This window comes from Novosphingobium sp. GW835-FHT14H07 (assembly GCF_058793515.1).
In genome coordinates, this window is sequence record NZ_JBXAFX010000022.1 from 1 (window position 1) to 57,012 (window position 57,012).

General features: G+C 64.1%; 49 protein-coding genes and 1 pseudogene (1 of these 50 only partly in view). 24 read left to right on the top strand and 26 right to left on the bottom strand.

Annotated features, from left to right (window positions below):
• Positions 1 to 77 (bottom strand): annotated as a pseudogene (locus AC1Q5P_RS16590) (electron transfer flavoprotein subunit beta/FixA family protein); the annotation flags it as partial.
• A 201-nt stretch (positions 78 to 278) separates the two neighbouring features.
• Between AC1Q5P_RS16590 and AC1Q5P_RS16595 the strand changes: the two are divergent.
• Positions 279 to 893 (top strand): thioredoxin family protein, encoded by a 615-nt coding sequence (locus AC1Q5P_RS16595; RefSeq protein ID WP_039336340.1) that lies wholly within the window; start codon positions 279 to 281, stop codon positions 891 to 893.
• A 76-nt stretch (positions 894 to 969) separates the two neighbouring features.
• Here AC1Q5P_RS16595 and AC1Q5P_RS16600 read toward each other — a convergent pair whose 3' ends face one another.
• From AC1Q5P_RS16600 to AC1Q5P_RS16610, 3 genes are all read right to left on the bottom strand, one after another.
• Positions 970 to 3,384 (bottom strand): TonB-dependent receptor, encoded by a 2,415-nt coding sequence (locus tag AC1Q5P_RS16600; protein ID WP_492519543.1) that lies wholly within the window; start codon positions 3,382 to 3,384, stop codon positions 970 to 972.
• A gap of 387 nt (positions 3,385 to 3,771) precedes the next feature.
• Positions 3,772 to 4,827, bottom strand: a complete 1,056-nt coding sequence (locus tag AC1Q5P_RS16605; RefSeq protein WP_062343281.1) for a sugar phosphate isomerase/epimerase family protein — start codon at positions 4,825 to 4,827, stop codon at positions 3,772 to 3,774.
• A 13-nt stretch (positions 4,828 to 4,840) separates the two neighbouring features.
• The gene (locus tag AC1Q5P_RS16610; RefSeq protein WP_492519544.1) at positions 4,841 to 5,950 is read right to left on the bottom strand and encodes a Gfo/Idh/MocA family protein; all 1,110 of its coding nucleotides are present in this window, start codon (positions 5,948 to 5,950) and stop codon (positions 4,841 to 4,843) included.
• Positions 5,951 to 6,107: 157 nt separating this feature from the next.
• Between AC1Q5P_RS16610 and AC1Q5P_RS16615 the strand changes: the two genes are divergently transcribed.
• The gene (locus tag AC1Q5P_RS16615) at positions 6,108 to 6,782 is read left to right on the top strand and encodes a TetR/AcrR family transcriptional regulator (RefSeq protein ID WP_039336348.1); all 675 of its coding nucleotides are present in this window, start codon (positions 6,108 to 6,110) and stop codon (positions 6,780 to 6,782) included.
• 18 nt (positions 6,783 to 6,800) lie between these two features.
• Here the strand turns inward: AC1Q5P_RS16615 and galU are convergent, their stop codons facing one another.
• Positions 6,801 to 7,703: a UTP--glucose-1-phosphate uridylyltransferase GalU gene (gene galU / locus AC1Q5P_RS16620; protein WP_492477293.1), complete on the bottom strand. Its 903-nt coding sequence runs from the start codon at positions 7,701 to 7,703 to the stop codon at positions 6,801 to 6,803.
• A 137-nt stretch (positions 7,704 to 7,840) separates the two neighbouring features.
• On the opposite strand from galU, the gene murA reads away from it, so the two are divergent.
• Positions 7,841 to 9,124, top strand: a complete 1,284-nt coding sequence (murA, locus tag AC1Q5P_RS16625; RefSeq protein WP_039336350.1) for a UDP-N-acetylglucosamine 1-carboxyvinyltransferase — start codon at positions 7,841 to 7,843, stop codon at positions 9,122 to 9,124.
• 10 nt (positions 9,125 to 9,134) lie between these two features.
• Here the strand turns inward: murA and arfB are convergent, their stop codons facing one another.
• The 4 genes from arfB to pabB are packed head-to-tail and all read right to left on the bottom strand — an operon-like array spanning position 9,135 to position 13,174.
• Positions 9,135 to 9,548: an alternative ribosome rescue aminoacyl-tRNA hydrolase ArfB gene (gene arfB, locus AC1Q5P_RS16630; RefSeq protein WP_492477294.1), complete on the bottom strand. Its 414-nt coding sequence runs from the start codon at positions 9,546 to 9,548 to the stop codon at positions 9,135 to 9,137.
• A 1-nt stretch (position 9,549) separates the two neighbouring features.
• Positions 9,550 to 10,230 (bottom strand): RluA family pseudouridine synthase, encoded by a 681-nt coding sequence (locus AC1Q5P_RS16635; protein ID WP_370584357.1) that lies wholly within the window; start codon positions 10,228 to 10,230, stop codon positions 9,550 to 9,552.
• Entirely contained in the window at positions 10,230 to 11,399 is a 1,170-nt protein-coding gene (locus AC1Q5P_RS16640) for a pyridoxal phosphate-dependent aminotransferase (protein ID WP_492477295.1), read from the bottom strand. The genes AC1Q5P_RS16635 and AC1Q5P_RS16640 overlap by 1 nt, the downstream gene beginning before the upstream one ends.
• 5 nt (positions 11,400 to 11,404) lie before the next feature.
• Entirely contained in the window at positions 11,405 to 13,174 is a 1,770-nt protein-coding gene (pabB, locus tag AC1Q5P_RS16645) for an aminodeoxychorismate synthase component I (RefSeq protein WP_492519545.1), read from the bottom strand.
• Positions 13,175 to 13,278: 104 nt separating this feature from the next.
• On the opposite strand from pabB, the gene AC1Q5P_RS16650 reads away from it, so the two are divergent.
• Entirely contained in the window at positions 13,279 to 14,853 is a 1,575-nt protein-coding gene (locus AC1Q5P_RS16650; protein WP_492519546.1) for a helicase HerA-like domain-containing protein, read from the top strand.
• Positions 14,854 to 15,088: 235 nt separating this feature from the next.
• On the top strand, positions 15,089 to 15,415 hold the full coding sequence (locus AC1Q5P_RS16655) for a hypothetical protein (protein ID WP_492519547.1): 327 nt from the start codon (positions 15,089 to 15,091) through the stop codon (positions 15,413 to 15,415).
• Positions 15,416 to 16,072: 657 nt separating this feature from the next.
• Here AC1Q5P_RS16655 and AC1Q5P_RS16660 read toward each other — a convergent pair.
• From AC1Q5P_RS16660 to AC1Q5P_RS16685, 6 genes are all read right to left on the bottom strand, one after another.
• Positions 16,073 to 18,739, bottom strand: coding sequence for a M1 family metallopeptidase (locus AC1Q5P_RS16660; RefSeq protein WP_492519548.1), 2,667 nt, complete (start codon positions 18,737 to 18,739; stop codon positions 16,073 to 16,075).
• 136 nt (positions 18,740 to 18,875) lie between these two features.
• On the bottom strand, positions 18,876 to 20,267 hold the full coding sequence (locus AC1Q5P_RS16665; protein ID WP_492519549.1) for a sensor histidine kinase: 1,392 nt from the start codon (positions 20,265 to 20,267) through the stop codon (positions 18,876 to 18,878).
• Between the two features lie 6 nt (positions 20,268 to 20,273).
• Positions 20,274 to 21,011 carry a response regulator gene (locus AC1Q5P_RS16670; RefSeq protein WP_039336362.1) on the bottom strand — a complete coding sequence of 246 codons (738 nt, stop codon included), beginning with the start codon at positions 21,009 to 21,011 and terminating at the stop codon, positions 20,274 to 20,276.
• A gap of 6 nt (positions 21,012 to 21,017) precedes the next feature.
• On the bottom strand, positions 21,018 to 21,632 hold the full coding sequence (locus AC1Q5P_RS16675; RefSeq protein ID WP_492519550.1) for an EF-hand domain-containing protein: 615 nt from the start codon (positions 21,630 to 21,632) through the stop codon (positions 21,018 to 21,020).
• 236 nt (positions 21,633 to 21,868) lie between these two features.
• Complete coding sequence (locus AC1Q5P_RS16680; protein WP_039336487.1) at positions 21,869 to 22,237, bottom strand: VOC family protein; 369 nt, start codon at positions 22,235 to 22,237, stop codon at positions 21,869 to 21,871.
• A gap of 55 nt (positions 22,238 to 22,292) precedes the next feature.
• The gene (locus tag AC1Q5P_RS16685; protein WP_492519551.1) at positions 22,293 to 24,098 is read right to left on the bottom strand and encodes an aminopeptidase P family protein; all 1,806 of its coding nucleotides are present in this window, start codon (positions 24,096 to 24,098) and stop codon (positions 22,293 to 22,295) included.
• A 56-nt stretch (positions 24,099 to 24,154) separates the two neighbouring features.
• Between AC1Q5P_RS16685 and AC1Q5P_RS16690 the strand changes: the two genes are divergently transcribed.
• The 9 genes from AC1Q5P_RS16690 (at position 24,155) to AC1Q5P_RS16730 (ending at position 36,512) form a co-directional block, all read left to right on the top strand.
• Positions 24,155 to 26,245, top strand: a complete 2,091-nt coding sequence (locus tag AC1Q5P_RS16690; RefSeq protein WP_492519552.1) for a S9 family peptidase — start codon at positions 24,155 to 24,157, stop codon at positions 26,243 to 26,245.
• Complete coding sequence (locus AC1Q5P_RS16695; protein WP_039336365.1) at positions 26,242 to 26,637, top strand: acyl-CoA thioesterase; 396 nt, start codon at positions 26,242 to 26,244, stop codon at positions 26,635 to 26,637. Before AC1Q5P_RS16690 ends, AC1Q5P_RS16695 begins: the two co-directional genes overlap by 4 nt.
• An 88-nt stretch (positions 26,638 to 26,725) precedes the next feature.
• Positions 26,726 to 27,475, top strand: a complete 750-nt coding sequence (locus tag AC1Q5P_RS16700; protein WP_492477301.1) for a TonB family protein — start codon at positions 26,726 to 26,728, stop codon at positions 27,473 to 27,475.
• 201 nt (positions 27,476 to 27,676) lie between these two features.
• Positions 27,677 to 30,037, top strand: coding sequence for a glycosyltransferase family 4 protein (locus AC1Q5P_RS16705; RefSeq protein WP_492519553.1), 2,361 nt, complete (start codon positions 27,677 to 27,679; stop codon positions 30,035 to 30,037).
• A gap of 31 nt (positions 30,038 to 30,068) precedes the next feature.
• Positions 30,069 to 31,316: a glycoside hydrolase family 130 protein gene (locus AC1Q5P_RS16710; RefSeq protein WP_236727173.1), complete on the top strand. Its 1,248-nt coding sequence runs from the start codon at positions 30,069 to 30,071 to the stop codon at positions 31,314 to 31,316.
• A 44-nt stretch (positions 31,317 to 31,360) separates the two neighbouring features.
• On the top strand, positions 31,361 to 32,401 hold the full coding sequence (locus tag AC1Q5P_RS16715) for a mannose-1-phosphate guanylyltransferase (RefSeq protein ID WP_492519554.1): 1,041 nt from the start codon (positions 31,361 to 31,363) through the stop codon (positions 32,399 to 32,401).
• Positions 32,398 to 33,201: a class I mannose-6-phosphate isomerase gene (locus AC1Q5P_RS16720; protein WP_492519555.1), complete on the top strand. Its 804-nt coding sequence runs from the start codon at positions 32,398 to 32,400 to the stop codon at positions 33,199 to 33,201. Before AC1Q5P_RS16715 ends, AC1Q5P_RS16720 begins: the two co-directional genes overlap by 4 nt.
• Positions 33,202 to 33,338: 137 nt before the next feature.
• Entirely contained in the window at positions 33,339 to 35,483 is a 2,145-nt protein-coding gene (locus AC1Q5P_RS16725) for a TonB-dependent receptor (protein ID WP_492477305.1), read from the top strand.
• An 84-nt stretch (positions 35,484 to 35,567) separates the two neighbouring features.
• On the top strand, positions 35,568 to 36,512 hold the full coding sequence (locus tag AC1Q5P_RS16730) for an alpha/beta hydrolase (RefSeq protein ID WP_492519556.1): 945 nt from the start codon (positions 35,568 to 35,570) through the stop codon (positions 36,510 to 36,512).
• A gap of 297 nt (positions 36,513 to 36,809) precedes the next feature.
• On the opposite strand, the gene AC1Q5P_RS16735 is transcribed toward AC1Q5P_RS16730, so the two are convergent.
• The 5 genes from AC1Q5P_RS16735 to AC1Q5P_RS16755 all read right to left on the bottom strand — a co-directional run bounded on the left by AC1Q5P_RS16735 (position 36,810) and on the right by AC1Q5P_RS16755 (position 42,078).
• Positions 36,810 to 37,181 (bottom strand): hypothetical protein, encoded by a 372-nt coding sequence (locus AC1Q5P_RS16735; RefSeq protein WP_492519557.1) that lies wholly within the window; start codon positions 37,179 to 37,181, stop codon positions 36,810 to 36,812.
• 8 nt (positions 37,182 to 37,189) lie between these two features.
• Entirely contained in the window at positions 37,190 to 38,323 is a 1,134-nt protein-coding gene (locus tag AC1Q5P_RS16740) for an ATP phosphoribosyltransferase regulatory subunit (protein ID WP_492519558.1), read from the bottom strand.
• Positions 38,324 to 38,409: 86 nt separating this feature from the next.
• Positions 38,410 to 39,996 (bottom strand): phosphoglycerate dehydrogenase, encoded by a 1,587-nt coding sequence (gene serA / locus AC1Q5P_RS16745; protein WP_492519559.1) that lies wholly within the window; start codon positions 39,994 to 39,996, stop codon positions 38,410 to 38,412.
• A gap of 174 nt (positions 39,997 to 40,170) precedes the next feature.
• Entirely contained in the window at positions 40,171 to 41,310 is a 1,140-nt protein-coding gene (locus tag AC1Q5P_RS16750) for a phosphoserine transaminase (RefSeq protein WP_492519560.1), read from the bottom strand.
• A gap of 183 nt (positions 41,311 to 41,493) precedes the next feature.
• A complete protein-coding gene (locus AC1Q5P_RS16755; protein WP_492519572.1) occupies positions 41,494 to 42,078 on the bottom strand; it encodes a TlpA family protein disulfide reductase in 585 nt (194 codons plus the stop codon).
• Positions 42,079 to 42,103: 25 nt separating this feature from the next.
• On the opposite strand from AC1Q5P_RS16755, the gene argH reads away from it, so the two are divergent.
• From argH to AC1Q5P_RS16775, 4 genes are read left to right on the top strand one after another with little or no spacing between them, the layout of a single operon-like run.
• On the top strand, positions 42,104 to 43,486 hold the full coding sequence (gene argH, locus AC1Q5P_RS16760; RefSeq protein WP_492519573.1) for an argininosuccinate lyase: 1,383 nt from the start codon (positions 42,104 to 42,106) through the stop codon (positions 43,484 to 43,486).
• Entirely contained in the window at positions 43,483 to 43,734 is a 252-nt protein-coding gene (locus AC1Q5P_RS16765) for a hypothetical protein (protein WP_039336391.1), read from the top strand. Before argH ends, AC1Q5P_RS16765 begins: the two co-directional genes overlap by 4 nt.
• Before the next feature lie 9 nt (positions 43,735 to 43,743).
• Positions 43,744 to 45,003, top strand: a complete 1,260-nt coding sequence (gene lysA, locus AC1Q5P_RS16770; RefSeq protein ID WP_492519561.1) for a diaminopimelate decarboxylase — start codon at positions 43,744 to 43,746, stop codon at positions 45,001 to 45,003.
• A 1-nt stretch (position 45,004) separates the two neighbouring features.
• Positions 45,005 to 45,778 (top strand): precorrin-2 dehydrogenase/sirohydrochlorin ferrochelatase family protein, encoded by a 774-nt coding sequence (locus AC1Q5P_RS16775; protein WP_492519562.1) that lies wholly within the window; start codon positions 45,005 to 45,007, stop codon positions 45,776 to 45,778.
• Between the two features lie 134 nt (positions 45,779 to 45,912).
• On the opposite strand, the gene AC1Q5P_RS16780 is transcribed toward AC1Q5P_RS16775, so the two are convergent.
• A complete protein-coding gene (locus AC1Q5P_RS16780; protein ID WP_193827565.1) occupies positions 45,913 to 46,821 on the bottom strand; it encodes an SDR family NAD(P)-dependent oxidoreductase in 909 nt (302 codons plus the stop codon).
• A 187-nt stretch (positions 46,822 to 47,008) separates the two neighbouring features.
• On the opposite strand from AC1Q5P_RS16780, the gene AC1Q5P_RS16785 reads away from it, so the two are divergent.
• Entirely contained in the window at positions 47,009 to 48,463 is a 1,455-nt protein-coding gene (locus tag AC1Q5P_RS16785; RefSeq protein ID WP_492519563.1) for an OprO/OprP family phosphate-selective porin, read from the top strand.
• A 72-nt stretch (positions 48,464 to 48,535) separates the two neighbouring features.
• Here AC1Q5P_RS16785 and AC1Q5P_RS16790 read toward each other — a convergent pair whose 3' ends face one another.
• Complete coding sequence (locus AC1Q5P_RS16790; protein WP_492519564.1) at positions 48,536 to 49,636, bottom strand: branched-chain amino acid aminotransferase; 1,101 nt, start codon at positions 49,634 to 49,636, stop codon at positions 48,536 to 48,538.
• A 459-nt stretch (positions 49,637 to 50,095) separates the two neighbouring features.
• Complete coding sequence (locus tag AC1Q5P_RS16795; RefSeq protein ID WP_492519565.1) at positions 50,096 to 50,650, bottom strand: hypothetical protein; 555 nt, start codon at positions 50,648 to 50,650, stop codon at positions 50,096 to 50,098.
• Between AC1Q5P_RS16795 and AC1Q5P_RS16800 the strand changes: the two genes are divergently transcribed.
• From AC1Q5P_RS16800 to AC1Q5P_RS16815, 4 genes are all read left to right on the top strand, one after another.
• On the top strand, positions 50,649 to 51,443 hold the full coding sequence (locus tag AC1Q5P_RS16800) for a TlyA family RNA methyltransferase (RefSeq protein ID WP_492519566.1): 795 nt from the start codon (positions 50,649 to 50,651) through the stop codon (positions 51,441 to 51,443). The two genes, AC1Q5P_RS16795 and AC1Q5P_RS16800, sit on opposite strands and share 2 nt — an antisense overlap.
• A gap of 123 nt (positions 51,444 to 51,566) precedes the next feature.
• The gene (locus AC1Q5P_RS16805) at positions 51,567 to 52,121 is read left to right on the top strand and encodes a TspO/MBR family protein (RefSeq protein WP_039336402.1); all 555 of its coding nucleotides are present in this window, start codon (positions 51,567 to 51,569) and stop codon (positions 52,119 to 52,121) included.
• 75 nt (positions 52,122 to 52,196) lie between these two features.
• The gene (locus AC1Q5P_RS16810) at positions 52,197 to 52,448 is read left to right on the top strand and encodes an accessory factor UbiK family protein (RefSeq protein ID WP_039336498.1); all 252 of its coding nucleotides are present in this window, start codon (positions 52,197 to 52,199) and stop codon (positions 52,446 to 52,448) included.
• Between the two features lie 74 nt (positions 52,449 to 52,522).
• Positions 52,523 to 52,804, top strand: coding sequence for a hypothetical protein (locus tag AC1Q5P_RS16815; protein WP_039336404.1), 282 nt, complete (start codon positions 52,523 to 52,525; stop codon positions 52,802 to 52,804).
• A gap of 3 nt (positions 52,805 to 52,807) precedes the next feature.
• Here AC1Q5P_RS16815 and AC1Q5P_RS16820 read toward each other — a convergent pair whose 3' ends face one another.
• Positions 52,808 to 54,145: a PAS domain S-box protein gene (locus AC1Q5P_RS16820; RefSeq protein WP_492519567.1), complete on the bottom strand. Its 1,338-nt coding sequence runs from the start codon at positions 54,143 to 54,145 to the stop codon at positions 52,808 to 52,810.
• A 93-nt stretch (positions 54,146 to 54,238) separates the two neighbouring features.
• Positions 54,239 to 55,447: a trans-sulfuration enzyme family protein gene (locus tag AC1Q5P_RS16825; protein WP_039336406.1), complete on the bottom strand. Its 1,209-nt coding sequence runs from the start codon at positions 55,445 to 55,447 to the stop codon at positions 54,239 to 54,241.
• 83 nt (positions 55,448 to 55,530) lie between these two features.
• On the opposite strand from AC1Q5P_RS16825, the gene AC1Q5P_RS16830 reads away from it, so the two are divergent.
• Positions 55,531 to 56,853, top strand: coding sequence for a phospholipid carrier-dependent glycosyltransferase (locus AC1Q5P_RS16830; RefSeq protein ID WP_492519568.1), 1,323 nt, complete (start codon positions 55,531 to 55,533; stop codon positions 56,851 to 56,853).
• Here the strand turns inward: AC1Q5P_RS16830 and AC1Q5P_RS16835 are convergent.
• Positions 56,837 to 57,012: the 3' end of a DUF2238 domain-containing protein gene (locus tag AC1Q5P_RS16835; protein ID WP_492519569.1), read on the bottom strand. Its footprint extends 457 nt past the window's final position; 176 of the gene's 633 nt are visible here — the last part of the coding sequence; the start codon falls outside the window, past its right edge; its stop codon occupies positions 56,837 to 56,839. The genes AC1Q5P_RS16830 and AC1Q5P_RS16835 overlap by 17 nt on opposite strands.

Here is a 57,012-nt window from a genome sequence, read left to right on the forward strand (position 1 = left end):
ACACCACTCCCATCCGCCTTCACACGTGGCTTCACGTTGTAGTCAATCACCCGCTTCACGCAGACCAGGGCTTTCATGCGTCGTGCTCCTGCCAATGCCATGCCGTTGATGCCAAAAGGCACCGGCTCGATCCTCGCGATGACGTGGAATGTGGGTGGTGTCCACGGTAAATTTGCAAAGGTGCAAAGCGAAACTTTGCAGTTGGCCCAAGGCGATCGGCATTTGGCCCGCGACGTGAAATAACGTAAAAGAATGGAGATTCTAATAAAGGAGAAGGGATGATGCTGAGACTCTCGCGCCAACTCGACTACGGCAAGCCCGCGCCGGATTTTTGCTTGCCGGATGTCGAAGGGCATCTGCGCAGCCTTGGCGACTATGCCGAAAGCCCTGCATTGCTGGTGGCCTTCATCTGCAATCACTGCCCGTTCGTGCTGCACGTGCTGGACGAATTCATTGCCTTCTCACGCGAGTACCAGCCCAAGGGTCTGCAGGTGGTGGCGATATCATCGAACTGGCCCGACGACTTTCCCGAGGACGACTATCCGCACATGCAGAAGCTGGCGGCGGAGAAGGACTTTCCGTTCCCCTATCTGCATGACGAAACGCAGGACGTGGCGCTGGCTTATAACGCGATCTGCACGCCGGATTTCTTCCTCTACGATCGCGAGCGGCTGCTCTATTACGCTGGCCAGTTCGATGCTAGCAGGCCGCAGATCAATCGCCCGCCGGTGCCGGGGCTGCCGCCGCTGCGAACGGACCTGCCGGTTACGGGCGAAGACATGCGGCGCGCCGCGGATGCGCTGCTGGCAGGAGATGCCGCACCGCAGCCGCAGCATCCAAGCGCCGGTTGCAGCATCAAGTGGCGACCGGGGAAGGACCCGTCCTGGGGTTGAGGCTCCGCAGATTGCAGGCAACAAAAAAGGGGAGCGGCGATGCGCTCCCCTTCTTAATTTGCGACCCGGTGTTGACTTAGAAGTCGACCGCAAGGCGGACGCCGTAGGTGCGCGGCGTACCGAACTGCCAGTTGAACACGTCGTCGTTCGGACCGGCAGAGGTGAAGCCGCCATAAGTCAGTGGACGTTCATTCTCGAGGTTCTTGGCAAAAGCCGTGATTGAGAAGCGTTCGTTCTCGGGCTTGTATTCGAGGCTGACGTCAGTCTGCGTGAAGGCGGTCTGCGTGCCATCCCGGTAGTTGTAGAAGTCAGTGAAGTACTTGCTCTTGAACGTGGTGTTTGCGCTGGCGCGCAGGGTCCCGCTGCTGCCGAAATCGAAGGTGTGATCATATCCTGCGGTGATCACCCATTCCGGCGAGAACGGGGGTCGGTTGCCTGCAAAATTCGGCTGCTGAACACCCGGAGCGACCGGATCGAGATCGCCGATGCCGTTGCGGCTGTTGCAGACGCTCTGCGGATTGCCGGCGGTGGGCAGGCAGAACACGTTGAACTGCGCGAACAGCTCCTTGTATTCGGCGTTCAGGTAATTGACCGAAGCATGGAAGCGGTCGTTGTCGCTCAACGCGAAGTCAGCCGAAGCTTCGATGCCCCAGATCTTGGCCTTGCCCGCGTTGAAGGTCTGGCCGCCGACGGTGGTGTCGAGCAGGACCGAGACCTGCAGGTCCTTGTAATCGTAGTAGAAGCCGCCGAGGTTGAACTGGTGCTGGCCCTTGTCGCCAAAGGTCTGCTTCCAGCCGAGCTCGTAAGCCGTGTTGGTTTCCGGCTTGTAGTCGCCCACGGAGTCGAAGCCACCGCCCTTGAAGCCGGTAGAGACCTTGGCGAACACGAGCGTGTCGCTGTTGGGCTTGTAGTTCAGGCTGGCAAGCCAGGTGATCTTGTCTTCCTTGCTGGAGAGCGGGAAGATCGTCTTGAACTTGAGGTCGGCAAAGTTCTTGGGGCTGATGGCGCCGTTGAACAGGAGCGGATCCGGCGGGCCTGCGCCGAACGGCGATGCATTGCGGTAAAGCGCATCGCGCGAGTTTTCGGTGTAGCGCAGGCCGCCGACAGCCGTAAGTGTTTCGCCGAGCGGTACTTCAACCTGACCGAAGGCCGACTTGCTCTCGCTGGTGATGTCGCGATCAAAGTAGGACAGCGTCACGACGTTCGGGCCGAAGGTGGTGACGAAGCTGCTTTCGGCGTTGACGGTCTCCTTGAAGTAGAATCCGCCGACCTGGTAGGTGATGCCGTTGACTTCACCGTTGAAGCGCAGCTCGTGGCTCTGCGTGCTGGTGCGCTGATCCCACCCGAACGAGCGGTAGGTGACCGGCAGCGTCAGGAACTGGCCCGGCGTACCTTCGAACTTGCGATAGCCGCCAATGTACGAGATCGTCAGGGCATCGCTGACTTCATAGGCCACGCGGCCGCGCAGGGCATAGGTGTCCTGCGAAAGCTTGCCGAGACCGAAGGCGGGCGCTGCATATTCCCCGCGATTGACGCCTGCGAGCAGGTTCGTTTCGTTGGGAATGCACAGGACCTGATTCAGTGAGGTCGCATAGAGCGGGGCTACGGCAGTGAAGCCCGAAGCCGTCGCGCAGCTGGCGTTTGTCGGGCGAACGCCGGTTGCATTGAGATCTGCTGACGCGAAAGCCTGCGGGGTGAATTCACGCTTGGCATATTCGCCAGCAAAATAGACCGTCAGCGCATCGGTCGGCTCGAGCTGGACCGAGCCACGCACGCCATAGGACTTGTTGTCGTCCGAACGGCCGCCTGCAAAGGCCGGATAATTGTAACCGCCGCCATTATAGGCAGCGCGAGCCGGGTGCTTGATGTAGCCATCATGCTCGTCATAGAAGCCGGCAACGCGGACGCCACCGATGTCACCCAAAGGAACGGTCACGCCGCCGTCAAGGCGCACGGCGTTGTAGTTGCCATAGCTGGCCGAGGCGTTGGCGGCGAATTCCTTGCCCGGCTTGCGGGTGATGAAGTTGATGGCTCCGCCGGTGGAGTTGCGGCCGTAGAGCGTACCCTGCGGGCCGCGCAGCACTTCGACGCGATCGAGATCGAACAGCGCGATGCTGAGCGCCTGAGGGCGGTTCATGTATTCGCCATCGATGTTCACGACGACCGAGGTATCCTGCGATTCGTCGTTAGAGTTGGTGCCGACGCCGCGGACGGTGACCTTGATGGTGCCCTGATCCTGGTTGAGCTGGACGGCGGGCGCGATCTTGCCGATGTCGTTCATGTTCGAGAAGCCGGCCTGCTGCAGCTGCTCGGCATTCACCACGTTGATCGCGATCGGAACGTCGTTGACGTTCTGCGCGCGGTTCTGCGCAGTCACGATGATGACGTTGGGATCTGCCTCTTCGGCCGCTTCCTGTGCATGGGCGGGCAGGGCGAGAGCCAGCGCGCAGGCGCTCGCCAAAAGGGTGCGGGTGTACAGGGTCTTGGGCATGATTTTCAGTTCCTCCCCAGGTGGCGCCACGTTGGGCGTGGCAGCGTGTTAGCAGATTAGAATCTAAAAAACTAGAACCTAAATTCTATTGGTGGAAATGTTCTGACACCTTGCGGCATTTTTGCCACGGAGAGCTCAAATGAGGCTCTGTGCGATCTGCTTCTGACGCCGGCCCATCATACAGTAAAATACCAAGCTTTGCCTTTGCCATAGTCTGAGACTCTGGAAGGCAGATATATCCGCCGGTGCTGCAAAGCTACGCGCCATGACTTGATACACAAAGGAAACAAATTTCATGGAAGGTCATTCATCGCGTAGATGCGATTGGGCAAAAAGAAGGCGCCGCCGATCGTCTCGGCGGCGCCCCGATGATGAAGGGTTGATGGTTCAGCTAATTCCCATCAGCTTCGCGTTGAGAGAGCGATCCGCACCTCCAGCGGCGAAATCATCAAAGGCATGCTCGGTGACCTTGATGATGTGGCGGTCGATGAAGGGTGCTCCCTCGGCCGCGCCGACCTCAGGATGCTTCAACGCGCATTCCCATTCCAGCACGGCCCAGCCGGCATAATCATTCGCGGCCATCTTGCTGAAGATGCCGGGGAAATCGACCTGTCCATCTCCCAGAGAGCGGAAGCGTCCGGGCCGATCGACCCACGACTGGTAGCCGCCATAGACACCCGAGCGCCCGTTGGGCCGGAATTCGGCGTCCTTCACGTGGAAGCACTTGATGCGCTCATGGTAGATGTCGATGAAGGCCAGGTAATCGAGCTGCTGCAGCACGAAGTGGCTGGGATCGTAGAGGATGTTGGCGCGCGGATGGTTGCCGACGCGTTCGAGGAACATCTCGAACGTCACGCCGTCGTGAAGGTCCTCGCCGGGATGAATCTCGTAGGCCACGTCGACGCCGTTCTCGTCGAACACGTCGAGAATCGGCTTCCAGCGGCGGGCGAGCTCGTCGAAAGCGTCTTCGACGAGACCGGCCGGGCGCGCGGGCCAGGGATAGAAATAGGGCCAGGCAAATGCGCCGGAGAACGAGGCGTGCGCCTTCAAGCCGAGATTGGCGCTGGCCTTGGCCGCATGCTTCATCTGCTGCACGGCCCATTCCTGCCGAGCGGCGGGGTTGTTGTGGACCGCTTCCGGGGCAAAGCCATCGAACTGCGCGTCAAAGGCAGGGTGCACGGCCACGAGCTGACCCTGCAGGTGGGTCGAAAGCTCGGTGATCTCCAGCCCCTTGTCGGCGAGCATGCCCTTGATCTCGTCGCAGTAGGTCTGGCTGGTCGCAGCCTTCTCCAGATCGAACAGGCGTCCGTCCCAGCTGGGAATCTGAATGCCCTTGTACCCGAGCCCCGCCACCCAGTCGGCGATGGTCTCGAGGCTGTTGAACGGCGCGGCGTCGCCCGCAAACTGGGCAAGGAAGATGCCGGGGCCCTTGATGGTCTTCATGGCGGATTACTCCTTAGAGCTTGACCCAGCCGGCGTTGTCGCGGCTGGCGGAAACGGCGGTGTCGATGAAGGTCATGCCGCGCACGCCTTCTGCGATACCGGGCAGGAGCAGGGCGCTTTCGCCGCGCACGAGGGCGGCAAAATCGCGATAGAGGTTGGCGAAGGCTTCGAGATATCCTTCGGGATGGCCTCCGGGCGTGCGGGTGCGCGATGCTGCATCGCCGCCGAGAACGCCAGTGCCGGAGCGGACGAGGGTGCAGGTGCCATCGAGCCGGTTGATCGTGAGAGTGTTCGGCTCTTCCTGCTTCCAGGTCACGCCACCCTTGTCGCCATAGGCGCGGATGCGCAGGCCGTTGAGTTCGCCGACCTCGATCTGGCTGGCGAGGAGGACACCTCGCGCACCGTTGTCGAAACGCAGGAGGATCGAGCAGTCATCATCGAGCAGGCGGCCGGGCACGACTGCGCCCAGATCGGCCAGCAGTTCGGTGACGCGCAGGCCTGTGACGAATTCGGCAAGCTGAAATGCATGCACCCCGATGTCGCCGATGCAACCGCCGAGACCGGCCTTGGCAGGATCGACGCGCCATTCGGCCTGCTTGCCAACGGCCTCGCCAGCAAGCCAGCCTTGTGGATATTCGACGACGACCTTCCGGATGGTGCCGATCTCGCCAGCGGCAATGCGGGCGCGAGCTTCGCGGACCAGCGGGTAGCCGGAGTAGGTGTAGGTCACGCCAAAGGGCTTGCCCGCGGTATCGACAAGCGTGGCCAGTTCATGCGCTTCGGCAAGCGTGGCGGTGAGCGGCTTGTCGGTAATGACCGGATAACCCGCAGCCAATGCAGCACGGGCGGAGGGCAGGTGGTTGTGGTTGGGCGTGACGATCGAGACGAAGTCGATCCCGTCCTCCCGCGCCGCTTCGGATGCGAACATGGCGTCGAGCGAGGGATAGGCGCGGGCAGGATCAATACGGTAGCTCCCGCCCGCTGCAGCGCTGCGTGCGGCATCGCTGGAGAAGACGCCGGCGACGAGCTCTATCTCGCGGTCCAGTTCCGCTGCAAAGCGGTGCACTGGCCCGATGAACGCCCCCGGACCACCACCGATCATTCCCATCCTCAACCGACGCATCGATATCTCCAATTTTTAGAAAGTCTGTTCTATTTTGAAAATCCAAGGGGTCAAGCGCGAGTACGCCGATTGACCATCGCCTTTCCCGTCAAATCGTGCAACAAACCGCCCACACATTCTAGAATACGAATTTCCTTTAAGGGCGAACGGGTAAGCAATGGCACGAGGCGCAAACGGGCAGGCCGAAGAAGCGGAACTGGCAGTGGAAACGGTCAGCCGAAAGCCACAGCAGGGCCGCAGCAAGGCGTCGCTCGAGCGGATGCTGAACGCGGCGCGCGAACTCATGCTGGAGCGCGGCAGCGAGGACTTCACGCTGCAGGATGTGAACCAGAAGGGCAACGTCTCCATCGGTTCAATCTACCTGCGTTTCCAGAGCAAGGACAATCTCGTGCGCGCTGTGATCGCGCGGGCGCTCGAGGATATCGCGGCGGACGAAGAGGCGATGGTCGCCGATGTCCTGGCGCAGTCGCCCACGCTCGACGAATTCATGCCGCGCTATGTGGCGGGATATGCCGAAGTGCTGCGAGTCAATGCGCCGCTGCTGCGCCTGGCGATGGAGCGGGCGACCTTCGACCCGCTCGTATCGAAGCCCGGCAAGGATCACGCCTTGCGCGCAACCCAGCGCGGCATGGACGCGATGCTGCGGTATCGCGAGACGTTTGGCGGCACGGACCACGAGACCAAGGCCAACTCGGCCTACAAGATCGTCTTCGCCACGATGGCACGCCAGCTCAGCCTCGGCTCCTCGGGCGAAGCGGCGCATGATTATGACTGGGAAGTCCTGAAGCGCGAACTCGGCCGGATGTGCCTGGCCTACCTTCGCGCTCCATGACGGGGGACGGGCCGAAGTTCAGCCTTCGGCCAACAGCCGCTTCATGATCGCGCGGACATCGCCGGCCATGTCTGGACGTTCAAGCGCCAGCGCCAGCGTGGCCTCGACGAAGCCGGTTTTGCTGCCACAGTCGAAGCGGCGTCCGTCAAACTTCACGGCGTGGAAGGGCTGCTGGCCGATCATCCGCGCCATGGCGTCGGTCAGCTGGATTTCACCGCCCGCGCCTTTCTCCTGGCTTTCGAGCGTGCGCATCACTTCCGGCTGGAGAATGTAGCGGCCAGAGATGATCAGGTTCGAAGGCGCATCCTCGCGCCTCGGCTTCTCGACCAGGCCGGTCACTTCGGTGAGGGAATCCGAAACCCGATTGCCGGGCGCAATCACGCCATAGCTGGACACTTCCTCCTGCGGGACTTCGAGCACGGAGATGAGATTGCCGCCCACTTCGTTGTAGGCATCGACCATCTGCTTCATGCAGCCGCCCTTGCCGCCGGGCTCGCCGACCATCATCTCATCAGGGAGGAAGATAGCGAATGGTTCGTTGCCGACGACCGCGCGGGCGCACCAGATGGCGTGGCCCAGACCCATCGGCACCTGCTGGCGCACAGTAACGAGATTGCCCGGCAGGATGCGGGTGGGCTCCAGCACCTCGAGCGCCTTGCCGCGATCGGACATGGTGTGTTCGAGTTCGTAGGCGGTGTCGAAGTGTTCGACGATGGCGGTCTTTCCGCGGCCAGTCACGAAGATGAGCTGTTCGATTCCGGCCTCGCGCGCTTCATCCACCGCGTACTGGATCAACGGGCGGTCGATCACTGGCAGCATTTCCTTGGGGATCGCCTTGGTGGCGGGCAGAAAGCGGGTGCCAAGCCCTGCTACCGGAAAAACGGCCTTGCGGATCGGCTTTCGCGAAGTGTCGGAACTCATTTGTCAGCCAATATCCATGCTTTGTTGCATCCTCATGATGCACTGCACAATTACTAAGTGAAAATGTCAAGCACGCCTCGTCACGTTATCGTATGCCCCAAGCTTGCACCGCCCTGAAAACCGGATAAACGGCAGCGATGGACAAGATCATCATCCGTGGCGGCAAGCGCCTTTCGGGAACGGTGCCGGTCTCCGGCGCCAAGAATTCGGCCCTTACGCTGCTGCCCTGCGCGCTGCTGACCGATGAGCCGGTGACCCTGCGCAACCTGCCGCGCCTGGCAGACATCGACGGCTTCCAGCACCTGATGAACCAGTTCGGGGTTTCCACGTCGATCGCAGGCGCGCGCCCCGAGGACTTCGGCCGCGTGATGACGCTGCAGGCGACCCGCCTGACGTCGTCGGTCGCGCCCTATGATCTGGTGCGCAAGATGCGCGCGTCGATCCTCGTGCTTGGCCCGATGCTGGCCCGTGCGGGCGAGGCGACGGTTTCGCTGCCGGGGGGCTGCGCCATCGGCAACCGCCCGATCGACCTGCACCTCAAGGCGCTTGAAGCACTGGGCGCGACGATCGAACTGGCTGCCGGTTACGTCCGCGCAATTGCGCCTGACGGTGGCCTGCCCGGTGGGCGCTATTCGTTCCCCGTCGTCTCTGTCGGGGCGACCGAGAATGCGCTGATGACCGCCGTGCTGTGCAAGGGCAAGTCCACCCTGCACAACGCCGCGCGGGAGCCGGAAATCGTCGACCTGTGCAACCTGCTGGTGGCGATGGGCGCGCAGATCGAAGGCATTGGCACTTCGGACCTGACGATTCATGGCGTCGACCGCCTGCACGGCGCAACCTACATGGTCATGCCCGATCGCATCGAGGCCGGCTCCTATGCCTGCGCCGCTGCGATCACAGGTGGCGAGGTCATGCTGCAGGGCGCTCGCATAGAGGACATGGAAGCGACCGTGCAGGCGCTGCGCGATGCCGGTGTGCACGTCGAGCCGCGCAAGGGCGGGCTGTTCGTTGCAGCGGAAGGTCCGTTGAAGCCGGTCACGCTCTCGACCGCGCCGTACCCCGGCTTTGCTACCGACATGCAGGCGCAGCTGATGGCCATGCTGTGCCTGGCCAAGGGTTCCTCGGTGCTGACCGAGACGATCTTCGAGAACCGCTACATGCACGTGCCCGAGCTCAATCGCATGGGCGCACGGATCGAAACCAAGGGCCGCACCGCCGTGGTCCACGGCGTCGACAAGCTGACCGGCGCGGAAGTGATGGCAACGGATTTGCGCGCTTCGATGAGCCTGGTCATTGCCGGTCTTGCAGCCGAGGGCGAGACGCAGGTCCACCGCCTCTACCACCTCGACCGCGGTTATGAGCGGCTCGAAGAGAAGCTCTCGCTGCTCGGCGCCGAGATCGATCGCGTCGGGGGCGACTGAGGGGCGGCGATCAATCCAGCCGGACCTTGCCGCGTCCGGCCTTTACCGCGCCCCTGATCTTCTTGCCCGCTAGCCGCTCGGTCTTGCCGACGCGGTTTAGGCGGGACTTGGCGCGCTTCTGCGGCAGGTTGCAGGCTTCGCGCAGCAGTTCTGACAGCCGCTTCCTTGCATCCTCGCGGTTCTGTTCCTGCGTGCGATAGTTGCGCGCGGTCAGCACGATCTCGCCTTTCGCGGTCATCTTGCTGCCCGCCAGCGTCTTGAGGCGGTGGAAGATCTCCGGCGGCAGGCGCAGCATGAAGACGTCGAGCCGCAGTTGCACGGCGGTTGCCACCTTGTTGACGTTCTGCCCGCCCGGCCCGGCCGAGGCGATGAAGCTCTCCTCGACCAGCGTCAGCGCATGGGCGACGAGAGCATCGGGCGACATGTCAGGCCTCGGTTTCCGGTTGTTCTGCTATTGGCAGCTCGAAGGCGAAGGCTGCGAAGTCGAGCGGCATCGGTGAATAGGCGTCGATCGGCGGCTTGCCTTCGCGCTTCACCACGAGTTCCGAAGCATGGAGCATCGTGCGCCAGGCAAGCTTCCCGTCACCATAAATCGGATCGCCGACAAGCGCGTGGCCCAGCCCCGCAAGTGCGTGGATGCGGATCTGGTGGGTGCGCCCGGTTTCGGGGCGAAATTCGACCAGCGTCATGCCCGGCTTGCGCGACAGCACCTTCCAGTGCGTGACGGCGGGCTTGCCCTTCCTGGCAGGGATCATGCGCCAGCCCTTTTCGGCCGAGCTGATCTTGGACAGGGCGAGTTCGATCGTGCCGCTTTCGCCCTGCACTTCGCCGGCAACGATGCCGAGATAGACCTTCTCCACCTCGCGCGCTTCGAAGGCGGCCGAAAAGCGCTTCAGTGCCTTGGGATTGCGAGCGAGGAGCAGGCAGCCGGAGGTATCCTGATCAAGCCGGTGGACAGGTTGCGGTTCGCGCTGGAAGCCGAAGCGCAAGGCGTCGAGATGGTTCTCGAGACTGTCGCCACCGGCGCGCGGAGGATCGAGCGGCAATCCTGCCGGCTTGTCAATCACCAGCGCTTCACCGTCTTCGAACAGGATGGAAAAGTCGATCACGCTACCGCCTTTGCAATACGCCGCAGCGCTTCTTCGAGTTTTGCTTCGTCCGCCGCGAAGCTGATGCGAAAACCGTCCTTGCCGCCGAATGCCGAGGCCGGGACGACTGCCACGCCGCATTCGAGCAGGTGGAGGCACAGTGCCTCGTCATCTCCGAAACGCGCCATCAGCGGGGTGGCATCGACCATGCAATAAAATGCGCCGTCTGGGATCGGGGTGGACAGGCCGGGTATCGCGTTGATGCTGGCACAGACCATGTCCCGCCGCGCGCGGAAGCGTTCGCGCCAGTCCAGCAGAAACTCCTGAGGGCCTTCGAATGCGGCAACGGCGGCTGCCTGGGAGATTGAGGCCGGGTTGCCCGATGAGTGCGACTGCAGGCGCCCCATCGCGCCGATGAGCCAAGCCGGGCCCGCCGAAACGCCGATGCGGAAGCCGGTCATCGCGTGGCTCTTGGATACGCCGGAAACAGTCAGGATGCGGTCGGCAAGGTCCGGGCATTCCACCGCCAGCGTGGCATGGAGGCCCTCGCCATAGCGCAGCGGCGCATAGATATCGTCGCTCATCACCAGCACACGCGGGTGGCGGCGCAGGACTTCGCCCAGCGCGCGCAGTTCCTCGGCCGGGTAGGTCGCGCCGGTCGGGTTGCCGGGGCTGTTGAGCAGCAGCCAGCGGGTGGCGGGCGTGATCGCCGCTTCAAGCTGGGCAGCGGTGATGCGGAATCCGCCTGCGGCATCGGTCGGCAGGTCCAAGACTTCGGCGCCGGCAAAGCGCACGATTTCGGGATAACTCACCCACCACGGGGAGGGGATCAGCACTTCGTCGCCCGGATCGAGCGTGGCGAGCAGGGCGTGGAAGATCGCCTGCTTGCCGCCTGCGCTGACGATGATCTGCGAGGGCGGAACTGCGATGCCAAGGTCGCGCTTGAAATGCAGCGCGGCGGCCTCGCGCAACCGCTGCGTGCCGACGACGGCGGTATATTTCGTGTCGCCTGCGTCGAGCGCGTCCTTGGCGGCCTCTACGACGTGGGCGGGCGTGGCGAAGTCCGGCTCGCCCACCGAGAGCGAGATCACGTCGCGGCCTTCGGCGCGAAGCTGGATGGCGCGGTCGGTGATGGCGGTGGTGCGCGATGGCGCGATGCGCGCGAGGGCTTTTGATAGCTGGGTCATGAGAGTCAGGAGCCGAGCAGGCGCGCCGGGATCAACCCGCGCAGGGCGTTGCCGACGAGGAAGCCGCCTGCGAGATCGTCAAGCGTCAGGTCAGCCTCGACGGCCCGTCCGGCCTCGATCAGCGAGCGGCGTAGCACGCCCGGCAGCAGGCCGAGGTCGGCGCGCGGGGTGAGTAGCTTGCCATCGCGTTCGACGAACAGGTTGGTGAAGGTGCCTTCGGTGAGCAGGCCATCATCGCGCAGGAACAATGCCTCGCCGGCCCCGGACTTGTTCGCGGCAGCCAGGCCTGCTTCGTAGAAGCCGCGGTCGGTAGTCTTGTGGCGCAGGCGCCAGTCTCCGTCCGAAACCGGCAGCGGCAAGACTGCGCAAGTCAGGCTTTCGAGCGGCGCGGGCATGTCACTGGCATCGAGCGCATGGGCACCGCCCCTGGAGGCCACCAGCCGCACCTTGGACGGCTTGTCGAGATCGAAGCACAGCGCATGGATCGCATTGCGCACGGCGTGGCGATCGAAGCTGAAGCCCAAGGCCAGTGCGCTCGCCTTCATGCGTTCGAGGTGCAGTTCGAGCAGTTCGATGCCCTTGGCGGGATCGAAGGCCATCGTTTCGATCAGATCGGCATGGCCGGCAGACAAGCGCAAGAAATTCCCCTTCACCACGCATTCGCGCCATTCGCCGATCATTGCGGAATCGGCGACCACGGCCGAGCCCACGCCCATCACGGCGCGACCATCGGGCGAGAGGCGCACCGTGCGGATTGCCACATTGAACGCGGCATCGCCAGAGGGGTCTATCCGTCCGATCGAACCGCAATAAGCCCCGCGCGCATCACGCTCTGCCTGGTGGATGATCTCCATGGCGCGGATCTTGGGCGCGCCGGTGATCGAGCCGCAGGGGAAGATGGCGCGCAGGAGGCTGCGCACGTCCTGGCCAGAATCCAACTCTGCCCGAACTGTCGTGACCATCTGGTGAACTGTGGGGTAACTCTCGATGGCAAACGGGGCTTCGACACGGACCGAACCGGGGCGCGAAACGCGCGACAGATCGTTGCGCATGAGATCCACGATCATCAGGTTCTCGGCGCGATCCTTAACGCTGGCCGAGAGGTCCGCCTTGAACCGCGCGTCCTCTTCCGGGGTGCTCCCTCGCGGAGCCGTGCCCTTCATCGGGCGGACGCGGGCTTCCCCGCCCGAGAGCTTGAAGAACAGTTCGGGCGAGAACGAGAGGTGCCAGTGCGCGCCGTCCCAGATCACGCCGCCATAGCCTGCCCGGGCATCGCGGCGGACATCGGCATAGATCGCCAGCGGATCGCCGTCCCACGTGCCGGCGAGCGGGAAGGTGAGGTTGGCCTGGTAGATGTCTCCGGCGCGGATCGCTTCCTGCACCTGGGCAAAGGCCTTGGCATAGCCACCGGAAGAGATGGCCGCGCCCATCGGGCCGAGCCTCCCGGAGCCCGTGGCGGTTGCGGCGAGCCAGCGTTCGACGGCGGCGCTGGCCATGCGCGTGACCTTCCCGAACCGGGCGAACCACACCAGCGGGCCTGCCGCGCCGGTGCGCTCTGCCGCCAGAGGGGCAAGGCGCGGTTCGAGCGCCAGCCCGGCCTCGTAGGCAAGGTAGCCCGCCCAATCGCCCGGTGTGGCGGCGATCTGCGCCAGCGCGGCCTCGACTTCATCGGCCCGGCGCGCAACGACAAGTTCGCGCACGTCCTCATAGAGGCGCGCGTCGCTGGCGCCTTCGGTTCGGGCATCGTCGAGCAGGATGAAAGGGGCGCGGGTCATTGCTTGCGAGCGCGCTCTAGCCGTTCCCCGCTCCGGATGCAAAAACCCCTCGCAAGGGGCGCGGCTGCGTCTTAGTCTCAGGCCAAATCGATGGGGTGCTGTGCATGGACGATATATACCTTGGCCTCGGTTCCAACGGCGAACGGCAGGTGCTGCGCCTTGGCCGCGCCAACCGCCACGGGCTGATCGCGGGGGCGACCGGCACCGGCAAGACGGTGACGCTGCAGGGCATTGCCGAACAGTTCTCGGCGCGCGGCGTACCCGTGTTCATGGCCGACGTGAAAGGCGACCTTGCGGGCATCGCCATGCCCGGAAGCCCGACCTTCAAGCACGCCGCTTCCCTCGAATCGCGGGCCAAGGAACTGGGCATCGAGGACTATGCCTATTCCGACAATCCGGCAGTGTTCTGGGACCTCTATGGCGAATCTGGCCATCCCATCCGCACGACCATCTCCGAAATGGGCCCGCTGCTGCTGGCGCGGCTGATGGGCCTCAACGAGACGCAGGAAGGCGTGCTCAACATCGCCTTCCGCTATGCCGACGACAATGGCCTGCTGCTGATCGACCTGCCCGATCTGCAATCCGTTCTCGTCGCCTGTGCCGAGAACGCCAGTGCGCTTGCCACGCGTTACGGCAATGTCTCCAAGGCCAGCGTCGGCACGATCCAGCGGCAATTGCTGGCGTTCGAGAGCCAAGGGGCGGACCGCTTCTTCGGCGAACCCGCGTTCGAGGTGAACGATTTCCTCAAGGTGGACGAGCAGGGGCGCGGCATGGTCAACGTGCTCGCCGCCGACAAGCTGATGCAGAGCCCCAAGCTCTACGCCACGTTCCTGCTGTGGCTGCTGTCCGAACTGTTCGAGGCGCTGCCCGAAGTGGGCGATCCGGAAAAGCCGTGCCTGGTGTTCTTCTTCGACGAGGCGCACCTGCTGTTCGACGATGCCCCGCAGGCGCTGATGGAGAAGGTGGAGCAGGTGGTGCGCCTGATCCGCTCGAAGGGCGTGGGCGTCTATTTCGTCACGCAGAACCCGATCGACATTCCGGAGAAGATCGCAGGCCAGCTCGGCAACCGCGTGCAGCATGCCCTGCGCGCGTTCACCCCGCGCGACCAGAAGGCGATCCGCGCGGCGGCCGAGACCTTCCGCATCAACAAGGACCTCGATGTCGAAACGGTCATCACCGAACTGAAAGTGGGCGAAGCGCTGGTCTCGACGCTGGACGACGATGGCGCGCCCTCGGTGGTGCAGCGCACGCTGATCGCCCCGCCGCGCTCGCGCCTCGGGCCGCTCAGCCCGAAGGAGCGGGCGGTGATCCAGTCGGTCAGCCCGTTCGATGGCAAGTACGATAAGGCAGTGAACCGCGAATCCGCCGCCGAAGTTCTGGCGCAGAAGGCGGCTGACGCGGCAGCGGCTGCGCAGCAGGTGGAAGAGCAGGGCGAAGAAGCACAACGCGCCTCCCCGCGCCGGACCACGACGATGTGGGAGAAGGCTGGCAAGGCGGCGGCGGGCGCGGTGGCGTCATCCGCAGGCGCAGTGATCGCCGCCAGCATCACCGGCAAGAAATCCCGCGCGGCACCGGTGGCATCGGGCGTGACCGCGATGGTTGGCTCGATCGCGACGTCGATCGGCGGCGAAGCCTTGGGCCGCTTCGCGCGGGGGATTTTGGGTGGGTTGTTGCGTTAGGGCTTGGACTGCGTGGGCGATTCCGTGTTGGCTGAGCTGGCAGGTATCCGGCACTTTACGGTGAAAGCAGGCTTTCCGGATAAGACGCCATAGCGGACTGAAACCCGTGACACGGATACGCCCCCATTGCAGACGCGGAAGCATTGCGGTCCATCCCGACGCATGCAAGCCTGCGGTGCCAGCCGGACAAAAAATCAGGAGTATTTCTACCATGGGATGGAAGTGGACAGTTTGGGTGGCTGCGCTGATCGGACTGGCTTCATGTCAAAAAAACGAAAGCATTGAGTACAAGTCATTCGAGAAGAGATACAATGCATGCTTTCGTATCGGTCCAGTTATATTTGATGCACATAACGAGAAGGATGCCTATAAAGGGTCAATAATGAGAGAAGGTCTGGCAAACTACATGAATGATAATGAAATAGACATCGAGTTTAGAAACATAAACGCAGATGATATTTATGATGTTTACTGCAATAAAATTTTTATAGGACGCTACGCAATAGCTCCAGGGGAAGTGCCGACCTATAAGATCAATGCAGACCCGTTCGTTTCCAATTAGAGAAAGTTCCGACCATCCGGCTTCCGATCGTGAGGTAAGTCCGCTTCCTGCCCCAAAGCAGTCTACACGCTCTCAGCATTGAGGACCCAAAACCCGTCGTCCCGGACTTGATCCGGGACTTGGCTTTTCTTCGTCAGTGTTTGGCCGGAAAGAAGCCCAGCCCCGTGTCAAGCACGGGGCGACGGTTGGGTTGGCTGAGGAAATATGCACTCCCTGCCCAGTTGCCGCCGTTCGGTCCGCTGTCAGCCATCCGAAATAGCGCTCGTCCATTCAGGCCGGTATTTGCCCGCGCTGCCCCGCTTTTCGTCATTGCGAGCCGTTGACATTCCAGTGCGGTTCGGGCCGGCTCTGGATTGCTTAGCTCTGAGATGATTCTGGAGGGCTAAGTTAACCAACCCCATCCGCTCACCCTGAGCTTGTCGAAGGGTGCTGGCGCAACCGTTGCGCCGGGTGCTTCGACAGGCTCAGCATGAGCGGGGTGGGTTTGGCGGGCAGCTCCTGTTCCAAGCCGCAATGATCGTGGCCCGTAATGCCCCTCCCCCTTGAGGGGGAGGTTGGGTGGGGGTGTACCACGGCGAGCGTGGACGCTCGGCTTTGCCTCGCTCCCCCACCCCCAACCCCTCCCCGGCGGGGAGGGGGATGAGTCAGCGTTCGGTATTACCTCCCCTTCGCGTTCTGCCAGTCGGTCAGGCCCTTGATGAACTGCGGGCGGGTGCGAGCCTTTTCGGTCAGCACGCCGATCACGCGGTCCACCGGGCGGGCGGCTTCGGCGGGAACGGTCGCCTTGAACGCCTTGAGCTTCTCGATCATCGCCGGATCGTTCGACTGCCCGCCGAGGCTGGCGATGAACGTGACGCGGCTCTGCGCATCGACCAGCGATTCGATCTTCTCGCGGTTGGCCAGCGCGAAGTCGTAGGTCTCGTCCGGGTGCAGGCCTGCCGAGGCGACGATCATCGCCGCGCTGGTGGTCTTGCCGGGCGCGTCGGTCAGCGCAAGCTCACGCGCCGCCTTGGCCAGCGCGGCATCGGCAGGGCGGCCCAGCAGGGTGTAGAGGAACTGGCGTTCCACCGCGCTGTTGCTGGCCGCAGCCATGGCCTTGATCGCGTCCCAATCGGCCTTGGTGGCATTGCGGGCAACGATGTTGAGCCAGGTCGTCTTGAGTGGGCCGTCCAAGGCCTTGGGGTTGCTGGCGAGCATGGCGAAGCGGCGACGCGCTTCGGCCACGACGTCGGCATCGCCCATGGTGCCGAAGCCCGAGATCAGCGTCGAGCGCAGGTCGGCATCGCGCAGCGGCTCATCGGCCTTGGGCTCGAAGCCCAGCGCCATGAGGCGCGGCTTGTAGGTTCCGGCGACCTTGCCATAGAGCTTCTTCTGCGCGGCAGGATCCTTGTCGAGCACGCGCCACGCGCCGACGAAATCGCCGAAGGCATTGCCGAGCACCACCGGATTGGCATTGCCGGGGATCGCGGCAAGCAGATCGAACGCCGGACCATAGGGCTGGTAGCCGCTCGACGAGAGCGCCAGGTTGTCGGCAACCAGGCCCATCTGGTCGACAGGCTGCAGCGTCGGCATCGCCTTCTTCAGCGAAGTCAGCATCTGCGGCGTGTAGAGCGAGCGGTAGTAACCAAGCTGGCCGGCGTTGATCACGATCGGGCCGCAGCCGTTGACCGTTACCGTCGCCTTGCCGCCATCGAGGATGGTGCGCACCGGCTCGCCGGAACCGGCCGAGACGATCAGCGGCACCTTCCACTGCTGCGGCTTGGCGGCGACTTCGTCCTTGCGGTCGACGCTGAATTCGCTCTGCTGCAGCGTCAGCGTGGAAACGCCCTTCTTGCAGGTCATGCCCGTCACCTTGACCAGCGGGATGCCGGGCTTGGTGGTGAAATCGGTGGCGATGGCGGTGAGGCCGGGAGCGCCGGCCTTCTCGATTGCCTGCCACAGGTCCTTCGAGCGGGTGTTGCCGAACTTGTGATCGCGCATGTAGGCGCGCAGGCCATCGCGCCACACGTTTTCGCCCGCGAACGCCTCGAGCATCGAGATGACCGCTTCGCCCTTCTGGTAGGTGATCGCGTCGAAGGCCTGGTTGGTCTCGTCGACGGTCTTGATCTCCTGCACGATCGGGTGCGTGGTCTTGAAGCCGTCGAGGCCCATCGCCGCATCGCGCCCGTTGACCCGCTCGAGCAGCGGGAACCAGTCGGGGTGGAAGTGCGCGGTGGCCTTGGTTTCCATCCAGCTGGCAAAGCCCTCGTTCAGCCAGAGGTCTTCCCACCAGGCCATGGTCACGAGGTTGCCGAACCACTGGTGCGCCACTTCGTGCGCCTGCGTGGTGACGATGTTCTGGCGGGCAGCAGCGCTGGTGATGGCGGGATCGTTGAGCAGGATGCGCTCGAACGTCAGGATCGCGCCCCAGTTTTCCATGGCCGAGAAGAACTGCGACTGGCCGGGTGCGGCGATGTTGTCGATCTTGGGCAGCGGGTAGGGCTGGCCGAAGTATTCGGAATAGTAGGGGATCAGCGGCGCGAGTTCGTCCAGCGCGAAACGGGCCTGCTCGCCGCTGCCCTTGGGCGCGACGATGCCAGCCTGAACGCCGGGTGCGGCTTCCTTGGTCATCCGCTCCCAGTCGCCCAGGCCGAAGAACAGCAGGTACGAAGACATCTTCGGGCTGGTGCCGAAGGTCACGCGCTTCATGCCACCCGCGAGCTGCTCTTCCTTGGCGATCGGCATGTTGCTGACGGCCATCTGCGTGGCCGGCACGGTGGCGGAAAGGTCGAACGTCGCCTTGTAGATCGGCTCGTCGAACATCGGGGCGAAGCGGCGGGCGTCGGGCGCTTCGAACTGCGTGAACAGGCCGCGCACCTCCTTGCCGGTCACCTTGTCAGGGTAATCGAGCGCGAAGAGGCCATTGGCCTGCGTGTTGATGATCCCCGAATAGCTGGTGTCGAGCCGGTACTTGCCGGGCTTCAAGGGTGCGGCGGCGGTGAAGGTTGCGGTCTGGCTCTTGGCGTCCATCGTCACGGTGACGGGCATGGCTGCGCCGCCTGCGGGCGTGAGCGTGGCGGTGGCGATCTTCAGGTCGAGCGCGTGGAGCGTCAGCGCGGGCGTGGCTTCGGTGACTTCGAGATCGACCGAGGAGGTGCCGGTGAAGGTCAGCGCCTTGGCATCCGGGGTGATCGAGATGGTGTAGTGCGAGGGGTGCGCCACGCGCGGCAGGTCGGTGTGGACGCCCGCTGCAGCCGAAGGATTGAGCGGCGCCTGCGCCGTGGCGGGGACGGCAACGGTCGCAACAGCGAGAGCGAAAGCGGAAACAAGTGAAATGGTACGCATGCCGATCATGACTCCCCGGCGCAATGAAGATTGGTTGCACTAGCAACCGGTCGACCACTACGCGACTCCTTTCGACGAACGGCAGGCGCGCACCGACGAAGGTCGGTTGACTATTGCGGCGGGGATGAGCGGTGGCTTAACCGAGCGGCAGGCGCATGGTTGCGGTGAGTCCGGCAATGCCATTCTCGCCGCGCCGGTTGGTGAGCGTCAGCGTGCCGCCGTGCTGGTCGGCGATGGCGCGGGCGAGCGTCAGGCCGAGCCCGGTGCCACCCGTGCCGCTGTTGCGCGAGGCATCGAGCCGGGTGAACGGCTCCATCATCCGCGCAATCTCATGCTCGGGGATGCCGGGGCCGTCATCCTCGATCCGCAGCACAGCCTCTCGGCCTTCGCGGGCGAGCGTGATGCGAGCGCGATCGCCATAGCGGATTGCGTTGGACACGAGATTGCGCAGGGCGCGCCGCATCCAGGTCGCGCGGACAGGCAGGACGACGCGGTCGGTGTCACCCAGTTCCACCGGTTCGCCCATGTCCTCGAATTCGCCGATCACGTCGGCGACCAGTGCCGAAAGCTCGGTGGGCTCGAGTGGATCGGACGGCCGTCCGACGCGGGCGAGCGACAGGATATCGTCGAGCGAGCGGTTGATGTCCTCGATCGTCGCAGCCATGCGGGCGCGCTCGACATCATCGTCGACGGCCTCGATCCGCACGCGTAGCGCCGCCAGCGGGGTTTTGAGATCATGCCCGATCGCGCCGAGCATGACGTCCTTTTCATCGAGCATTGCCGCGATTCGCGCTTCCATCGCATTGTGGGCGATGATCAGGCCCTGGATGTCCTCAGGTCCCTCTGGCTGGAGTTGGCCATCCAATGTGCGATTGCCGGCGAAGTCCTCGACCCGGCGGGTGAGGGCCTTCAATGGGCGGGCCATGCGCCGCAGGATCAGCGCCATCGTGCCGACCAGCACCAGGTACAGCACGATGGTCTGGCCGACGAGCGGCGCAAGCACGCGCATTTCACCGCCTTCAGTGAACACGCGGGTCGAGGTCCAGCCGCCAGATGGGCTGCGTATCGAGGCAATGACCAAGCGGGGCATGGGCTCCTTCGAGACCAATTCCAGTTTCCGGCGATTGCGGTTCCAGAATTCGATGCTCGGCCCGTCGCGCATCGGATCGCGTTCGAAGACCAGCACCTCGGCGGTCTCCACGCCCTGCGCGTTCAGGACTTCGCTCAGTTCGTGCTCGACGCGGGGCAGCCGCCGCTCGCCGGGGCGATAGAGTGAATCTTGCGAATGTTCGATGCGGAACGGCGGGGGCGGGCGATCATCGGCATCCCCGTGTCGATGGCGGCGTTCTTCAGGGCTGGGGCCGATCAGCCGAAAAGCGGCCGAACTCACCATGGAAACTTCGCGCCGATGATTCTGTTCGCGCCAGATCAGCACGGCGGAAATGGTCTGCGCTACCAGCAGTGCCAAGGCGATGGCGAGCAGGACCTGCCCCTGCAGGCTGCGCGGCCACAAGCGGAGGTTCTTCACGCCCGGTCAGCTTTCGTCCGAAGTGGCGGGACGCTTGCGCACCTCTGCGGCAAGCATGTACCCGCCGCCCCACACCGTCTGGATCAGTTGCGGGTTGCGGCTGTCGACCTCCACCTTCCGGCGCAGGCGCGAGATCTGGTTGTCGACAGCGCGGTCGAACAGATGCGCCTCGCGGCCCTGCACCATGTCGAGCAGGCGATCGCGATCGAGCACCTGTCGGGGGTGGTCGAGAAAGGCCATGAGCAGGCGGAACTCCGCCGAGGAAATGGCGACGACCGCGCCTTCGCTGTCGATCAGGCGGCGCTTCAATGGATCGAGCCGCCAGCCTTCGAATTCATAGATGACCGCGTCCGAGACCTCGCTCGACTGCTTGGTCGCGCGCCGGAGGACCGAGCGGATGCGAGCGACAAGTTCGCGCGGATCGAACGGCTTTACCACGTAGTCGTCGGCACCGATCTCCAGCCCGACGATTCGGTCGGTCGATTCGCCCTTGGCGGTGATGAAGATGACGGGCAGGCGCTTGGCCTCGACCAGATGGCGGCACAGCGAAAGGCCGTCCTCGCCCGGCATCATGATGTCGAGCAGCACAAGGTCGCAGCCTGCTTCGAGCAGGCGGCTGCGGGCTTCGGCGGCGGTGCCGGCCTGTGTCACGACAAACCCCTGCCGGACCAGATAGTCCGCCAGGGGTTCGCGCAGCGCAGGTTCGTCATCGACCAGGAGCAGTCGGATCGGCGCTTCGTTCATCGTGGATCAGTTAGCCGGAGGGGGCGGCGGAGGTCCATCACCCATCGCACCCATATGGCCGGCGTGCGGGCCCTTCATCTTGCCTATCATCGCCTTCATCGAAGCACGACGCTCTTCCGGCGTGATCTTGCCGTCCTTGTTGGCATCGGCCATGTCGAAGTGCGCCTTCACGCCAGCGTCGAATTCGGCGCGGGTGACGGTGCCGTCCTTGTTGGCGTCCGCCATCATGGCCATGCCGCCACCCATCATCATGCCCTTCATGCCGCCGTGGCCACGGCCACCATGACGGGCCTTGCGGTCACCATCGCGGCCTTCAGGCCCCTTCATCTGCTGGTGATGGGCAATGAATTCCTCGCGGCTGATCGAACCGTTCTTGTCGGTGTCGATCTCGGCGAACTTCTCGGCCCACTTGGCATTCTTGTCGGCCTGGTCGAGCTTGCCGTCCTTGTTGACGTCGAGCTTGACCCACATCTCGTCGGACTTGGCCTTGGCTTCAGCCCAGGTGATGGTCTTGTCGCCGTCGGCATCCATCTTCTGCGCAAAGGCGGGCGAGGCGGCGTAGAGCGCGAGCGAGGCCGTGGCCGTCACTGCAGCGGCAGCCGCAATCTGGAATTTCTTCATCGGTTAGTTCCCGTCAGTAGAGGGAGGAGACTGCGGCCACTGGCACTTGGCAAGGAGAGGGGGAGGGAGTGCCTTGCTCAGGGGGGACTGAAAACCAGCGACCGCAGTTCCTGTAGTCCCTATCTAGGCGCAGCTTGTCGCGCGACTATGCCGGGGACGCGGGTTTATTGTCGCAATTTGTCGCGCCTGCACCGGAGCGTTCATCCGCGTGCAAGCGCGGGCGGATATGCCTGCGTTCAGCCCATCACGAAGGCGTTGAGCTTGTTGCCGTCGGGGTCGCGGAAGTAGGCGGCGTAGAAGCCACCACCGCGCAGTCCCGGCTGGCCCTCGCAAGTGCCGCCATGGGCAAGCGCAATGGCGTGGAGGCGCCCGACCTGTTCCTTGTCCTTGGCCTGTAGCGCGACCATGACGCCATTGCCCACCGTTGCGGGCTGCCCGTCGAAAGGCTTCATCGCCGCAATTCCGGCAGCGCCATCGGGCACGCCCCAGGCAATCCCGGTCTCGAACTCCATCATCCGGCCCACGCCCATTTCTGCAGCGATGGCATCATAGAACGCTGCGGCCTTGGCCAGGTCATTCGTGCCGACAGTGACGTATCCGATCATCGCATTGCTCCTCATCTTTGAGTCGATAAGGAACAATACGTGAACATATGCCCCGTCACAAGGGCGCGCAGGCCGCTTCCAGCCAGATCAGATCGTCACCGGAAAGCTGCAGGGCGAGGACGTCGCGCACCTTGGCGTGGTAAGTGTCGAGCCATTCGCGCTCATCGGGTGAGAGGAGGGCGATATCCACCAGATCGCGGGCGATCGGGGCGAAGGTGAGCGTTTCAAAGCCGTAGAACTCGCCCTCGGCGCCGGAAATGTCGCGCCTTTCGACCAGCACGAGATTTTCGATGCGGATGCCGTATTCGCCGGTCTTGTAGTAGCCCGGTTCGTTCGAAAGGATCATGCCCGGCATGAGCGGCTGGCCGGTGCCGGCCTGCCCGCCGCTGGCCTTGGCAATGCGCTGCGGGCCTTCATGGACGGCGAGGAAGCTGCCGACGCCGTGGCCGGTGCCATGGGCGTAGTCGAGGCCAGCGGACCAAAGAAACTGCCTGGCGAAGCTGTCGAGCTGGCTGCCGGCGGTGCCTTTGGGGAACACGGCGCGGGCCAGCGCGATGTGGCCCTTGAGCACGCGGGTGAAGCGGTCCTTCACCTCCGCATGCGGCGCGTCAGGTCCGACCCAGACGGTGCGGGTGATGTCGGTGGTGCCATCAACGTACTGCCCGCCCGAATCGACGAGGTAGACGCTGTTCGGCTCGAGCGTACGGCTGGTCTCCTCGCTGACGCGATAGTGAACCACCGCACCGTTCGGCCCGGCGCCCGAAATGGTGTCGAACGAGAGGTCGCGGAGCAGCCCGCCCTCGGCGCGGAAGGCTTGCAGGCGGTCGGCTGCGGAAAGTTCGGTCACGGTGCCCTTGGGCGCTTCGACCTCGATCCAGCGCAGGAAGCGGGCAATGGCGGCGCCATCGCGGGCCTGTGCAGCGCGGTGGCCAGCCTGTTCCACGGGGTTCTTGATGGCCTTGGGCAGGACGACCGGATCGGTGACGGCAACGACTTGCGCACCGGCCCCTTCGAGCGCCTGGAAGATCGCGGCCACCGCCCGTTCGGGATCCACCGCCACCTTCCTGCCCTTGAGCGCCTGGAGCGCCGGGACGAAGGCCTCGCGCGGCTGGACGCGAACCGCGTTGCCGAGATGCGCCGTCAGTTCGGGCGTGACCTTCTCGGGCGCGATGAACAGGTCGGCGGTGCCATCGGCATTGGCGATGACGAAGGAGAGCGCCACGGGCGTGCGATCCACGTCCTCGCCGCGAATGTTGAGCAGCCAGGCCACCGAATCGAGCGCAGTGATGACCGCAGCGTCGAGCCCTTGCGATGCGAGCCACTCGGCCACATCGGCCCGCTTTTCCGTTGCCGACTTGCCGGCGTGTTCGGTGGCATGAGGCACCGCGGGAGCGAGCGAGGGCGCCGGCTGGTCCTGCCATACCGCGTCGACGGGGTTGTCTGTGACTGCCACCAGCGAGGCGCCGCGCGGTTCGAGTGCGGAGGCAACGCATTGCGCCCAGCTCTTGGCATGGAGCCAGGCATCGTAACCGATCTTCGCACCTTGCGGAGCATGTTTTCCGAGCCATTCCGCAACGCTGGTCTGCGGCACCGACTGGTACGACCACAGCTTGCCATCGACCTGATCGCGCACCTGCAGGGTATAGCGTCCGTCAACGAAGATCGCGGCTTCATCGGCCAGCACCACCGCCGTGCCCGCGGAGCCGCCGAAGCCGGTCAGCCATTCCAGCCGCTGGGCATAGGCGCCGACATATTCGCTCATATGTTCGTCAGAAATGGGGATGACGAAGCCGTCCAGCCCGTCCTTGGCAAGCTGCTTGCGCAAGGCGTCGAGGCGGGCTTCATGAGTTTGCATCAGCATGGGATCGGTCCTGAATGTGGGCGGCCCGCCTTGCGGGCATCATGCACGCAACATAGATGCGGGGGATGAGCATTGCCACACCTCCTGTCGCCGCCCGCATTCCGCACAGCTTTTCGCATCATGGCCTGACCGTCTCCGACGATTACGCCTGGCTGCGCGATCCCGGCTATCCCGAGGTCGCCGACAAGGCCGTGCTTGCCCATCTCGAAGCCGAGAACGCCTGGTTCGAGGCTCGCATGGCCGAGCGCAAGCCGGTCATCGACGCCCTGTTCAAGGAAATGCGCGCCCGCATCAAGGAAGCCGACAAGTCCGTGCCGCAGAAGGATGGCGACTTCCTCTACTGGATCGAGTTCGAGGAAGGCGCCGAATACAAGAAGTGGTGGCGCAGGCCGGTTGGCGCGCCCGACGATGGCAGCGCGGACGAACTGATTCTCGATGAAGTCGCCCTGGCCGAAGGCAAGGACTACTTCCGCCTTGGCGCGATTGCGGTGTCGAAGGACGGGACGAAGCTCGCCTGGTCGGTGGATGACAACGGCTCCGAACGCTTCACGGCCCGCATCAAGATCATCGCCACCGGGGAGGTCCTGCCCGACGAGATCCCCGGCACGCTTTCCGGACTGATCTGGGTGAAGGACGACACCGGCCTCGTCTACAGCCTTGCCAACGAGAACTGGCGGACGGACAACGCGCGCCTGCACTGGATTGGCCAGCCGCTGGAGAACGACGTCGAACTCTATCACGAGGACGACGAGGGCTTCCGCGTGGCCGCGTCGCTTTCGGCCAACGAGAAATGGCTGATCATTTCGACCGGCGACCACGAGACGGGCGAGGTGCGACTGGTTCCGGCGGACGATCCGCTTGCCGAACCCCTGCTGGTCAAACCCCGGCAGAAGGGCGTGGAGTACGATGTCGATGAGCGCGATGGCGTTCTCTATATCCACGCCAACGATACCCACGAGAACTTCCGCCTCGCCACCGCGCCGCTCGCGAACCCCGGCGAATGGACCACGCTGATCGAGGGAACGGACGATTTCTACCTTACCGGGTTCGACCTGTTCCGCGACTTCTACGTGACCGAAGGGCGTGTGCGCGGGTTGGACCGGATCGAGGTGCGCTATTACGACGATCCGTCTCGCATCGAACCGATCGAGTTTCCCGAAGCAAGCTACGAAGCTTCGCTTGGCGACAATCCCGAATGGGACATGAGCGTGCTGCGCGTCGGCTATGAATCGATGGTCAGCCCGGCGTCGTCCTATGACTATGACGTGGCCACCCGCAGCCTGACCCTGCTCAAGGTGCAGGAAATCCCGAGCGGGTACGATGCTTCGCTTTATGACACGGCGCGGCTGGAAATTGCGGCGCGCGATGGCACGATGGTCCCAGTCAGCGTGGTCTGGCGCAAGGACCGCGCGGCCATCAATGGCGAACAGGGCGGTCCGCTGCACCTCTATGGTTACGGCGCTTATGGCATCGCCATCGGGCCGGGCTTCTCGACCACGCGGCTGAGCCTTGTCGACCGCGGATTTGCCTATGCCATCGCGCATATCCGCGGCGGCGACGATCTTGGCCGCGCGTGGTACAAGGCGGGCAAGCTGGAAGCGCGGACCAATACCTTCAACGACTTCGTCGACGTCGCCAGGGGCCTGATTGAGCGTGGGTTCACGCAGGCTGGCAAGATCAGCATTTCCGGCGGTTCGGCCGGGGGTGAACTGATGGGCGCAGTGATCAATTCCGATCCAGACCTGTGGGGCGCGGTCGTGGCCCACGTGCCGTTCGTCGACGTGCTCAACACCATGCTTGACGAGGACCTGCCGCTGACACCGGGCGAGTGGCCTGAATGGGGCAACCCGATCGAGGACAAGGCGGCGTTCGAACTGATCCAGTCGTACTCGCCCTATGATCAGGTCAAGCCGCAGGGCTATCCGCCGTTGATGGTGACTGCAGGCCTCAACGACCCGCGCGTGACCTATTGGGAGCCTGCCAAGTGGGTGGCGAAGCTGCGCGAGGTGAAGACCGACGGCAACGAGCTGATCCTCAAGACCAACATGGGCGCGGGCCATGGCGGCAAGTCGGGCCGGTTTGAGAGCTTGAAGGAAACGGCGGAGGAGTTCGCCTTCATCCTGTGGCAGCTGGGGGTGGAGGCTTGAGCAACAGCCACACCCTCACCTTTACCGCAGGCCCCGAGCACATCGACGAGCTTGGCCATGTCAACAATGCGGTGTGGGTGAACTGGATTCAGGATATCGCCACCGCGCACTGGTCCGCGGTCGCCTCGCCCGAGCACCAACAGGCCTACGTCTGGGTCGTGACGCGGCACGAGATCGATTATCGCGGAAACATCGTTTCGGGCGAGAGCGTCACGGCCGAGACCTTCATTCCGGAACCGCCCACCGGCGCGAGGTTCGACCGGCGCGTGGATTTCCGCAACGCAGGCGGCAAGGTCATCGTCAGCGCGAAGACCACCTGGGCGATTATCGACCGCGCATCAGGCCGCATCCTGCGCGTGCCGAAGGATGTTGCCGCGCCGTTCCTGCCATAGGGTTTCGTCCTGAGGCTTTCCATTCCGCCTGAATGGTTGCAACCATAGATGACCCGAATGCGTTTGGCCGCAGATGCAAGGGCAGTACGTGGATAGGACGAGTGGCGCAGTCACGCCGTCAGGGCGCTATCGCGACCGCCAGCGCAGCGGGCGCGAGCGGCTTGCGCCCACCGTGCTCGCCGCATTGTTGCATATCGTTGTGCTGTGGGGTGTGATCCACGGTTTCGGCGGGGTCCCGGCCATGACCGATCTGGCCAAGGAGGCTTTCACCACCAGCACTTTCGATGTGCCGCTGGACGAGCCCAAGCCCACGCCCAGTCCGACCACGCCCGAACCCGCTGGCGCTTCGGGGGAGGAGGGGAAGAAGGCCAAGCCCAAACCGGTGATCGCCAAGGCTCGCGTCCCTTCGCGCAAGGAGAATGCGCCACCGGTCGCCTCGACCGGCCAAGACGCGCGTTCGGGCGCAGCCGCGCAAGGGCAGGGGACCGGCGGCGGTGGTGAGGGCACGGGCACCGGCAGCGGCGCCAGCGGCAATGGTTCGGGTGGTGGTCTTGCCCGGAAGGCAGAAAAGATCGCCGGCGATATCCGCTCGACCCGTGACTACCCGGTCAGCAGCCAGCAGGAACGCATCGGCAAGCGCGTGGTTATCCTGCTGACGGTCGGCACGGACGGACGCGTATCGTCCTGCCGTGTCTACCGCGCGAGTGGCGTGCCCGAGGCCGATGCGACAACTTGCCGTCTTGCCACCGAGCGCTTCCGCTTTCGGCCTGCGCTTGATGCGGAAGGCAATCCGGTCACCTCCAGCTACGGCTGGGAACAGCGCTGGTTCGAACCATAATACTGCACTGCAACATAGCAATTCTTATATCCTAAGTTATACAAATGGTTGGATAGAAGAACTTTTGCGGTAACCTGCGTTATTTCCGCGCTATTTTTGTTGCATCGCAATGCAACCGGATTGCTCTCCCTGCGTTGGTTCATCGACAGTACAGCATCCGCGCCATGCGGTTTGCGACGAGCCTTCGGAAACCTGCACGCCATGACTCTCATCGAAAATGCCTTCGGCACCGGCGACGCTTCCGCTCCCGGAGTCCTCTCCTTCCTCCGTCGCGGCCAGAAAGCGCCCTGCCGCGTTGCGTTGATTGGGGGCTACACGCCGCGCAAGTGCGGCATCGCCACCTTTACCACCGATATCTACGAGCAGCTCCGGGCACATCATTCGGACATCTCGGTCGATCTTCACGTTATCGACGATGCGCGTTCGCCTCTTGAATACGACGGTGTGCGCGGGCTCATCCGTTCAGATCAGGTCGAGGACTATCGCGCCGCGGCGCGCCGCATGAACGAGGACGCGGTCGATGCGGTCTGGCTCCAGCACGAATACGGCATCTTCGGGGGTGCCGATGGCGATATGGTGCTCGAACTCGTCGACCGGGTTGCGGCGCCGCTGATCGTCACCCTGCATACGGTTCTTGCCCAGCCATCCGCGCATCAGCGCGAGGTGCTTGAACACATCCTGCGCCGCGCCTCTCGCGTCATGGTCATGTCGCAGCACTCGATGGGGCTGCTGCAGGATCTCTACCGCGTTGCTCCCGAACGCATCATGGTGATTCCGCATGGCGCGCCAGACCGTCCGTTCGGCCGTGGCGAGGCCTACAAGGCGCGCATCGGCCATGAGGGACGGCGCGTTATGATGACGTTCGGCCTGCTCGGCCCAGGCAAGGGGCTTGAAACGGTCATCGAGGCGCTGCCGGCCATCGTGCAGAACCATCCCGATGTCGTCTATCGCATCGTTGGTGCCACCCATCCCAACCTCGTTGCCAGCGAAGGCGAGCGCTATCGCGAGAGCCTTGAGGCCCTCGCTCAGGATCTGGGTGTTGCCGCCAACATCGAGTGGGACAACCGCTTCCTCGATCTGGACGAACTGCTCGACCAGCTCGAGGCCTGCGACATCTACCTGACGCCATACCCCAACATGCAACAATCCACCTCGGGGACCCTCAGCTATGCCGTGGCATTGGGCAAGGCTGTGGTCTCGACCCCATATGTCCACGCCCGAGAACTCCTTGCCGATGGGGTGGGGGTGCTGGTCGATCCGCGCCGGGCCGATGTGATTGCAGCCGCTGTGAATCGCCTGCTTGATGATCCCGACGAACTGCATGCCGTGCAGAAGCGCGCCTGGGACAAGGGCCGCGAGACGATCTGGCCCCGCTTTGCCGGCGCCGCCCGCGAACTGGTCGAAAGCGTGGTGGTCCGACCTGATCGCACGACCCCGCTGCTCGCGACGCCGGGCTTCTCTGGCGTGACTGCGATGAGCGATGCCACCGGCATGCTGCAACACTCCATCCTGACAGTGCCCGACCGCCGTCATGGCTACTGCCTGGATGACAACGTGCGGGCACTGATGCTGATGGGTGTGGCCGACACCGTGCCCCTGGCAGAGCGGCAGCGCTGGGCCATGGTCTATGCCTCGTTCATCCAGCACGCCTGGAATCCCGACGCGCGCGCCTTTCGCAACTTCATGAACTTTGACCGGACCTGGTGTGAACCGATCGGATCGGCCGACAGCAATGGCCGAACGGTCTGGGCGCTGGGCCGGGCCATGAACGATGCGCCGGACGCCGGGCTTCGGCACTGGGCAGCACAGTGGTTCGACATCGCGCTTGCTCCGGTTTGCACGATGGATGCCCCTCGCACGGTTGCGTTCGTGATGCTCGGCTGCATCGAGGCTTTGCGCGCCAACCCTGCACATGGCGAGGCGCTGAACAGCCTTCGCCACGGCGCCGAGTTGCTTGCCAACCTTCTCAACGAAGCGCGTCGCCCCGATTGGGCTTGGTTCGAAGCCGTGCTCAGCTATGACAATCCGCGCCTTTCCCAGGCGCTGATCGGGGCCGGGCAGGTTCTGGAGCGAGCTGCCTGGGTGGAATCCGGCCTGTCCTCGCTGCGTTTCATTGCGCGGCAGCAGGTTTCGGCGCAGGGGCACTTCCGCCCGGTGGGTTCGGAAACCTTCGGTCGGCCTTATGAGAACATGCCGTTCGACCAGCAGCCACTGGAAGCTTGGGCTGCGGTCGATGCGGCGGCGACCGCCTATGCCGCGACCGGTGATATTACATGGCTGCGTCATGCGGAAACCGCCTATCGCTGGTTCCTGGGCGGTAATGACCGCGGCGAGGTGCTTGGCGATATCGTGTCAGGCCGCTGCCGCGATGGCGTGACCCCGCAAGGGGTCAACCTCAACTGCGGTGCGGAGTCTATCCTCGCGTTCCAACTTGCGCATTACGCCATGGTCGATATTGCGCGGCGCCCGGGTTCCGGAACGATCCGTCAGGAACCTATTCCGCCCCATGCCATTGCCATGAAGAACAACAGCAAGGGTACGCAACAGCTTGCGGGTGCTTGAACAACGACTTCATGCCGATCCCTCCAGGGTCGTGCTTCGTCCATTTCATCTTGGCTGGCAGGGGCCCGGCGGCTCTGGCGCGCGCGCGCGCAAGCTCGTCGCCGATGTCCTTTCGCTTGGCCACAAGGAGGCAGACGAGGAGTACGCGCGCGTGCTCCACGATTTCGAGGAGCGTCACTGGCAGACCGAACAGCTTTTCGAGGAGCGCTATCGCCAGATGGAGGCGGTGCTCAACTTCGATGGTTCGGAACTGTCGATCCGCCGCAAGCGGCTCATCGGTGCCTACTTCTGCCACGAATACACTTATGCCGCTGCGGCCCTGATGAACCCGAGCATCGTGCCGCATCCCGACCAGTCGGGCATGACCGACGGCGCAGTCCGGTTCGTGATGAGCCTGCGTGCCGTGGGCGAGGGGCACATCAGTTCGATCGTCTTCCGGGAAGGCATTGCCCTTCCCGACGGCGCTTTCGAACTCTGGCCGCAGAGCCATTTTGCAACAGCCATGCTGCCGGACGACAGCCTGACGGTGTGCCAAGGGGCCGATTGCGCCGTCACGTTGCATCGGCACTCGGAGAGCACGCTTTCCAACAGCGTGATCTTTCCTGTGACCGAACAGCAACGCGGCGGCTTGGAAGACCTCCGCCTTGTCCGCTTTGACCATGGCGGTGGGGATTACGAGTGGATCGGCACTTACACTGCCTATTCCGGAGCAGATATCAGGTCCGAATTGCTGCGCACGCGGGATTTCCGGTCCTTCCTGCTTGAACCCATCGTCGGGCGCGCCGGTCGGAACAAGGGCATGGCGCTGTTTCCGCAGAAGGTGGGCGGGCAATATTGCATGGTCGGCCGGCAGGACGGCAAGAACCTGTTCCTGCTCCGCTCGGACAGTCTCGAGCGCTGGGACGATGATGGCGTGCTGCTGATGGAGCCGGAATTCCCTTGGGAATTCGTGCAGATCGGCAACTGCGGCAGCCCGATACTGACCGACCACGGCTGGCTGTTGCTGACGCACGGCGTGGGCGCGATGCGCAAGTACGCGTTGGGCTGCGCCTTGCTCGATCGTGATGACCCTTCGAAAGTCATCGCGCGCTCAAGCAAGCCATTGCTGACAGCCATTGATGCCGATCGCTTCGGGTATGTTCCCAACGTAGTCTATACTTGCGGTGCGCTGCTGGTCGAGGATCAGTTGCTTGTGCCATATGGCATATCAGACAGCGCCGTGGGGTTCGCTACGACATCGGTTGGCGAGATGCTGGCAAGAATGGATGCAACTCGCTAGAACAGTGCTTCGCTGCGCTGCAGCAAGTCAGATCAAGGCAACACATGACCAATACAGTTCCCGTGATCCTGTGCGGCGGTAGCGGCACCCGTCTGTGGCCGCGCTCGCGCAAGGCGCGGCCAAAGCCATTCCTTCCGCTAGTAGGCGACGAGACGCTGTTTCGCGCAACCGTCCTGCGCTGCCCGGTGGGGGAAGGCTTTGGCAATCCTGTCGTCGTGACCGGTGCCGCCCATCTCGATCATGTCGAGCAGCAGTTGCCTGATCCTGCCAATACCCGCATCATTGTCGAGCCGGAAGCGCGCAACACTGCGGCGGCGATCGCGCTTGCCGCGCTGACCCTGCCGGAAGACGCGATCATGCTGGTCTGCCCCAGCGACCATCATATCGGTGATTGCGATGCCTTCCGGGCCTCCGCGCACAAGGCGGCGGCACTGGCGCAGGATGGCTGGCTCGTTTCCTTCGGCATCGTGCCCACTGCGCCCGAGACCGGTTTCGGTTATCTCAAGCAGGGGGAAGCGATCGACGGCACCGGCGGTCGCCGCGTCGAGCGCTTCGTCGAAAAGCCCGATCTGGCCCGCGCGATCGAGTTCCTCGGCAGCGGTGACTATGCCTGGAACGGGGGCATATTCGCATTCAGGGTCGGCACCTTCCTCGAGGAACTCGGCCGACATCGGCCCAACATTCTGTCGGCCGTGCGCGAGGCCGTGGCCAAAGGGCGGGAAGATGGCATGCGTTTTCATCCCGATCACGAAGCCTTTGCCAAGGTGCCCAGCGAATCCGTCGACTATGCCGTCATGGAAAACACTTCGCGCGCAGCGATGGTCCCGGCTGAGATGGCATGGTCCGACATCGGCAACTGGCAGGCCCTGCACGAAGCGCAGGATCGCGATGAATCGGGCAATGCCGTCCGCGGTCGGGCGGAACTGAAGGATTGCAGCAACGTACTCGTTATGAGTGATGGCCCCCGCGTTTCGGTGGTGGGCGCGTCGAACCTCATGATCGTCGTCGATGGCGACGAAGTCCTCGTCTGCACGCCGGAAGGTGCGCAAGGCGTGGGCAAACTTTCCGGAGCTGCGAACCAGTGAAATTGCTGCCGAGGCGGATAGTCGAAAAACCTTGGGGAAAGAACGATCTGCCCCCGCCTTTCGAATCCTACTCGGGCAAGAGCATTGGCGAAATCTGGTTCGAGCCGCCGCCCGAACTGCCATCGGTCCTGATCAAGTACATCTTCACCAGCGACAAGCTTTCGGTGCAGGTGCATCCCAGCGACGCGCAGGCGAGGGCGCTGGGCGAGCAGGATCGCGGCAAGGAGGAATGCTGGCTGATCCTTGATGCCGAGCCGGGCGCGAAGCTGGGCATCGGCTTTGGCCAGCATCTGGATGGCGAAGCGCTGCGCACAGCAGCGCTCGATGGCAGCATCGAGGGGCTGATGGACTGGTATCCGGTTCAGCGCGGGGACTTCTTCTATATTCCCGCCGGCACAGTGCACGCGATCGGGGCGGGTATAAGCCTGATCGAAATCCAGCAGAACAGCGACATCACCTATCGTTTCTACGACTATGGCCGACCTCGCGAATTGCACCTTGAGCAGAGCGTTGCGGTTGCACGGGGCGAGCCGCACGACCCCTCGCTACGGCGCCACGATGTTCTGTCGAAACCGGGCAAGCTGGCCAGCGGCAAGTATTTCCGTGCCGATTGCGTGATTGGCGAGCCTGCGGCCGATGTGCAAAATGCGTATGACGGTCCATGCCTTGTCATCCCGGTCGATGCCGCCGTTGCGGTAGCGGGCGAGGCAGTGGACGTAGGCCATTGCGCCCTTGCCGCTGCTGCCGCCGACGTGGCGTTCTCTGCATCCGGCACCTGCCTGCTCGTCCGACCGGCCTAGCGTTCTCGTTCTTCCTTGGAAAAAGGGCGGCGGATTCATGTAATGTTATGTTGTAACATGCGTGCGGCGCCTGTATTGAGCCGTCAACGCCGCAGCCCGAAGGGCGGGTGGCCAGTCGCATTCAGCAAGGACATTCCATGCGTCTTTCTGCTCTCTTCCTCAGCGCTTCACCGATTTGCGCTGTTGCATTCGCCGTCCCCGCCGTGGCGCAGCAGGCTTCTGCTCCTGCAGCTGATGACCAGGCAGACGGGCACACTCAGCCGTCGATCCAGATCGTCGTCAGCGCCCCGTTCGAACGCAAGCGCGACGATGTGGCGTCGGCAGTAACCGTCCTTCAGGGTGACGATCTGCAGTTGCAGCAGCGCTCGACCATCGGGGAGACGCTGGCCCGCCAGCCGGGTGTGTCCTCCACCTTCTTTGGCCCCAATGCTTCGCGCCCGATCCTGCGCGGGCTGGATTCCGAGCGGGTGCGCGTGCTGACCGACGGGATCGGCAGCTTCGACGTGTCGAACACATCGGTCGACCATGCCGTGGCGGTCAATCCCCTCTTGGCCGACCGCATCGAGATCCTGCGCGGCCCGGCTGCGCTGCTCTATGGATCGGGCGCGATCGGTGGCGTGGTCAACATGCGCGATCTGCGCATCCCGCGCGAGGTGCCCCAGTCAGGACCGCACGTCGACGCCGTGGCCGGCCTCGCCTCGGCAGCCGAAGAGCGCAATGTCGCAGCCTCGGTAAACGCGCCGCTGGGTGGCGGGTTCGTGGCGCATCTGGACGGCAGCTTCTTTGAATCGGGCAATTACCGCACCGGTGGCTTCGTGTTCAGCAAGGATCTGCGTGAGGAAGCGGCGGAAGAGGGTGGCGAGGTGGCCGATGAGGCGCAGGCGCGGGGGCGGCTCGAGAACACGTCCGCGCGCACCTGGGACGTGGCCGGTGGTCTCGGATGGGTCGGCAGCAATGGCGCAAACTTCGGCTTTGCCGTCAGCCATCTCGAAAATCGCTACGGCATTCCCAACAGCCTTGAAATCCACCACGACGATCACGGCGAAGAAGGGGGTGTCACGGCGCTGGCCGAAGACGACCACGAGGGCCACGGCCATGAGGACATCACCCTCGACATGCGGCAGACCCGCGTCGACGTGCGCGGCGCAGTGCCGCTGGGCGGCGCGTTCAAGGAGCTGAAGGTGCGCGGCGGGTGGGCTGACTATCGCCACGACGAGATTGAATCGACCGGGGAAATCGGCACCAGCTTCTTCAACAGGAGCTGGGAAGCGCGCGCCGAACTGGTGCAGGCACAGCGCAACGGCTGGCAGGGTGCCAGTGGCCTCCAGTACTTCAGCCGCAATTTCAATGCCGTGGGCGAAGAGGCCTATATTCCCGCCAACGAGACACGGCAGATCGGCCTGTTCACCCTTCAGGAGTTCGACCTCGGCGTCGCGAAGCTGGAAGCGGGGGCGCGCTACGAGCATGCGACCGTCAGGTCCGCTGCAATCGGGCGGGAGAGGACGTTCGATTCGGTCTCGCTCTCGCTGGGCGGTTCGGTCGATCTCGGCAGTGGCTTCCGCCTTGCCCTCAGCGGGGCCCGCAGCGAACGTGCGCCTTCCGCCGAAGAACTGTTCGCCAACGGTGCCCACGCCGCCACCCGCGCCTTCGAGATCGGCAATCCCGATTTCCGCAAGGAACGGCAGATCGGCGGCGAAGCGGTGCTGCGCGGGCGCGGCGAGGGCTGGCGCGTCGAGCTTTCCGCCTTCATCAACCGCTTCGACAACTACATCTTCCTCAACCCCACCGGCGAGGAAGAGGACGAACTGCCGGTGTTCCAGTATGCTCAGGCCGACGCCCGCTTCTATGGCTTCGAGGCCGAAGGCGCGGTTACCGTGGCTCAGGCGGGCGATACCCGCTTCGAACTGACCGGCCTTGTCGATTACACCCGCGCCGATGTGCTGGGCGCCAATGGTCAACAGGGCGGGGCCGTGCCACGCATTCCCCCGCTGCGCCTGATTGGCGGACTGGAAGCCAGTGGCAGCGTGATCGGCGGGCGCTTGGAGGTGGAGCATGCCACGGCGCAGCGCCGCATTGCCGCGTTCGAAACCGAAACGCCGGCCTGGACCATGGTCAACGCGAGCGTTTCGTGGAAGCCGTTCGGCGCGCAATCGCAGACCACGCTGATGCTGCAGGCCAACAACATCTTCGATGTGGAAGCGCGCCGCCACACCAGCTTCCTCAAGGATGTCGCCCCGCTGTTCGGGCGAGACATTCGCTTGAGCGCCCGCTTCAGCTTCTGATCACCTGCTGAATCTGGTGGTTCATCGCAGATAAACCCGTGGCCCATCAGTTTTCTCAGCAAGGGAAAACGGTGAGGTCACGGCATGAAGCGGACATGGATCGTCGGCGCAGCGGCGCTGGTCATACTGGGGGCAGGGCTGGCGGAAGCCCGCCCCGGCGAGCGTTTGCGCGAACGCATCGCCAAGCGCATGGAGCAACGCGCGGAAGGTTCGGCAAAGCGTGAGCGTGCGCCGGGCGCGCAGACCTTCGCCTACGGCTCCGATCCCCTGCAAGTCATGGACTACTGGGCTCCTGCTACCATTGACATCGCGCCCAAGCCCAAGGTCCCGCTCGTTCTCTACGTCCACGGCGGCGGGTGGAAGCGCGGGAGCAAGGACACCGCGATGGGCAATGCCCTGCCCGGCCACTTGCGCGATCAGGGCTATGCCTTTGCCTCGATCAACTACCGCCTCGTGCCCGATGCCACGGTCGAGCAGCAGGCGAGCGACGTGGCGCAGGCGCTGGCCTATTTGCTGGCCCGCGCCGACAAGCTGAACATCGATCGCAGCAAGGTCGTCATCACCGGCCACAGCGCGGGCGCACACCTCGTCGCGCTGGTCGGCACGGACGAGCAATACTTGCGCAAGGCGGGCCTGTCCTTCGCCGACATAGACGGCGTGATGCCCAACGACGGCGCGGCCTATGACGTGCCCCAGCAGATGGCGCAGGCCGGCCGCATGATGGCCGATACCTACAAACAGGCCTTCGGCACCGACCCGGCGCGCCAGAAGGCGCTATCCCCCACCTACCACGCCGCCGCCCCCAACGCCCCGCGCTTCCTCCTCCTCCACGTTCAGCGCAAGGACGGCGTGGCGCAGGCGCAGGAGCTCGGCGCGGCGCTGAAGAAGGCGGGCGTGACCGTCGAATACGGCAGCTTCCCCGGCACCGGCCTGCAAGGCCACGCCGAAATCAACCGCAAGCTGGGCGAACCGGACTATCCCGCAACGCCGGTGATGGATGCGTGGTTGAAGGGGGTGTTTGGGGGGTGAGACAAAATCCTCCCCGTTTTTGCGAAGCACAAATGGGGAGGGGGACCGCCCGAAGGGTGGTGGAGGGGGAGAGAAGCCCCTCCGTCATTCGCTGCCGCGAATGCCACCTCCCCGTTTGTCCTTCGGAAAAACAGGGAGGATTGGGCCGTCGCCCCGTGCTCGACACGGGGCTTGGCTTCTCCTCGCAGCCGAGCGCGGAAGAAGAAAAACCAAGTCCCGGATCAAGTCCGGGACGACGGGTTTTGGGTTTGCGACAACCCTGCTTGTTGTCTGGATTCCCATCAGCGCCACAGGGCATCAATGCCGCAATGGAACTCGCCTTGCCTGGTAGTAAAATCGAACTCCGGCAGTGAATATCAAAATGACAAAAAACTGCAGTGCCCAAGACACCGCAAGCGCTTGAAAATCATCGGTCGGTTTTAGCGGAAGTTTTCTATCCATCGGCATCGTTGCTGTAACCGACGCAACACACGCGGTTGCAATTGCTGCGGTTGGCCATGACACACCGCGTCTAACCAATACGAAAAGGCAAAAGAGCAGCACACAAGCTAAGCCAAGTTGGAGGTAATAGCTCCACTCTGAAGAAGCCCAGACCAATCCGACTGCTGCCAACCCGAACAGAAGGGTTGCTCCAGCGAACAGTCCGATCACCAAGCAAATCACCTTCATGTTCGGTCCTACCTCACCTTCTCCGGCCCACTCTTCCCTAACACATGCGTGCACCCCAACCCCTGCGCGCTGTCCGCATCGCTCAACGCCGCGACCGTGCGCCACCCAATCGACCGCAACCTCGCCGCTTCATCACGGTCATGCCCCAGCGGCAGGAACACGCGGTCCTCCGGCGTTTCGCTGGCCGAAAGCAGGTCGATCAACGCATCCGGGTACAGCGAAAAGCCGGTGGCGGCTTCGTCCTTGCCATTGCCCGCAATGCGATAGGTGCCGCCGCGTCCCACCGGGCCGCGCGCGCCTTCGGCGTAGAGGGTGAAGCCGAACCAGGTCTGGTATTCGAAGCCGTGGCGCTCGCTGGGGTCGAGCGTCAGCCGCGCTGCGCCGTTCAGGCTGGCGGCGATCTGCCTGAGCGCCGCGATGCGCGAGGCGAGCGCGCCGCCGGCATCGATGGCCGAGAGCTTCTCGATGGCGCTGTCGAACTCGCCGGTGGCGTAAAGCAGCGGCACATAGGCCTCGCCGCCCACATCGCGTAAGCCCCCAGCGTCCTTGGTGTCGAGTTCGCGCCGCACCGCCTCGATCTGCGCAGGTTCCAGCGGAAAGGCCTTGGCGGCCAGCGTATCGACCAGATCGGGCAGGGTGAAATCGACGCTGACGCCGCGCGCGCCTGCGGCCTGCAGCGCCTCGACCGCGATGGAGACGATCTCGGTCGCCGCCGCCAGATTGTCCGCACCGACCAGCTCCGCGCCGCACTGCAGCTTCTCGCGCGCGGGGTTCAGCCCGTCGCTCTTGATGGTCAGCACTTGCCCTGCATACATCAGCCGCAGGGGGCGCGCCGCCTCGGCCAGCCGCGTCTGCGCGATGCGGCCGATCTGCGGGGTGTGGTCCGAACGCAAACCCATCATCCGCAAGCTCGACGGATCGGTGAAGCGGAACATGCGCCTAGTGGATGTGGGTGACTGGATGCCCGCCATGCGCGCGGCGAGGCTCTTTTCGAACTCGATCATCGGCGGCAGCACGCGGTCATAGCCGTGGCCGTGCATCACATCCTGAATGCTGCGCATCACGCGCGTGGTGGTCGCCGCCTCGGCAGGCAGGCGGTCCTCAAGCCCCTCGGGCAGCAAGCTGGAATCGACGTCGGTCATGGTTGGGGCGCTTAGCGGCTAGGTAGCCAAAAGCAAAGGGCGGGCGCATCGCTGCACCCGCCCCTCGATTTCACGCTGACGCTGGATCAGACGAAGTTCAGCGCCTTGACCACGCGTACGCCTTCGATGTCGCAGGCCTGCTTGAGCACGTCCTGCGGGACCGGGCTGTCGAGCGAGAGCAGCAGCACGGCTTCACCGCCGGCTTCGCGACGGCCGAGGTGGAAGGTGCCGATGTTGATGTCCGACTGGCCGAGCAGCGTGCCGATGCGGCCGATGAAGCCGGGCGCGTCGGAATTGACGATGTAGAGCATGTCGCCGTCGAGATCGGCCTCGATGCCGATGCCGAAGATCTCGACGAGGCGCGGCTGGCCGTTGCCGAACAGCGTGCCCGCAACCGACCGCTCGCCCTGGCTGGTGCTGACGGTGACGCGAACCAGCGTGCGGTATTCGCCTTCGCGATCATGGCGCACTTCGCGCACGTCAAGCCCGCGCTCCTTGGCGAGGAACGGTGCGTTGACCATGTTCACGCTTTGCGAATACTGGCTCATCAGGCCGGCAAGGACCGCCGCCGTGATCGGCTTCTGGTTGAGCTGCGCGGCGGCACCTTCAACTTCGATGGCGATCTTGGTCAGGTTGTCGTGCGCGAGCTGGCCCACCAGCTTGCCGAGCTTTTCGGCCAGCGCCATGTAGGGCTTGAGCTTCGGCGCTTCCTCGGCCGAGAGCGAGGGCATGTTGAGCGCGTTGGTGACGCCGCCCGTCACGAGGAAATCGGCCATCTGCTCGGCCACCTGAAGCGCGACGTTGACCTGCGCTTCGGTCGTGCTCGCGCCGAGGTGCGGGGTGCAGATGAAGTTCGGGGTGCCGAACAGCGGCGATTCCTTGGCGGGTTCGGTTTCGAACACGTCGAGCGCGGCGCCTGCGACCTGGCCCGAATGCAGAGCATCCTTGAGTGCGGCTTCATCGATCAGGCCGCCACGCGCGCAGTTGATGATGCGCACGCCCTTCTTGCACTTGGCGAGGTTCTCGCGGCTGAGGATGTTGCGGGTCTGGTCGGTCAGCGGCGTGTGCAGCGTGATGAAGTCCGCCTTGGCCAGCAGCGTGTCGAGGTCGGCCTTTTCGACGCCCATTTCCACGGCGCGCTCGGGCGTCAGGAAGGGGTCGAAGGCGACAACCTTCATCTTGAGGCCAAGCGCGCGGCTGGCAACGATCGAGCCGATGTTGCCAGCGCCGATCAGGCCCAATGTCTTGCCGGTGACTTCAACGCCCATGAAGCCGTTCTTCGGCCACAGGCCAGCTTGCGTCTGCGCGTTGGCTTCCGGGATCTGGCGGGCCAGTGCGAACATCATCGCGATGGCGTGTTCGGCGGTGGTGATCGAGTTGCCGAACGGGGTGTTCATCACCACCACGCCCTTGGACGAGGCGTAGGGGATGTCGACGTTGTCGACGCCGATGCCGGCACGGCCGATGACCTTGAGGTTGGTGGCGGCATCGAGGATCGCCTTGGTCACCTTGGTCGAGGAACGGATGGCGAGGCCATCGTATTCGCCGATGCGGGCGATCAGCTGTTCCGGGGTTTCGCCGGTGATCACGTCGACGTCGCAGCCCATCTCGGTGAAGATGCGGGCGGCGTTGGGATCCATCTTGTCGGAAATGAGAACCTTGGGCTTGGTCATGTTTCGATCCAATCCATCAGAATGAGACACCGTCATGCTGAACTCGTTTCAGCATCCATCCCTCGGCCCGAAATGTCGGTTGAGGGGGAGAGATGGACCCTGAACCAAGGACAGGGTGACGACTGGAAGAACGGGAAGGTCTTGGCGCTACCCTGCAGCAGCGCCAAGCCTTGATCAGGCCGCAGCCAGTTCGGCCTTGGTCGTCTCGTAGGCCCAGTCGAGCCACGGGCCGAGATCGGCGATGTCCTCGGCATTGACGGTCGCGCCGCACCAGATGCGAAGGCCCGCCGGGGCATCGCGGTAACCGGCGATGTCATAGGCCGCGCCCTGCTTTTCGAGCAGGCCTGCAAACTTCTTGATGAAATCTGCGTCAGCGCCTTCGACCGAGAGGCAGACCGAGGTCTTCGACCGCGTCGCTTCGTCAGCGGCCAGATGCGAGAGCCACGAACGCTCTTCGACGATCTTGTCGAGCGCTGCCGCATTGGCATCGCTGCGCGCCTGGAGGCCCTTCAGCCCACCCAGACCCTTGGCCCACTCGAGCGCGAAGATCGCGTCTTCGACGGCGAGCATCGAGGGGGTGTTGATCGTTTCGCCCTTGAACACGCCGTCGGCCAGCTTGCCCTTTGAAACAAGGCGGAACACCTTCGGCAGCGGCCATGCAGGGGTGTAGGTTTCGAGCCGTTCGACCGCGCGGGGCCCCAGGATCAGCACGCCGTGGCCGCCTTCGCCGCCAAGGACCTTCTGCCAGGAGAAGGTGGCAACGTCGATCTTCGACCAGTCGATGTCGTAGGCGAAGACAGCCGAAGTCGCGTCGGCGAACGAGAGGCCTTCGCGGGTTTCCGGGATGAAATCGGCGTTCGGCACGCGCACGCCCGAGGTGGTGCCGTTCCAGGTGAACAGCACGTCGTTCGACCAGTCGATCGCGTTCAGATCGGGGATCTGGCCATAGTCGGCGCGCAGGATCGTGGGATCGAGCTTGAGCTGCTTGGCGGCATCGGTGACCCAACCTTCACCGAATGATTCCCATGCCAGCGTGGTGACGGGGCGGGCGCCCAGCATCGTCCACATCGCCATTTCGAAAGCGCCAGTGTCAGACCCCGGAACGATGCCGATGCGGTGCGTATCGGGCAGCTGCAGCACTTCGCGCATCAGGTCGATGCAATACTGCAGGCGCGTCTTGCCGATCTTGGCGCGGTGTGACCGGCCGAGCGATTCGGTGCTGAGCTTTTCGGGGGAGTATCCGGGCGGCTTTGCGCAGGGACCGGACGAGAAGAAGGGGCGCGCAGGCTTGCGAGCCGGAATCGTAGCAGACATTGTAGTCTCTCCTTGCAGAGAGCACGCGCGGCGTTGGGACCGCGTGGCCCGCCGGCCGCTCTAGTGGCACGTGAGCGAATGTCAAACCATTCCGTTTCCAACTCTCCTGAACTCTGGGGCAAGTTTCCCCCAACTCATCCCCAACTCTCAGGGGCAAAGGGCCAACTCCCCTGCGCCAACGGCCTACTTCTCGAGGGTTTCGGCGAGCATCGCGGCGGTGCGTGGACCCGACCAGTCATGCGCGCCGATCATGCGCCAGACTTCCTTGCCATCCCTGTCGTAGAGCACCGTCGTCGGCAGCATTCCCGTCTCGTAGAAGAAACCGAGGTTGTTCTCGGTGTCGAGCCAGGGTTCCAGCTTGGCGAACTTCCTCTCGGCGTAGAACGGTGCGACCTTCGCCCCTCCTTCGATGTCCTGCGATACCGTGAGGACGCGGAGCTTGCCCGCGTTGTCCGCTGCCAGCTTGTCGAGCATCGGCATCTCGAGGACGCATGGCCCGCACCATGTCGCCCAGAGGTTGACCAGCACCGGCTTGCCCTTGAGATCGCGCAACTTGAGCGTCTTGCCCGACGGATCGGTCACGGTGAAGTCGGGCATGTCCTTGCCGCGATTGGCGATGTCGAGCGTGCCATTGAATTCGCCCTTGGCGACAGATTCCGTAGGTGCCGCGCTGCTCTGCGGTTGCGAGTCGCTCGGCGCTTGCCTATCGCACCCCGCAACGGCAAGGGCCGCCACGAGCAACAGCACTTTGGGCGAATAGACGGACATGGGCGACAAATCAGGCTCCAACCAGATGTGGGGCGGGCGCTTCGCAGGCGGTCCCTCGGCGATCATGCGCGAGATTAACGCCTCGATTCCCTTCGACAAGGCGCTGTGGCGGCAAGACATCGCCGCGTCAAAGGCCCATGTGGACATGCTGGGTGCGCAGGGAATCGTCTCGGCCGAGGATGCTGCGCTGATCGCGCAAGGGCTGGATCAGGTCGCGGCGGAGTATGAAGCCAACGGGGTGCCCGAGAACTGGGACCTCGAAGACATCCACATGACCACCGAAAGCCGCCTTGCCGAACTGATCGGCCCGGCGGCAGGGCGCCTCCACACCGCGCGCAGCCGCAACGATCAGGTGGCGACGGACTTCCGCCTGTGGGTGCGCGATGCGATGGACCAGGCCGAGCTTGGCCTCAAGCAGTTGCAGGTGGCGCTGGTAAGCCGCGCAGGCGAACACGCCGCATCGATCATGCCCGGCTTCACCCACCTGCAGACCGCGCAGCCCGTCACGCTTGGCCATCACCTGATGGCCTATTACGAGATGATCGGGCGGGATCGTTCGCGCTTTGCCGATGCGCGCAGCCGCATGAACCGCAGCCCGCTGGGTTCGGCGGCGCTGGCCGGAACCGGCTTTCCCATCGACCGCTTCCGTACCGCCGAGGCGCTCGGCTTTGACGGGCCGACCGATAACAGCCTTGATTCGGTGTCAGACCGCGATTTCGCGCTCGATTACCTGATGGCGGCGGCGCAGTGCTCGCTGCACCTTTCGCGGCTGGCCGAGGAGTTCATCATCTGGGCGAGCCAGCCCTTCGGCTTCGTGACGCTGCCTGACAGCCTGTCGACCGGCAGTTCGATCATGCCGCAGAAGAAGAACCCCGATGCCGCCGAACTGGTGCGCGGGCATTCCGGACGGATCGTTGGTTGCCTGACCGCCCTGATGATCACGATGAAGGGCCTGCCGCTGGCCTATTCGAAGGACATGCAGGACGACAAGCCGCCGGTGTTCGAAGCCGCAAGCCTGCTCGCCCTGTCGATCGCCGCGATGACCGGTATGGTGGCCGAGGCGAAGTTCCGCACCGACCGGATGCGCGCCGCCGCCGAACTCGGCTATGCCACGGCGACCGACCTCGCCGACTGGCTGGTGCGGCAGGCCAACATCCCGTTCCGCGAGGCGCATCACATCACCGGCAGCGCCGTGAAACTGGCCGAATCGCGCGGCATCGCGCTCGATCAGCTCTCGATTGAGGACCTCAAGGCCATTGACCAGCGCATCGACGATCGCGTCTACGCCGCGCTTTCCGTCGAGGCGAGCGTGGCGGCGCGTTGCAGCCATGGCGGAACCGCGCCGGACGAGGTAAGGAAGCGCGTGGCCCAGGCGCGCGTCGCGCTGGGGCTGGAGGAACAGGCTTGAAGCTTTCGCGCACCATTTTGCTCGGCACCCTTGGCGCCCTCGCTCTGGCGGGCTGCGGCAACAAGGCCGAGCTGAAGCTGGCGCCAGACCAGACGCCGCCGCCGATCCCCTATGGCCGCGAGGTCCAGCCGGGCGCGGACGATCTGCTCAAAACCCCCGCGCAGGCAGCCCCTGCGCGCAACGTCGAGCCGCGTCGCCGCTCGCAGGATCGCGAAGACGATCCTTTCGACCTGCCTCCCGAAGACTGAGAATTTCCGATGGACCATTTTGAACTGAACAACGGCGTGCTCTGCGCCGAGAACGTGCCCCTGCCGATGATCGCGGCGGCGGTCGGCACGCCCGTCTATGTTTATTCGCGCGCGACGCTGACCCGCCACGCCCGCGTGTTCCGCGATGCCCTTGGCGTGCTGCGCGACGTGAAGATCGCCTTCGCGGTCAAGTCCAACCCCAACCTCGCCGTGCTCAAGGTCCTGGCTGCCGAAGGCTACGGCGCCGATGTCGTCTCGGGAGGCGAGATGGAACGGGCGCTGGCGGCAGGCATGGCGCCCGATGGCATCGTGTTCTCGGGCGTGGGCAAGACCGCGGCCGAAATGCGCCGTGGCATCGAAGCCGGGATCGGCCAGTTCAACCTCGAAAGCGAGGAAGAAGGGCTGGAACTGGCGGAAATCGCCGCGTCCATGGGCAAGGTTGCCTCGTCCGCGCTGCGCGTGAATCCTGACGTTGACGCCGGGACGCACGGCAAGATTTCCACCGGCAAGGCCGAGAACAAGTTCGGCGTGCCGTTCGATCGTGCGGCGGCAATCTATGGCCGTCTTGCCACGACGCCGGGCCTGAACATGCGCGGCCTCACGCTGCACATCGGCAGCCAGCTTTCCAGGCTCGAGCCGCTGGAAGCCGCCTTCAACAAGGTCGGCGGGCTGATGGAAGAGATCCGCGCTGCTGGCCATAGCGTCACGCACATGGACTTGGGCGGCGGCATCGGTGTGCCATACAAGTCGGGCGAGGTGTTCCCGCAGCCCGCCGAATATGCGGCGATGGTCGCGCGGGTGACCGGCAACTGGGGCGTGACCCTGATGTTCGAACCGGGCCGCGTCATCACCGGCAACACCGGCGTGCTGGTGACCGAGGTGATCCGCGTGAAGGAAGGCGTGGGGCACCCCTGGGTCGTCGTCGACGCCGCAATGAACGATCTGGCGCGCCCGGCGCTCTACGATGCCTGGCACGATTTCGCCGCGGTGGAGCCGAAGGGCGAGACCTTCACCGCCAACATCGTCGGCCCGATCTGCGAAAGCTCGGACACCTTCGCCATGGCTCGCACCATCGACAAGGTTGGGCGCGGCGATCTCGCCGTGTTCCGCACCGCCGGGGCCTATGGCGCGACGATGGCCAACACCTACAATTCGCGGCCCTTGGTGCCCGAAGTCATGGTCGATGGCGACAAGTGGGCCGTGGTGGCTGATCGCATCGATCCTGCGACGATCCTGGCGGCAGAGCGCGTGCCGGACTTCCTCAAGTAAGATGCAGTCGCTCCCCCTCTTCCACCGCATCGCGGGCCAGCCGGTGATCCTGCTGGGCGAGGGGGAGGCCGCCGCGGCCAAGCAGCGCCTGATCGAGCGCGCGGGCGGAGTGATCTACCGCGATATCAACGCCGGGATCGACGACGGCGCGCGCCTCGCCTTCATCGCGCACGACAATCCCGACATGGCGCAGGGCGATGCGATCCGGCTGCGCTGTGCCGGCCTGCTGGTCAACGTGGTCGACCGACCCGAGCTGTGCGATTTCACCACGCCCTCGATCCTCGACCGTGACCCGGTGCTGATCGCCGTGGGCACGGGCGGGGCCTCGGCAGGCCTCGCCAAGATCCTGCGCCTGCGGCTGGAGCGTCTGCTGCCGCAAGGGCTGGGCGCCTTGGCCCGCGCGCTGGAAGAGGCGCGCGAGGGGATGCGCAAGCGCTGGTCCTCGGTCGCCGACCGCCGCCGTGCCCTCGATGCGGCGCTGGACGAGGGCGGGGAACTCGATCTGTTCCGGGGGGGGAGCGAGTCGAAGGTGGCTGACTGGCTGGCTTCTGGCGCGGAAGGGCAGTCCGGGCGGTTCGAAATCACCCTGACCTCGAACGACCCCGAAGACCTTACCCTTCGCACCGCGCGGCTGCTGGGGCAGGCGGACGTGGTGGTGCATGATGCAGGCGTTGCGCCGGAAGTCCTGTCACGCGCACGGGCTGATGCGGTGCGTGTGCTCGCCGGGTGTGAGGTTCCGCAGGGCGGGATCGTCGTGGTGCTGCGAGTAGTTTGACTGATCACTCCTGGCCGTCCCGGACCTGATCCGGGACCCCACTTTTCTTGCCGCAAGCTGCGTTTTCACCGAGGCCGCAAAAGGCAGCGGGGTCCCGGATCAAGTCCGGGACGACGTGGTTTTAAAGCGGACAGTTACCCCTTCATCGCCGCCTGCAACTGGCCAATGATCACCTGGCTCTGCTCCGCGCCTGATTGCGGGGCGAAGTCGCCGGTGCGGTCGCTGATCTTGTCCCAGTTGGCGGCGAAGCCTTCGACGGTTCGTTCGTTCGGTGCCAGCAGGACGCCCTTGTTCATGGTGACCCATGCGCCGTGGTACGCGCCGCCGCCTGCGCCGACGATGGCGTTGGTGGGGGCGTCTTCCGAGACGAGGAAGAGCGCGGCGGGGACGACGTTTTCGGGGCCGAACAGCTTGAAGGCTTCCTCGGGGAAAATATCCTCGGTCATGCGCGTGGCGGCAACCGGGGCCAGCGTGTTGACCTTGATGTTGTTCTTCGCGCCTTCAAGATAGAGCGTCTTGGTCAGCCCGGCGAGGCCGAGCTTGGCCGCGCCATAGTTGGCCTGCCCGAAGTTGCCGAACAGTCCGGTGGACGATGCCGTCATCAGGATGCGGCCGTAGTTCTGTTCGCGCATCAGGTCCCAGCAGGCCTTGGTGGCGAAGGCCGAGCCGATCAGGTGGACGCGCACGACCATCTCGAAATCGGCCGGGTCCATCTTGGTGAAGCTCTTGTCGCGCAGGATGCCGGCGTTGTTGATCAGCACGTGCACGCCGCCCCAGCGTTCCTTGGCCTTGGCGACCATCTCGACCATCTGCTCGTATTCGCTGACCGAGCCGCCGTTCGACATGGCCTCGCCGCCCATGGCCTCGATTTCCTCGACGACCTTGAGCGCTGCGTCCGAATGGCCCGTGCCATCGCGCGATCCGCCAAGATCGTTGACCACAACCTTCGCCCCGCGTCGGGCGAGTTCGAGGGCATAGGCGCGGCCAAGGCCACCGCCTGCTCCGGTAACGATCGCGACGCGGCCTTCGAACGAAATGCTCATGCTTGGGTCTCTCCGGAGCGCCCTAACCGGGCGATTAACGCAGGCATCAGCGATGCCACGGCGAGGACCGGAACGCAACGGGCGAGGCGTTGCCGCAGCATTTGCGACAAATCGGCAAAACCACCGTCAACAAAATGTAACACTACAGACATATTTGGCCGCAAACCGGTAGGCTCAAGGATTCGTCATGAAGTTTGCAACGCGCGTCTCGATCACCGCTCTTGCCTGCGCCGCTGGCTGGGCTGTCCCGGCTGAGGCCGCGTCCTCGAACGCGGATATTGCCGCCATGCAGGCCCAGCTTCAGCAGATGCAGGCGCAGATGCAGAGCCAGATGGATGCAATGGCCGCGATGCAGGCGCAGATCCAGACCTTGCAGGGCCAGCTCGCCGGAGCCAGGGCCAAGAGCGACGCGACCGCCACTGCCGTCGCCGCAATCCCTGCGCCGACCGCTTCGGGCAAGCCGCCAGTCGCGATCAGCTGGGATGGTGGGCCGAAGATTGAAGCCCCGGTGGACCCGAAGAACCCCAAGGCCGGCAAGTGGAGCTTCAAGCCGCGCGGCCGCCTGCAAATTGACACCGCCTCGGTCTCCGCGCCGTCGTCCATAGGCAGCAAGAGCCTTGGCCTCGCCACGGAATTCCGCCGCGCCTACCTGGGCTTCGACGGCACCATTCCCGGCAACTTCGGCTACCGTATCGAGGCGGACATCGCCAACAGCAGTGTCGATCCGACCGACGTCTACCTCACCTATAACGGTATCAGGAACCTTACGCTCACGATCGGCCAGCACAAACCGTTCGAATCGATGGAGGACACCGAGTCCGACCTGTTCACCAGCTTCATGGAGCGCGCCGCGTTCAACACCGCCTTCGGTTTCGAGCGCCGCCTCGGCCTTTCTGCACAGTACCAGAAGGGCATGGTCCTGGCGCAAGTCGGCGTGTTCTCCGACAACGTCACCGACCTCAACGCCGATACCGACAACAGCTATTCCATCGACAGCCGCTTTGCCTTGCAGCCCAGGCTGTTCGGCGGCCAGGCGCACATCGGCGGCTCGGCGCACTACCACGACCTCAACGACAGCAGCGCCACCGTGCGTTATCGCGCCCGCCCGTTCACCCACACCACCGACATCCGCTTCGTCGATACCAAGGCGATCAGCGCGCTGTCGGAAACGAATTACGGCGTGGAACTGGGCTGGACCGGCGGTCCGGTGCATTTCACTGCTGAATCGCAGTGGATGAAGGTCAACCGTCCGGCAGGGATTGCCGACCCCACCTTCAACGGCGGCTATGTCGAAGCGGGCGTGTTCCTGACCAAGGGGGATACGCTGCCCTACAAGGCAAGCGAGGGCACCTGGACCCGGATCAAGCCGAAGAACGGTTTAGACAAGGGCGGCATTGGCGCGGTGCAGGTCAACGCCCGCTATGACTGGCTCGACCTCAACGACGTCGATGGTGCTGGTGGGGGCGTGCTGGGCGGCCGCCAGCAGCTCGTCGGTGCCTCCTTGCTGTGGGTGCCGACGGACTACGTGCGCTTCATTGTCGACTACGGCCATCTCTGGCTAAAGGATGCCGCGGTCGCTGCAGGTGCGGATCGCAATTACAACGCCGACGTCATCGGCATGCGGGCGCAGTTCGACTTCTGAGGCAGACGCAATGAAAAAGGCCCGCCGTTCCACATGGATCGGCGGGCCTTTTCGTTTTCTCAGGTCTCGCTATCAGGCGATCCGCGTCACCCAGCCATGGGTATCGGCAATCTCCCCGCGCTGGATGCCGACGAGCTTGGCGCGCAGCTTCTGCGTCAGCTGGCCGGGACCGCCCGAACCGATCGTGAACTCGCCCTCGTGGCTGGCGACCTTGCCGACTGGCGTGACAACCGCCGCGGTTCCGCAGGCGAACGTCTCGATCAGCTTGCCCGAAGCCGCGTCTGCCTTCCACTGGTCAAGGCTGTAGCGGCCCTCGCGCACGGTCAGGCCCTCTTCGGCGGCAAGCTTGAGCAGGCTCGAACGGGTGATGCCGGGCAGGATCGTGCCGGTCAGTTCAGGCGTCAGGATCGAACCGTCATCGAACACGAAGAACAGGTTCATGCCGCCCAGTTCCTCAACCCACTTGTGTTCAGCTGCATCGAGGAACAGGACCTGATCGTGCCCGCGCGAGAAGGCTTCGGCGGTGGGCACGAGGCTGGCGGCATAGTTGCCGCCGCACTTGGCCGCGCCGGTGCCGCCGGGGGCAGCACGCGTATAGTCCGAAACCCAGATTGAAACCGCCGGCGCGCCCGACTTGAAGTAGTTGCCGGCCGGGCTGGCGATGACCATGAACTTGTACTGCTTCGCAGGCCGCACGCCCAGGAACGCCTCGCTGGCGAACATGAACGGGCGCAGGTACATCGAGCCGCCCTCCACAGTAGGGAACCAGTCCTTGTCGGCCAGCACCTGCTGGCGCACGGCATCGACGAACAGCTCTTCCGGCAGTTCGGGCATGGCGAGGCGGCGCGCAGACGCATTGAAGCGCTGCGCATTGGCTTCCGGACGGAACAGGGCGATGCCGCCGTCGGCCAGGCGATAGGCCTTCAGCCCTTCGAAGATTTCCTGCGCATAATGCAGCACTGCAGCCGCAGGATCGAGCGCGATGGGGCCATAGGGAACGACGCGAGCGTCGTGCCAGCCGGTCCCCTCGGCGTAGTCGATCTCGACCATGTGATCGGTGAAGGCGGTGCCGAAGCCGGGGTTCGCCAGCACTTGCGCCCGCACGTCCGCAGCAACCGGAGCCGGGTGCGGATGCTTGGTGAAAGTGAGGCCGGTGTCGGCGAGCGTCGCCATGGGGCAGTCCTTGCGCTAGAATCGAGGAAGCAGCGCCGTGAACTATTATTGCGCGAAAGGCAAGGGGAATGTAATAAATGTGAAGGGCCGCGTCGGTCAATCCGAGCGGCCCTTCGCATGGTCAGCGGCCGGAAGTGCCGCCCACGAAGCCTTTATCGCTTAATCGAAACTCAGCGATAATGCCTCGCGCGGGACTGTACCGACCTCTCTGCTGAACCATGAGACATCGGATCACCTCCTTTCGCGCTGTTGAGCCAAAGTCACAGGCTGTTGGGCCTGCTGGACCGGGAGTTTGTATTCTCACCGGCCTTGTTCTGAATGTGATTCATCCATGGCAAAACAACAAGACTTGATCGAAAAAAAATTGTCGTCACAATCTCCGCTTCGCGCCTGCAGTATGGTCACCCCTGCAACCGGATAGGCAACTGGCCATGCAGGCGGCCATGCAGGCGGATCGTGTTATTTCCGGCAATCCTCGATCACCCGCCCCACTTCGGCCCAGGCTGGCAGGTAGAGCGTCGGCAAGCCGTTCACCTCGACGGCAAAGCGACCGCGGCTGAACGCCATGGAATCCAGCAGCGGATCGCGCGAGGGCAGCGTTGCCACCAGTTGCGGCTGGCCCTGCGGCGCCGGATCGGCCGAAAGCGGGCGGATATCGCTGGTGGTTGCCACCGTCATCGGCAGCGGCACGGTGGAAGTGCCGGTGCGGATCAGGCTCATCGTTGCGGCGGCGCGGTTGCAGGCCATGGCGAACAGTGTGGCCTCGCCCGGGCCGAAACGGGCGACCCCCGGCTCATAGCGCCAGTTGCCCACGGTCTGTGGCGCATCGCGCCAGTCCTTGAAAGTCTGCGCAGGTGGCGGCGGGGGCGGTGCCTGGGTTGGCCTGGGGGCCGGCGGCGGCGCGGCTTGCGGGACCACCGTCGGCGCGGCGCAGGCGGAAAGGGCCAATGGCAGGACGAAAGCCAGCGCACCGGATAAAACGAGGCGGGGGCGGTGTGCATGGTTGATCTTCATGGTGCAGTTATGGAAGGAACGCGCCGTGACCTCAACCCGCCCCCCCAAACAGCCCGGCGCATCCAAGCTTCGCGTGGACCAGTTGCTCGTCGAACGGGGCTTGGTCGAAAGCCGCGCGCGCGCGCAGGCCCTGATCCTTGCCGGGCTGGTCTACTCGGGCGAGACCAGGATCGCCAAGGCCGGGCAGGCGCTCGCTCTCGATGCCGCCTTGGATGTGCGTGGACGCGATCACCCCTGGGTCTCGCGCGGCGGCATCAAGCTCGCCCACGCCATCGAGCATTTCGGCCTCGATCCATCCGGCGTCACCGCGATGGACATCGGCAGTTCGACCGGCGGCTTCACCGACGTACTGCTGCAAGGCGGCGCGGAGCACGTCTTTGCCGTGGACTCGGGCACCAACCAGCTCGCCTGGAAGCTGCGCCAGGATCCGCGCGTCACCGTACTGGAACAGACCAGCGCGCGCATCCTCACGCCGGGACAGATCGATCGACCAGCGACATGGGTGGTCTGTGATGCCAGCTTCATTGCCTTGCGCAAGGTGCTGGAAGTGCCGCTCTCCCTGGCGACGAGACCGACCCGCCTCGTCGCGCTGATCAAGCCGCAATTCGAAGTGGGCAAGGCCGAAGTCGGCAAGGGCGGCGTGGTGCGTGATCCCGCGCTTCACGAACGCGTCTGCGGCGAGGTGCGCGATTGGCTGGAAGGCGAAGGCTGGGAGGTTCAGGGCATCGTCCCGAGCCCGATCACCGGGCCCGAAGGCAACGTCGAATTTCTGGTTTCCGCGCTGCGTGGCTGAGTTTTCCCCGGATTGTGTCTCCGCGCGGGATGCAATGCGGGACGACTTCCGATTGCAGAGCAGGCAACCCCTCGCCAATATCCCCGGCGAATCGCGCGTTTTGCGCAGTTGCTTGCGGGTGCCATGAACTATCTTGCCTCTTCGGGACAGCTTCGCGCCAGTCTTCTGCGCTGGTCGCTGTTCACCATTCCCCTTGTCGTCGCTCTCGGGTTTCTGTCCGGACAAGCTGCGGGCAGCGGCCCTGGCAACCCGTGGTTCGATGCGCTGGTCAAGCCGTCGATCTATCCACCGCCGGCTGCCTTCGGAATCGTCTGGACCGTCCTTTATGTTCTGATGGGGCTGGCGCTGGCGATGGTTCTCTCGGCACGCGGCGCGGCGGGTCGTGGCATTGCCGTCGCGATGTTCGTGGTCCAGCTTCTCATCAACCTCGCCTGGTCGCCTACGTTCTTCGCGTTGCACCAGATCACGGTGGCGTTCTGGATCACCGTTGCCATGGCCGTGGCGATCGTCTTGACGGTGGTGCTGTTCTGGCGCGTGCGCCCGGTCGCGGGCATGCTGCTGCTGCCATATCTCGCGTGGGTCTGCTTCGCTTCGGTGCTGACGTTCGAGTTCGGCCGGTTGAACCCCGATGCCGATGGCGCATTCGGCACCGTGACGACCGAGCGCGTCGAAATCTGACCTGTCCGGCCACTTGCGCAAGGCTTGATGGCGGCCCACATAGCGGGAACCGAATGCCAGCCAGGACCCAAGCCCATGCAGAGTGAAAACCCGATGATCGCCGACTTCGTCAAGCTGCTGAACAGCGCGGCAGGAACGATTGCGGGCATGGGCCGCGAGGCGGGCGAAAACGCGCGCGAGAAGGCCAAGGAAATCTTCGGAGGCCTCGATTTCGTCAGCCGCGAGGAATTCGACGCGGTCAAGGAACTGGCTGCTTCCGCGCGTGAGGAAGTGGAAGCGCTCAAGGCCCGCATCGCCGCGCTTGAGGCTGCCTCAAAGGGCGAGTGAGGAACCCGTTTCCCGTTTCGCGGATTTAACCTGCATCAAGTTGGCGCCCGACGGCGCACTGCAGGAAGACAACCGTGTTTACGCAACTCAATCCGACAATTCCCTTGCACGTGCTGGGCAAGGGCGATGGCTATGCGATCGGGATGATCGACTATGGCCAGGAGCACAATCTCATCTGGGTCACGGCGCTCGATGAGTCGGGCGAGATCTGGTGTGCGCCCAACAGCAAGGTCCGTCTCGGCAAGAACTGGACAATGGGGCGGGCGGAAAACCGCCTGATCACGCAGGACAAGCAAGAGGCAACTTCCAAGGCCGAGGTAGAAGCAGAACACTGTGAAGGCCGGCGCGCCGCCTGAGGTTCAGCTTTCCAGCATCCTTGCCGTGGCGAGCGAGCAATCCAGCCGCCAGTGCAACCCGGTCGGCGCGTAATCGATGGTCACTTCGGCATCGAGGCTTCGGGCCGGGATATGCCGCATCAGCGTGGTACCAAACCCGTGATGCGTCGGCACGCACATCAGGGGCACGCCGCTCTCACGCCAGTCGATGACGAAGCGATCTGCGGTTTCCTCCCAGCACAGCACGACTTTGCCTGCCGGCGCGGCCAGGGCGCCGTACTTGAGCGCATTGGTGGCAAGCTCGTGCAACGCCATGCCGATGATCTCGGCGCTGCGGGGGCTGAGGGGAATCGAGGCTCCACGCAATTCGATCTGCGCCCGCGCCTCGCGCCCCAGTATCGCCAACTGGGCCTCGGCCAGCTCATCCATGAGGATGGTCGACCAGCCGCGTCGGACCAGCAAGTCCTGATTGGCCGAGAGGCTGGCGAGGCGGCGTTCGAAGCGGTGCAGGAAATCCGGGTCCTGGCAGCCCGAACGGCGGGCAAGGGCCTGAACGACGGCAAGCAGGTTCTTCGAGCGGTGGTTCACCTCCATCAGGAGAACGCGAATCTGCTCTTCCTTCTCGAGCATGTCGGTCACATCGGTATTGGTGCCGAACCAGTAGAGGATCGCGCCCGAAGCGTCGCGAATGGGTAGCGCGCGCGACAGGAACCAGCGGTATTCCCCGTCGCACGATCGCAAAGGGAAGGTGTCCTCCCACTCCACCCCGGATTCTATGCTGGTCTTGAAGTGTGCAAGGACCCTTTCGAGGTGGTCCGGGTGATGGACCTGATCCCAGCCCCAGCCGTCGCAATCGCCTTCTGCAAGGCCGGTGTAGTCATACCAGCGCTTGTTGTACCAACCTATCCAACCGGACCGGTCGGCAACCCATGCCAGTTGGGTGATGTTGTCGGCCAGCATGCGGAAGCGCATCTCGCTTTCGCGCAAGGCGCGCTGGCCTTCCTCGCGAGCGGTGATGTCGCGGGCGATCTTGCTTGCGCCGACGATCTTTCCTGCCTGGTCGTAGATCGGTGAGACCGTGAGCGAGACGGAGATGAGGGCTCCGTCCTGGCGCTGGCGGACGGTGTCGAAGCTCTTCACCCGCTCCCCACGCGCTATGCGAGCAAGGATATCGTCTTCTTCGGCCTGCCGATCTTCCGGGATCAGGCGCCGGATCGACTGGCCGATCATGTCCGCTTCCGCAAATCCGAAGATGCGCGTGGCCGCCGGGTTCCAGCTCAGGACTGTCCCTTGCAGGTCCTTGCTGATGATCGCATCATCGGAAGACTGGATTATGGCAGATAGATGGGCCTCGGCCAGCAAAGCAGCTTGCTCCGTTGCGACCCCACCCGGCTGCCTATTTACGGCAAGGGTGGCGCGATGCAACCGAATTGGCGCAATTTCAGGCAGATGGTTTCACAAACCCGCGGCCCGCAGGGCCTGGTCGAGATCCTCGATCAGGTCATCGGGGTCCTCAAGGCCGACATTGAGGCGCAGCATGCCTTCGCCCACGCCCATGTCGGCGCGGGTTTCCGGGCCGACGCCGTAATGCGTGGTCGAGGCCGGATGGCACATCAGCGAGCGCGAATCGCCGATGTTGTTCGAGATGTCGATCAATTGCAGCGCATCTAGAACGGCGTGGGCCTGCTTCAGCCCACCATCGAGGTGGAACGAGAAGATGGTGCCGCCCGCCTTCATCTGCTTGCGTGCCAGTTCGTACTGCGGATGGCTGGGCAGGAACGGATAGAGCAGACGGGGCACGCGGGCTTCGACAAAGCTCGCCACCTTGAGCGCGTTCTCGCTCTGGCGGTGGATGCGCAGGTCAAGCGTTTCGAGGCCCTTGTGGACGACCCAGGCGTTGAACGCGGCGATGTTCGGACCGGTGTTGCGTTGGAACGGCAGCAGGACGTTGTTGATCCACTCGGCCGAACCGCACACCGCGCCAGCCATGACGCGGCCCTGGCCATCCATCATCTTGGTGGCTGAATAGGCGACGACATCCGCGCCGAAGTCCATCGGGCGCTGCAGAGCAGCGGTGGCAAAGGCGTTGTCGACCACGGTGGTGATGCCGTGGCGTTTGGCGAGCGCGCAGACGAACTCGAGATCGACAATGTCCATCGTCGGGTTGGCCGGGCTTTCGAAGAAGAACACCTTGGTGTTTGGCCTGATCGCGGCTTCCCACGCAGCGTTGTCCGAAGCGTCGATCGTGGTGCCGGTAATGCCGAAGCGCGGCAGCAGGTTGTCGACCAGCCAGCGGCACGAACCGAATGCGGCCTTGGCGGCGACGATGTGGTCCCCGGCCGAAAGCTGGCAGAGCAGGGCGGTGGTCATCGCCGCCATGCCGGTGGCCTGCGTGCGGCACGCCTCGGCTCCTTCCATCAGGGCGATGCGCTCTTCCAGCATCTGCACCGTGGGGTTCTGCAGGCGCGAATAGGTCATGCCTTCCGCCTCGCCGGCGAAGCGTGCGGCAACCGTTGCGGCATCGTCGTAGGTAAAGCCGGAGGTGAGGAACAGCGCTTCGGACGTTTCGCCCATTTCCGAACGCCACGTGCCTCCGCGCACGGCTTGCGTTGCGGGACGCCACTTCTGCGTGATCGAACGGTCCTGGCCAGCAGTTCTCTTCATGCCAGCCGCCTTAGTTTTCCGGACGGCTGCGCGCAAGCGGCGGGATTGCGAAGCGGCCCTGCGCGCCCTATCGGTCAGGACGCATGACGCAACAGTTCCAGACCGCAGCCCCGCGCGAGAAAGACCCTGCATTCTGGTGCGCGGTCATCGCGTCCGCGTTCTTCCTCCTCGTGCTGCACCGGCTCGGCATTCCGTCAAAGCCGATGTTCGACGAGGTGCATTACCTGCCCGCGGCAAGGCGGCTGATCGACCTGACGTCGCGGCTGAACCCTGAGCATCCCCTGCTGGCCAAGCAACTGATCGCCTGGTCGATGCAACTGATCGGCGATACCCCGTTCGGCTGGCGCTTCCCCTCGGCCGTGCTTGGCGGGCTCGGGCTTTGGGCAATGATGCGGGCGCTGTGGTGGGCGAGCTTTTCCCGTTCGGCCACGGTCTTGTTCGGCCTGCTGCTGGCAACGGACTTCATCTGGTTCATGATGTCGCGGATTGCCCTGCTCGACATGGCGATGGCCGGGTTCATGGCGCTGGCCATGTGGCAATGGGCGCTCGCCTGGCGCAATCCTTCCGGCAGGGCCTTGCTGGCGCGGTCTCACCTGCTGCTGGCGGGCGTATTCATGGGGCTTTCGCTGGGCGCAAAGTGGAATGGCGCGCTTCTGCTGCCGCTGCCGGGACTGGTCTTTGCACTGAACCGCAGGGAGGCGCTGAAGGGCAGGAGGAGTGGCCTCCTGTGGGCCTCGCGCGAGGCCGGACCGGTGCCAGGTGTCTCGCTGGTCGAGGCGGCGTTATGGCTGGGGGTGGTCCCGGTGGTGGTCTATCTTGCCACCTTCCTGCCCGCCTTCTTCTATGAAAAGCAGCCGATGACCGTAGGCGGGCTGTGGCATTGGCAGCAATACATGCTGGAACTGCAGGACAGCGTGAAGAAGCCGCACACCTACATGAGCGTGTGGTGGCAGTGGGTGGCCAACATCCGGGCGATCTGGTTCCTTTATGAAGAGGTCGATGGTGCGCAGCGTGGTGTGCTGATGATCGGCAATCCGTTCACGATACTTGCCGGGCTGCCCGCGCTGCTGTTCTGTGCGTGGGACGGGTTCAAAGGCATGAAGGGTGGGGCAAAGCGGCTCCACCTGCTGGTCTTCGCCGCCTATGTCCTGCTCGTCGGCTTCTGGGCGATCAACGGCAAGCCGGTGCAGTTCTACTACCATTACATGCTGGCCAGCTGCTTCCTGCTGGCCGCCCTTGCTCTGGTCCTGGGCGAGTGGTGGGATCTGGGCCTGCGCTGGCCGACCAAGGTGACGCTGGTGCTGTCGTTCGGGCTGTTTATCGGCTTCTACCCGATCCTTTCGGCAGGCGAACTACCGCGCAAGGATTCCTACCGGGACTACACCTGGCTCAATAGCTGGAAATAGCGCGCAGCCGTAGCCAGACTGCGGTGGTCAGAGCGCCAAGCCCCGCAATCGCCATGTCCTTCTGCGGGTCCCACACATCGCCCTGCTGCCCGTTATACGCATCTGCATCCGGCCCGGCCATGACCACGGTAAGCTGCCACTCGAAGATTTCGTAAAGCG

What these genes read in the sequence shown, in the direction of transcription:
- AC1Q5P_RS16750 (WP_492519560.1), bottom strand. Translation starts at nt 41,310, where the DNA reads ATGTCTGCTACGATTCCGGCTCGCAAGCCTGCGCGCCCCTTCTTCTCG.
- AC1Q5P_RS16740 (WP_492519558.1), bottom strand. Translation starts at nt 38,323, where the DNA reads ATGACCGACGTCGATTCCAGCTTGCTGCCCGAGGGGCTTGAGGACCGC.
- galU (WP_492477293.1), bottom strand. Translation starts at nt 7,703, where the DNA reads ATGAGTTCCGACACTTCGCGAAAGCCGATCCGCAAGGCCGTTTTTCCG.
- AC1Q5P_RS16600 (WP_492519543.1), bottom strand. Translation starts at nt 3,384, where the DNA reads ATGCCCAAGACCCTGTACACCCGCACCCTTTTGGCGAGCGCCTGCGCG.
- AC1Q5P_RS16675 (WP_492519550.1), bottom strand. Translation starts at nt 21,632, where the DNA reads ATGAAGAAATTCCAGATTGCGGCTGCCGCTGCAGTGACGGCCACGGCC.
- AC1Q5P_RS16785 (WP_492519563.1), top strand. Translation starts at nt 47,009, where the DNA reads ATGAAGTTTGCAACGCGCGTCTCGATCACCGCTCTTGCCTGCGCCGCT.
- argH (WP_492519573.1), top strand. Translation starts at nt 42,104, where the DNA reads ATGTGGGGCGGGCGCTTCGCAGGCGGTCCCTCGGCGATCATGCGCGAG.
- AC1Q5P_RS16735 (WP_492519557.1), bottom strand. Translation starts at nt 37,181, where the DNA reads ATGAAGGTGATTTGCTTGGTGATCGGACTGTTCGCTGGAGCAACCCTT.
- AC1Q5P_RS16800 (WP_492519566.1), top strand. Translation starts at nt 50,649, where the DNA reads ATGGTGCAGTTATGGAAGGAACGCGCCGTGACCTCAACCCGCCCCCCC.
- AC1Q5P_RS16805 (WP_039336402.1), top strand. Translation starts at nt 51,567, where the DNA reads ATGAACTATCTTGCCTCTTCGGGACAGCTTCGCGCCAGTCTTCTGCGC.
- AC1Q5P_RS16755 (WP_492519572.1), bottom strand. Translation starts at nt 42,078, where the DNA reads ATGTCCGTCTATTCGCCCAAAGTGCTGTTGCTCGTGGCGGCCCTTGCC.
- AC1Q5P_RS16715 (WP_492519554.1), top strand. Translation starts at nt 31,361, where the DNA reads ATGACCAATACAGTTCCCGTGATCCTGTGCGGCGGTAGCGGCACCCGT.
- AC1Q5P_RS16615 (WP_039336348.1), top strand. Translation starts at nt 6,108, where the DNA reads ATGGCACGAGGCGCAAACGGGCAGGCCGAAGAAGCGGAACTGGCAGTG.
- AC1Q5P_RS16730 (WP_492519556.1), top strand. Translation starts at nt 35,568, where the DNA reads ATGAAGCGGACATGGATCGTCGGCGCAGCGGCGCTGGTCATACTGGGG.
- AC1Q5P_RS16650 (WP_492519546.1), top strand. Translation starts at nt 13,279, where the DNA reads ATGGACGATATATACCTTGGCCTCGGTTCCAACGGCGAACGGCAGGTG.
- AC1Q5P_RS16670 (WP_039336362.1), bottom strand. Translation starts at nt 21,011, where the DNA reads ATGAACGAAGCGCCGATCCGACTGCTCCTGGTCGATGACGAACCTGCG.
- AC1Q5P_RS16795 (WP_492519565.1), bottom strand. Translation starts at nt 50,650, where the DNA reads ATGAAGATCAACCATGCACACCGCCCCCGCCTCGTTTTATCCGGTGCG.
- AC1Q5P_RS16690 (WP_492519552.1), top strand. Translation starts at nt 24,155, where the DNA reads ATGCGGGGGATGAGCATTGCCACACCTCCTGTCGCCGCCCGCATTCCG.
- AC1Q5P_RS16685 (WP_492519551.1), bottom strand. Translation starts at nt 24,098, where the DNA reads ATGCTGATGCAAACTCATGAAGCCCGCCTCGACGCCTTGCGCAAGCAG.
- AC1Q5P_RS16640 (WP_492477295.1), bottom strand. Translation starts at nt 11,399, where the DNA reads ATGACCCAGCTATCAAAAGCCCTCGCGCGCATCGCGCCATCGCGCACC.
- murA (WP_039336350.1), top strand. Translation starts at nt 7,841, where the DNA reads ATGGACAAGATCATCATCCGTGGCGGCAAGCGCCTTTCGGGAACGGTG.
- AC1Q5P_RS16790 (WP_492519564.1), bottom strand. Translation starts at nt 49,636, where the DNA reads ATGGCGACGCTCGCCGACACCGGCCTCACTTTCACCAAGCATCCGCAC.
- AC1Q5P_RS16810 (WP_039336498.1), top strand. Translation starts at nt 52,197, where the DNA reads ATGCAGAGTGAAAACCCGATGATCGCCGACTTCGTCAAGCTGCTGAAC.
- AC1Q5P_RS16830 (WP_492519568.1), top strand. Translation starts at nt 55,531, where the DNA reads ATGACGCAACAGTTCCAGACCGCAGCCCCGCGCGAGAAAGACCCTGCA.
- serA (WP_492519559.1), bottom strand. Translation starts at nt 39,996, where the DNA reads ATGACCAAGCCCAAGGTTCTCATTTCCGACAAGATGGATCCCAACGCC.
- arfB (WP_492477294.1), bottom strand. Translation starts at nt 9,548, where the DNA reads ATGTCGCCCGATGCTCTCGTCGCCCATGCGCTGACGCTGGTCGAGGAG.
- AC1Q5P_RS16605 (WP_062343281.1), bottom strand. Translation starts at nt 4,827, where the DNA reads ATGAAGACCATCAAGGGCCCCGGCATCTTCCTTGCCCAGTTTGCGGGC.
- AC1Q5P_RS16680 (WP_039336487.1), bottom strand. Translation starts at nt 22,237, where the DNA reads ATGATCGGATACGTCACTGTCGGCACGAATGACCTGGCCAAGGCCGCA.
- AC1Q5P_RS16660 (WP_492519548.1), bottom strand. Translation starts at nt 18,739, where the DNA reads ATGCGTACCATTTCACTTGTTTCCGCTTTCGCTCTCGCTGTTGCGACC.
- AC1Q5P_RS16705 (WP_492519553.1), top strand. Translation starts at nt 27,677, where the DNA reads ATGACTCTCATCGAAAATGCCTTCGGCACCGGCGACGCTTCCGCTCCC.
- AC1Q5P_RS16825 (WP_039336406.1), bottom strand. Translation starts at nt 55,447, where the DNA reads ATGAAGAGAACTGCTGGCCAGGACCGTTCGATCACGCAGAAGTGGCGT.
- AC1Q5P_RS16780 (WP_193827565.1), bottom strand. Translation starts at nt 46,821, where the DNA reads ATGAGCATTTCGTTCGAAGGCCGCGTCGCGATCGTTACCGGAGCAGGC.
- AC1Q5P_RS16725 (WP_492477305.1), top strand. Translation starts at nt 33,339, where the DNA reads ATGCGTCTTTCTGCTCTCTTCCTCAGCGCTTCACCGATTTGCGCTGTT.
- AC1Q5P_RS16610 (WP_492519544.1), bottom strand. Translation starts at nt 5,950, where the DNA reads ATGCGTCGGTTGAGGATGGGAATGATCGGTGGTGGTCCGGGGGCGTTC.
- pabB (WP_492519545.1), bottom strand. Translation starts at nt 13,174, where the DNA reads ATGACCCGCGCCCCTTTCATCCTGCTCGACGATGCCCGAACCGAAGGC.
- AC1Q5P_RS16595 (WP_039336340.1), top strand. Translation starts at nt 279, where the DNA reads ATGATGCTGAGACTCTCGCGCCAACTCGACTACGGCAAGCCCGCGCCG.
- lysA (WP_492519561.1), top strand. Translation starts at nt 43,744, where the DNA reads ATGGACCATTTTGAACTGAACAACGGCGTGCTCTGCGCCGAGAACGTG.
- AC1Q5P_RS16775 (WP_492519562.1), top strand. Translation starts at nt 45,005, where the DNA reads ATGCAGTCGCTCCCCCTCTTCCACCGCATCGCGGGCCAGCCGGTGATC.